Source organism: Anaerovorax odorimutans (genome assembly GCF_024459955.1).
Classification (GTDB): Bacteria; Bacillota; Clostridia; order Peptostreptococcales; family Anaerovoracaceae; genus Hominibacterium; species Hominibacterium odorimutans_A.
Genome location: NZ_JANFXK010000020.1, coordinates 1 through 56766 on the forward strand (window position 1 = coordinate 1; position 56766 = coordinate 56766).

57 protein-coding genes, 1 tRNA gene and 1 riboswitch are annotated in these 56766 nt (G+C 47.3%); of the genes, 36 read left to right on the forward strand and 22 right to left on the reverse strand.

Annotated features, from left to right (window positions below):
- The first annotated feature begins 139 nt into the window (after positions 1 to 139).
- The gene (locus NE619_RS14950; protein WP_256133260.1) at positions 140 to 670 is read left to right on the forward strand and encodes a flavodoxin family protein; all 531 of its coding nucleotides are present in this window, start codon (positions 140 to 142) and stop codon (positions 668 to 670) included.
- A gap of 64 nt (positions 671 to 734) precedes the next feature.
- Here NE619_RS14950 and NE619_RS14955 read toward each other — a convergent pair whose 3' ends face one another.
- Positions 735 to 2861 (reverse strand): sensor domain-containing phosphodiesterase, encoded by a 2127-nt coding sequence (locus NE619_RS14955; protein ID WP_256133261.1) that lies wholly within the window; start codon positions 2859 to 2861, stop codon positions 735 to 737.
- Positions 2862 to 3041: 180 nt separating this feature from the next.
- Here NE619_RS14955 and NE619_RS14960 point away from each other — a divergent pair, with 180 nt between their 5' ends.
- From NE619_RS14960 to NE619_RS15015, 12 genes are all read left to right on the forward strand, one after another.
- On the forward strand, positions 3042 to 3710 hold the full coding sequence (locus NE619_RS14960) for a Crp/Fnr family transcriptional regulator (protein ID WP_256133262.1): 669 nt from the start codon (positions 3042 to 3044) through the stop codon (positions 3708 to 3710).
- A complete protein-coding gene (locus NE619_RS14965; protein WP_256133263.1) occupies positions 3697 to 6279 on the forward strand; it encodes an EAL domain-containing protein in 2583 nt (860 codons plus the stop codon). Before NE619_RS14960 ends, NE619_RS14965 begins: the two co-directional genes overlap by 14 nt.
- 90 nt (positions 6280 to 6369) lie before the next feature.
- Entirely contained in the window at positions 6370 to 7032 is a 663-nt protein-coding gene (locus NE619_RS14970) for a GTP pyrophosphokinase family protein (protein ID WP_330640791.1), read from the forward strand.
- 191 nt (positions 7033 to 7223) lie between these two features.
- Positions 7224 to 8411 carry a trigger factor gene (gene tig / locus NE619_RS14975; protein ID WP_256133264.1) on the forward strand — a complete coding sequence of 396 codons (1188 nt, stop codon included), beginning with the start codon at positions 7224 to 7226 and terminating at the stop codon, positions 8409 to 8411.
- A 119-nt stretch (positions 8412 to 8530) separates the two neighbouring features.
- Positions 8531 to 8620: riboswitch (glycine riboswitch) on the forward strand.
- A 116-nt stretch (positions 8621 to 8736) separates the two neighbouring features.
- Positions 8737 to 10161, forward strand: coding sequence for an alanine/glycine:cation symporter family protein (locus NE619_RS14980; protein WP_256133265.1), 1425 nt, complete (start codon positions 8737 to 8739; stop codon positions 10159 to 10161).
- 116 nt (positions 10162 to 10277) lie between these two features.
- The gene (locus NE619_RS14985; protein ID WP_256133266.1) at positions 10278 to 10535 is read left to right on the forward strand and encodes a YlmC/YmxH family sporulation protein; all 258 of its coding nucleotides are present in this window, start codon (positions 10278 to 10280) and stop codon (positions 10533 to 10535) included.
- Positions 10536 to 10911: 376 nt separating this feature from the next.
- The gene (locus NE619_RS14990) at positions 10912 to 12330 is read left to right on the forward strand and encodes an MFS transporter (RefSeq protein ID WP_256133267.1); all 1419 of its coding nucleotides are present in this window, start codon (positions 10912 to 10914) and stop codon (positions 12328 to 12330) included.
- A 30-nt stretch (positions 12331 to 12360) separates the two neighbouring features.
- Positions 12361 to 13011 (forward strand): cyclase family protein, encoded by a 651-nt coding sequence (locus tag NE619_RS14995; RefSeq protein ID WP_256133268.1) that lies wholly within the window; start codon positions 12361 to 12363, stop codon positions 13009 to 13011.
- A 205-nt stretch (positions 13012 to 13216) separates the two neighbouring features.
- Positions 13217 to 13681 carry a transcriptional regulator NrdR gene (gene nrdR, locus NE619_RS15000; protein WP_256133269.1) on the forward strand — a complete coding sequence of 155 codons (465 nt, stop codon included), beginning with the start codon at positions 13217 to 13219 and terminating at the stop codon, positions 13679 to 13681.
- A 13-nt stretch (positions 13682 to 13694) separates the two neighbouring features.
- Entirely contained in the window at positions 13695 to 14348 is a 654-nt protein-coding gene (cmk, locus tag NE619_RS15005) for a (d)CMP kinase (protein ID WP_256133270.1), read from the forward strand.
- Positions 14348 to 15589, forward strand: a complete 1242-nt coding sequence (locus tag NE619_RS15010) for a DUF1015 domain-containing protein (protein WP_256133271.1) — start codon at positions 14348 to 14350, stop codon at positions 15587 to 15589. The genes cmk and NE619_RS15010 overlap by 1 nt, the downstream gene beginning before the upstream one ends.
- Positions 15590 to 15652: 63 nt before the next feature.
- On the forward strand, positions 15653 to 17260 hold the full coding sequence (locus NE619_RS15015; RefSeq protein WP_256133272.1) for a peptidoglycan D,D-transpeptidase FtsI family protein: 1608 nt from the start codon (positions 15653 to 15655) through the stop codon (positions 17258 to 17260).
- Between the two features lie 17 nt (positions 17261 to 17277).
- Here the strand turns inward: NE619_RS15015 and sigK are convergent, their stop codons facing one another.
- Together sigK and NE619_RS15025 are read right to left on the reverse strand one after the other, a co-directional pair.
- Positions 17278 to 17922, reverse strand: coding sequence for an RNA polymerase sporulation sigma factor SigK (sigK, locus tag NE619_RS15020; protein ID WP_256133273.1), 645 nt, complete (start codon positions 17920 to 17922; stop codon positions 17278 to 17280).
- 80 nt (positions 17923 to 18002) lie between these two features.
- A complete protein-coding gene (locus NE619_RS15025) occupies positions 18003 to 18164 on the reverse strand; it encodes a DUF1540 domain-containing protein (RefSeq protein ID WP_256133274.1) in 162 nt (53 codons plus the stop codon).
- Between the two features lie 125 nt (positions 18165 to 18289).
- On the opposite strand from NE619_RS15025, the gene radC reads away from it, so the two are divergent.
- From radC to minD, 5 genes are read left to right on the forward strand one after another with little or no spacing between them, the layout of a single operon-like run.
- Positions 18290 to 18967 carry a RadC family protein gene (radC, locus tag NE619_RS15030; RefSeq protein ID WP_256133275.1) on the forward strand — a complete coding sequence of 226 codons (678 nt, stop codon included), beginning with the start codon at positions 18290 to 18292 and terminating at the stop codon, positions 18965 to 18967.
- Positions 18968 to 18990: 23 nt separating this feature from the next.
- Positions 18991 to 19803 carry a rod shape-determining protein MreC gene (gene mreC / locus NE619_RS15035; protein WP_256133276.1) on the forward strand — a complete coding sequence of 271 codons (813 nt, stop codon included), beginning with the start codon at positions 18991 to 18993 and terminating at the stop codon, positions 19801 to 19803.
- The gene (locus tag NE619_RS15040; RefSeq protein ID WP_256133277.1) at positions 19800 to 20288 is read left to right on the forward strand and encodes a hypothetical protein; all 489 of its coding nucleotides are present in this window, start codon (positions 19800 to 19802) and stop codon (positions 20286 to 20288) included. Before mreC ends, NE619_RS15040 begins: the two co-directional genes overlap by 4 nt.
- Positions 20285 to 22816: a penicillin-binding transpeptidase domain-containing protein gene (locus NE619_RS15045; RefSeq protein WP_256133278.1), complete on the forward strand. Its 2532-nt coding sequence runs from the start codon at positions 20285 to 20287 to the stop codon at positions 22814 to 22816. The genes NE619_RS15040 and NE619_RS15045 overlap by 4 nt, the downstream gene beginning before the upstream one ends.
- Before the next feature lie 17 nt (positions 22817 to 22833).
- Positions 22834 to 23565, forward strand: coding sequence for a septum site-determining protein MinD (minD, locus tag NE619_RS15050; protein ID WP_256133279.1), 732 nt, complete (start codon positions 22834 to 22836; stop codon positions 23563 to 23565).
- A gap of 9 nt (positions 23566 to 23574) precedes the next feature.
- Here the strand turns inward: minD and NE619_RS15055 are convergent, their stop codons facing one another.
- Positions 23575 to 24681, reverse strand: coding sequence for an FtsW/RodA/SpoVE family cell cycle protein (locus tag NE619_RS15055; protein WP_256133280.1), 1107 nt, complete (start codon positions 24679 to 24681; stop codon positions 23575 to 23577).
- A 162-nt stretch (positions 24682 to 24843) separates the two neighbouring features.
- Here NE619_RS15055 and rny point away from each other — a divergent pair, with 162 nt between their 5' ends.
- The 13 genes from rny (at position 24844) to NE619_RS15120 (ending at position 38463) form a co-directional block, all read left to right on the forward strand.
- Complete coding sequence (gene rny / locus NE619_RS15060; protein WP_256133282.1) at positions 24844 to 26388, forward strand: ribonuclease Y; 1545 nt, start codon at positions 24844 to 24846, stop codon at positions 26386 to 26388.
- Between the two features lie 731 nt (positions 26389 to 27119).
- On the forward strand, positions 27120 to 27659 hold the full coding sequence (locus NE619_RS15065; RefSeq protein ID WP_256133283.1) for a flavodoxin family protein: 540 nt from the start codon (positions 27120 to 27122) through the stop codon (positions 27657 to 27659).
- Positions 27660 to 28068: 409 nt separating this feature from the next.
- Entirely contained in the window at positions 28069 to 28863 is a 795-nt protein-coding gene (locus NE619_RS15070) for a TetR/AcrR family transcriptional regulator (protein ID WP_256133284.1), read from the forward strand.
- A gap of 1 nt (position 28864) precedes the next feature.
- Entirely contained in the window at positions 28865 to 30289 is a 1425-nt protein-coding gene (locus tag NE619_RS15075) for an MDR family MFS transporter (RefSeq protein WP_256133285.1), read from the forward strand.
- Between the two features lie 42 nt (positions 30290 to 30331).
- Complete coding sequence (locus NE619_RS15080; RefSeq protein WP_256133286.1) at positions 30332 to 30973, forward strand: AAA family ATPase; 642 nt, start codon at positions 30332 to 30334, stop codon at positions 30971 to 30973.
- A 647-nt stretch (positions 30974 to 31620) separates the two neighbouring features.
- Positions 31621 to 32748, forward strand: coding sequence for a cysteine desulfurase family protein (locus NE619_RS15085; protein WP_256133287.1), 1128 nt, complete (start codon positions 31621 to 31623; stop codon positions 32746 to 32748).
- Positions 32749 to 32792: 44 nt separating this feature from the next.
- Complete coding sequence (gene thiI, locus NE619_RS15090) at positions 32793 to 33980, forward strand: tRNA uracil 4-sulfurtransferase ThiI (protein WP_256133288.1); 1188 nt, start codon at positions 32793 to 32795, stop codon at positions 33978 to 33980.
- Positions 33981 to 34085: 105 nt separating this feature from the next.
- Complete coding sequence (gene spoIIAA / locus NE619_RS15095; RefSeq protein WP_256133289.1) at positions 34086 to 34466, forward strand: anti-sigma F factor antagonist; 381 nt, start codon at positions 34086 to 34088, stop codon at positions 34464 to 34466.
- A complete protein-coding gene (spoIIAB, locus tag NE619_RS15100) occupies positions 34456 to 34893 on the forward strand; it encodes an anti-sigma F factor (protein ID WP_420314512.1) in 438 nt (145 codons plus the stop codon). Before spoIIAA ends, spoIIAB begins: the two co-directional genes overlap by 11 nt.
- Positions 34883 to 35623: a sigma-70 family RNA polymerase sigma factor gene (locus NE619_RS15105; protein ID WP_256133291.1), complete on the forward strand. Its 741-nt coding sequence runs from the start codon at positions 34883 to 34885 to the stop codon at positions 35621 to 35623. Before spoIIAB ends, NE619_RS15105 begins: the two co-directional genes overlap by 11 nt.
- Positions 35624 to 36681: 1058 nt before the next feature.
- Positions 36682 to 36756, forward strand: a tRNA-Thr gene (locus tag NE619_RS15110).
- A 169-nt stretch (positions 36757 to 36925) separates the two neighbouring features.
- Positions 36926 to 37867: a D-alanyl-D-alanine carboxypeptidase family protein gene (locus NE619_RS15115; protein ID WP_256133292.1), complete on the forward strand. Its 942-nt coding sequence runs from the start codon at positions 36926 to 36928 to the stop codon at positions 37865 to 37867.
- A gap of 86 nt (positions 37868 to 37953) precedes the next feature.
- Positions 37954 to 38463 carry a DNA-deoxyinosine glycosylase gene (locus NE619_RS15120; RefSeq protein WP_256133293.1) on the forward strand — a complete coding sequence of 170 codons (510 nt, stop codon included), beginning with the start codon at positions 37954 to 37956 and terminating at the stop codon, positions 38461 to 38463.
- 91 nt (positions 38464 to 38554) lie between these two features.
- Here NE619_RS15120 and NE619_RS15125 read toward each other — a convergent pair whose 3' ends face one another.
- Positions 38555 to 39283 (reverse strand): alpha/beta fold hydrolase, encoded by a 729-nt coding sequence (locus tag NE619_RS15125; RefSeq protein WP_256133294.1) that lies wholly within the window; start codon positions 39281 to 39283, stop codon positions 38555 to 38557.
- A 96-nt stretch (positions 39284 to 39379) separates the two neighbouring features.
- Between NE619_RS15125 and NE619_RS15130 the strand changes: the two genes are divergently transcribed.
- Complete coding sequence (locus NE619_RS15130; protein ID WP_256133295.1) at positions 39380 to 39919, forward strand: cysteine hydrolase family protein; 540 nt, start codon at positions 39380 to 39382, stop codon at positions 39917 to 39919.
- Positions 39920 to 40708: 789 nt separating this feature from the next.
- On the opposite strand, the gene NE619_RS15135 is transcribed toward NE619_RS15130, so the two are convergent.
- Entirely contained in the window at positions 40709 to 41953 is a 1245-nt protein-coding gene (locus tag NE619_RS15135) for an MFS transporter (protein WP_256133296.1), read from the reverse strand.
- Positions 41954 to 42038: 85 nt separating this feature from the next.
- Entirely contained in the window at positions 42039 to 42683 is a 645-nt protein-coding gene (locus NE619_RS15140) for a TetR/AcrR family transcriptional regulator (protein WP_256133297.1), read from the reverse strand.
- Between the two features lie 266 nt (positions 42684 to 42949).
- On the opposite strand from NE619_RS15140, the gene NE619_RS15145 reads away from it, so the two are divergent.
- A complete protein-coding gene (locus NE619_RS15145) occupies positions 42950 to 43678 on the forward strand; it encodes an NAD-dependent protein deacylase (protein WP_256133298.1) in 729 nt (242 codons plus the stop codon).
- A gap of 4 nt (positions 43679 to 43682) precedes the next feature.
- On the opposite strand, the gene NE619_RS15150 is transcribed toward NE619_RS15145, so the two are convergent.
- Positions 43683 to 44426, reverse strand: a complete 744-nt coding sequence (locus tag NE619_RS15150) for a ZIP family metal transporter (protein ID WP_256133299.1) — start codon at positions 44424 to 44426, stop codon at positions 43683 to 43685.
- A gap of 114 nt (positions 44427 to 44540) precedes the next feature.
- On the opposite strand from NE619_RS15150, the gene NE619_RS15155 reads away from it, so the two are divergent.
- Entirely contained in the window at positions 44541 to 45383 is an 843-nt protein-coding gene (locus NE619_RS15155; RefSeq protein WP_256133300.1) for a 4Fe-4S binding protein, read from the forward strand.
- 82 nt (positions 45384 to 45465) lie between these two features.
- Positions 45466 to 46410 carry a hypothetical protein gene (locus NE619_RS15160; protein WP_256133301.1) on the forward strand — a complete coding sequence of 315 codons (945 nt, stop codon included), beginning with the start codon at positions 45466 to 45468 and terminating at the stop codon, positions 46408 to 46410.
- 5 nt (positions 46411 to 46415) lie between these two features.
- Here NE619_RS15160 and NE619_RS15165 read toward each other — a convergent pair whose 3' ends face one another.
- From NE619_RS15165 to NE619_RS15200, 8 genes are all read right to left on the reverse strand, one after another.
- The gene (locus tag NE619_RS15165; protein ID WP_256133303.1) at positions 46416 to 47000 is read right to left on the reverse strand and encodes a hypothetical protein; all 585 of its coding nucleotides are present in this window, start codon (positions 46998 to 47000) and stop codon (positions 46416 to 46418) included.
- A 122-nt stretch (positions 47001 to 47122) separates the two neighbouring features.
- Positions 47123 to 47704, reverse strand: a complete 582-nt coding sequence (locus NE619_RS15170) for a flavodoxin family protein (RefSeq protein WP_256133305.1) — start codon at positions 47702 to 47704, stop codon at positions 47123 to 47125.
- 28 nt (positions 47705 to 47732) lie between these two features.
- Complete coding sequence (locus NE619_RS15175; protein WP_256133306.1) at positions 47733 to 48317, reverse strand: DUF6434 domain-containing protein; 585 nt, start codon at positions 48315 to 48317, stop codon at positions 47733 to 47735.
- A complete protein-coding gene (locus tag NE619_RS15180) occupies positions 48317 to 48787 on the reverse strand; it encodes a GyrI-like domain-containing protein (protein ID WP_256133307.1) in 471 nt (156 codons plus the stop codon). Before NE619_RS15180 ends, NE619_RS15175 begins: the two co-directional genes overlap by 1 nt.
- A 12-nt stretch (positions 48788 to 48799) precedes the next feature.
- Positions 48800 to 49636 (reverse strand): class I SAM-dependent methyltransferase, encoded by an 837-nt coding sequence (locus NE619_RS15185; RefSeq protein ID WP_256133308.1) that lies wholly within the window; start codon positions 49634 to 49636, stop codon positions 48800 to 48802.
- A gap of 16 nt (positions 49637 to 49652) precedes the next feature.
- Positions 49653 to 50123: an alpha/beta hydrolase gene (locus NE619_RS15190; RefSeq protein ID WP_330640794.1), complete on the reverse strand. Its 471-nt coding sequence runs from the start codon at positions 50121 to 50123 to the stop codon at positions 49653 to 49655.
- A gap of 86 nt (positions 50124 to 50209) precedes the next feature.
- Positions 50210 to 50491 (reverse strand): DUF3781 domain-containing protein, encoded by a 282-nt coding sequence (locus NE619_RS15195; protein WP_256133320.1) that lies wholly within the window; start codon positions 50489 to 50491, stop codon positions 50210 to 50212.
- A 73-nt stretch (positions 50492 to 50564) separates the two neighbouring features.
- Positions 50565 to 51071 carry a hypothetical protein gene (locus NE619_RS15200; protein WP_256133309.1) on the reverse strand — a complete coding sequence of 169 codons (507 nt, stop codon included), beginning with the start codon at positions 51069 to 51071 and terminating at the stop codon, positions 50565 to 50567.
- 261 nt (positions 51072 to 51332) lie between these two features.
- Between NE619_RS15200 and NE619_RS15205 the strand changes: the two genes are divergently transcribed.
- Complete coding sequence (locus NE619_RS15205; protein WP_256133310.1) at positions 51333 to 52676, forward strand: Na+/H+ antiporter NhaC family protein; 1344 nt, start codon at positions 51333 to 51335, stop codon at positions 52674 to 52676.
- A 25-nt stretch (positions 52677 to 52701) separates the two neighbouring features.
- Here the strand turns inward: NE619_RS15205 and NE619_RS15210 are convergent, their stop codons facing one another.
- The 6 genes from NE619_RS15210 to NE619_RS15230 form a co-directional block, all read right to left on the reverse strand.
- On the reverse strand, positions 52702 to 53376 hold the full coding sequence (locus NE619_RS15210; protein WP_256133311.1) for a GNAT family N-acetyltransferase: 675 nt from the start codon (positions 53374 to 53376) through the stop codon (positions 52702 to 52704).
- Between the two features lie 31 nt (positions 53377 to 53407).
- Positions 53408 to 53992 carry a hypothetical protein gene (locus NE619_RS15215; RefSeq protein ID WP_256133312.1) on the reverse strand — a complete coding sequence of 195 codons (585 nt, stop codon included), beginning with the start codon at positions 53990 to 53992 and terminating at the stop codon, positions 53408 to 53410.
- A gap of 29 nt (positions 53993 to 54021) precedes the next feature.
- The gene (locus NE619_RS15220; protein ID WP_256133313.1) at positions 54022 to 54519 is read right to left on the reverse strand and encodes a YbhB/YbcL family Raf kinase inhibitor-like protein; all 498 of its coding nucleotides are present in this window, start codon (positions 54517 to 54519) and stop codon (positions 54022 to 54024) included.
- A 112-nt stretch (positions 54520 to 54631) separates the two neighbouring features.
- The gene (locus NE619_RS15225; RefSeq protein WP_256133314.1) at positions 54632 to 55069 is read right to left on the reverse strand and encodes a pyridoxamine 5'-phosphate oxidase family protein; all 438 of its coding nucleotides are present in this window, start codon (positions 55067 to 55069) and stop codon (positions 54632 to 54634) included.
- A 24-nt stretch (positions 55070 to 55093) separates the two neighbouring features.
- Positions 55094 to 55231, reverse strand: a complete 138-nt coding sequence (locus NE619_RS19325; protein WP_420314513.1) for a 4Fe-4S binding protein — start codon at positions 55229 to 55231, stop codon at positions 55094 to 55096.
- Between the two features lie 180 nt (positions 55232 to 55411).
- Positions 55412 to 55792 carry a GNAT family N-acetyltransferase gene (locus NE619_RS15230; RefSeq protein ID WP_256133315.1) on the reverse strand — a complete coding sequence of 127 codons (381 nt, stop codon included), beginning with the start codon at positions 55790 to 55792 and terminating at the stop codon, positions 55412 to 55414.
- Positions 55793 to 56766: the final 974 nt, after the last annotated feature.

Sequence of the window (56766 nt, forward strand, 5' to 3'; positions counted from 1 at the left end):
TGGGACATTTTCTCAAGTGAATCCTATAGTGACATTATCACAAGTTAACAACACCGAGACATCGTAGCCATTGCCAGCGGTCCCTGCCGGTGCTATACTGGTTGTATTCAGGAAGGTTTTTAAGCGAGGAGGAAACGATATGAACATTTTAGTAATAACAGGAAGCCCACGGAAGGGTGGAAATACGGACATTATGGCAGAAGCCTTCGCCGAAGGAGCGCGGGAAAGCGGCAATCAGGTGGTGATAAAGAATGCGGGCGCAATGAAAATCGCTCCGTGCATGGCCTGCGAATACTGTTTTGCCCACGATGGGGAATGTATTCAGAAGGATGATATGGCCGAAATTCTGGCGGAGACAGATAAAGCCGATATGGTGGTATTTGCTTCTCCCATCTATTGGTTCAGCATGTCGGCGCAGATCAAACTGGCAATCGACCGCCTTTATGCCCATGCAGTAAAAGGTTTTCATCCGACCCAGACCGCATTGCTCTTGAATGCCATGTCGGAAGGCGTTTTCGACAGCGCCGTAAACCAGTACAAGTATATGAGCAATTATCTCAACTGGACGAACAAGGGAATTATAACCATCGCGGGAATGAACGAAAAGGGGTCGATGAAGGATTCCCCCAAGCTGAGAGATGTGGTTGAATTGGGAAAGAGCATCCGCTGAAAACGATACCCGGCAGTCATACAAAAAAGCCGCCTTTGAAGAGGCGGTTTTTTAATGTATCAATTTAAAGGCCGCTTTCCCTCGATAAGTACAGCCGGATAAATTCATCCAAAGGCAGCGGTCTGCTGAAAAGATAGCCTTGAGCAATATCGCAGGCGAACCGGTGGAGCATATCAAACTGATCTTCCGTTTCAACTCCTTCGGCCACCAAATTAATGCCCAGCTTCTTGCAGAGTTCCACGATCGTCTGGATGAGAAGCTGCGCTTTTTCATTTTTTACAACGTCATCCACCAGACTTTTATCAATCTTCAGCTCATCAAAATCCATAGAAGTAAAGAGAGAAAGGTTTGCGTACTTTACTCCGAAATCGTCGATGGAAATGGAAAACCCCGCGTCCTTTACCTGCTTCAGAATGGTGACGATCTCAGAAGAAAGCTCCGATTCCGCACCTTCGGTAATCTCAATCAGAATCAGATTTTGAGGAATGTCATAGGAATGCCAGATTTCCAAAAGATTCTCCAAAAAGTGAGCCTGGGTCAAGGTGTATCTGGAAAAATTCACAGATACGGGAATTACCGTGCGCCCTTCATTTTGCCATATCTGCAGAGTCCTGCAGACATAGCGGAACACATAAAAATCAAGCATATAGATTAAACGGGCGCTTTCCAAAACAGGGATAAACTGGGCCGGCGATACCATGGTCCCGTTTTTATCCACATAACGGACAAGCGCCTCCGCGCCTGCCAGATGTCTGTCCGCAAAAGAAAGCTTTGGCTGAAAATAAACCGGAAACGCGCCATCCGACAGGAGCGCATACAGGGTCTGGGGGTTGCTCAGTTCCAGAAAATGATCGTTGATATAGCGATAACGGCTGGTCTGAGGGTTTTTCCGGTAATAGGCTTTTTTATCCGCATACATCTGTTCATCGGCTCTGCTGATGAGCTGCTGGATATTGTCGCAATTTTTGCTCCACGTCGCCCCAATCGCGGCATTGTATTCCTGATTATTGATAAAAGCTTTTTTCAGTGCCCAGACTCTGGAATCGAAGTCGTCCTTTGACAGCGGTCCGCAGATGACAACGAACTCATCGCCGCCGACGCGATAAATGCTATCATGGGGAAAAACGGAAGCAATTTTTGTCGCCGTGTTTGTCAGGGCAAGGTCCCCGTAATTATGTCCCTGATTGTCATTGATGGCCTTAAGTCCATTGAGATCCACATAGAGGATTCCGATGTCGCGGCAGGGAGAGACGCTCAACTTTTCCACATCTTTTATAAAGCGATTACGGTTGTGGACGCTGGTGAGCGTATCCTGATAGCTCAATCTGCGAAGAAGCTTTTCCGTCTCCTGTTTTTCAATGACAGATGTAAGAAAATAGCTGAGGGTCGTAAATATCAGCGGAATGTGCTGAATATTTTCTGACGGGGGATTATCAACGCCGATATATCCCAGCAGGCTGCCTTCTGAGGCCAGCGGTGCCGCCACCAGGCTGTGGATGTTCTGATTGATAAGGACCTGATATTCGTCCGGGGAGATGTCCCGTATTTCCCCTATATCTTCAATTACCACACATTCCTGACGGTTGAAAGACGGACGCCACCGCTGTACAAGGCTGATATCCATATTCTGAAGATTATCCTTTTCCGGCTGAATTCCGGGGGCGCACCATTCGTAGGTATTGTCCATCCTCGTTCCGCGGATCTCAAAAATATAGGCGCGTTCCGCTTCCAAAAAACGTCCCAGGGTATCCAGCAGTTTATTAACGATTGTTTCCAGAGATTCGGGCTGATGAAGAATCTTAGCACAGTCTATGATGAGCCCAGCCGAACGTACCAGGCGTTCAAGAGCTTTTTTCTGAAGCTCCAGTTCCGTGACTTCAAAGGCAACCTCAAAGCGGGCCGGTTTTCCCTCCCAATCGATCAGGCTGTCCTTCAATATGTAATAGCCGTCAACAGACGGGTTATAAAACTCCCAGGTATAGACCTCCTCATGGGTCAGGCGGTCGTTGGTACAGAATTCACAGGGATGGTCTCTGCCCTGAAGAAGTTCATAACATTTTTTCCCCTCTGTGGAACCTGCTTCAAATTTTTCCCTGCCCGGTTTATTCAAATAGAGGAGCTCGTAAGTCTCGATATCAGCAATGTAAACCAGCTCAGATATGGCATCGAGCATTTCAAAAGCTTTTTGCATCCGGAATCTCCTTTGGTCCGTAATAGTTAGTTTTTTCCTGAATATATTATCGCATTAAAAAACGCAAGAGTCAAGGAATTGCATAGTGTCAAGAGGATATGGGGTTTGACTTATGATGGGTTATTGGCTATACTGAGAGAAAGACTTTGTTGTATTTACAACGGAAAGGCCGGAACCTATATGAATCATTCAAAACTGTTCGCAGGGATTCACCCGCAGGACATTGACTCGCTCCTGAATTGTCTTTCCGCAAGGCGGCAGATTTACGAAAAACATGAATTCGTGTTCACAGCAGGAGACCATGCCGCGCTGACCGGAATCGTCGTTTCGGGCAGCCTGCGGATTCTGAAAGAAGATTACTGGGGAAACCGGACGATCATCGAAAATTTGGCTCCCGGAGATGTCTTTGGGGAAGCCTTCTGCTGTGCGGAGACTGAGATCATTCCGGTCAGCGTCATGGCCGGAGAACGGACGGAGGTTCTGCTGCTGGATTATAAGAAAATCCTCACCACATGCCCCCGTTCCTGTCAGTTCCACACAAAAATCATCGGCAACATGATGAAAATTCTCGCACAGAAGAATATTGCCCTCATGCAGAAGATGGAACATATTACAAAGCGGACCACCAGAGAAAAGCTTCTCTCTTATCTTTCCGCCCAGGCAATTCTGCGGGGAACCAGTGACTTTGATATCCCATTTAACCGTCAGGAACTGGCCGATTACCTGTCGGTAGACCGAAGCGCCATGTCGGCTGAGCTGGGAAAAATGAAGGATGAAGGGTTGCTGGACTACAGCAGGAATCACTTTACTTTGAGCAGGAAAGAAGGACTCAGTTATGACAAAATGTGAAGAAGAAAAAGATCTTTTCCCGGGCATGTCTCTGGAACATTGGGTGTTCGGGGAAATCATGGACAAATTGAACGCCAACGTCTATGTCACCGACATGGAGACAGACCGAATCCTCTTTATGAATAAACGGATGAAAGAGGCATTCGGTCTAAAGGATCCCATCGGAAAAATCTGTTGGAGAGAACTGAAAAACGGGCTGAGTCACCGATGTGACAATTGCCCGCTCTTTCAGCTGGAAAAAGATAAGGCTGCGGGCGATTCCTATATGTGGGAAGCCGATAACATGGCAAATGATCGGATCTACGAATGTTTTGACAGCCTCATCAACTGGCATGACGGGCGAACCGCGCATTTCCATTATTCCCTGGACATCACGGAAATGAAGAGACTGTACGCGCAGGCCAGCACCGATGAGCTGACCGGGGTATTAAACCGCAGAGCGGGGAAAACCGCCCTGGAAAAGTCTCTGAAAAGGGCGAAAAAGGCCGGCGAACCACTGGTAATCGCCATGATCGACGCCAATGAACTGAAACGGGTCAACGACCAATTCGGTCATCAGGCCGGAGATCAGCTGTTGATTGCCATAACCCGGAAGATCGGTGACGTGCTGCAGAAAAAAGAATACATGTTTCGGCTGGGCGGAGATGAATTTGTAGTGGTTTTTTCCTGCACGAGAGAAAAGGAAGCCAAAGAAAGGCTGGAGGGCGCGCTGCACAGCTTTAGCAAGGATGAACGATCGGAGCTGCTGCCGGGCGATATCTTTTGCTATGGTGTGGTCAGCATAGACAGTGAGCTGACCGATTCGGTAGAGGACGCGCTCAATGCCGCGGATGAAAAGCTCTATCAATACAAACGGGCGGCTCATATCAGGAGGGCCAACGAAAAACTGAATCAGGGACAGAGCCAGGCGGAACCGGAATCGTTTTTCTATAATAAGGATCTGCTCTATGACGCCCTTTCTCAAAGCACGGATGATTACATATACGTGTGCAATATGAAGACCGGCGTGTTTCTGTATCCCCAGGCTATGGTGGATGAGTTCGAGCTTCCGGGACGGGTCATACATAATGCGGCGGCAGTCTGGGGCGCAAGGGTGCACGAGCACGATAAGGCGGCCTTTCTGGAATCAAACCAGGAGATCGCAGACGGAAGAACAGACTGCCATAGTGTGGAATACCGGGCAAAAAATCACGAGGGGAAGTGGGTATGGGTTCGGTGCAGAGGCCATCTGGAGCGGGATGAGAACGGGGAACCGGAGCTCTTTGCAGGGATTATCACAAATCTGGGCAATAAAAACAGGGTCGATCATCTGACAGGACTCTTCAATAAATATGAATTTATACACCAGCTTGAACAGCTGACAGAAGAAGACCGGGATGCTCCGTTCTTACTTCTTCATATGGGCCTGGACAATTTAAAAAGGGTCAATGATCTGTACGACCGCCATTTTGGTGATGAAGTGATACGCATTGCGGCGCAGAGGATACAGAGCCTTCTGCCCAACAACGGAATGCTCTTTCGTCTGGACGGGGATGAGTTCGCAGCGATCCTCTTTGGTGAAGGCAAAGAAATGGCGCAGAACTTCTACCGGTCCCTGCAGAAATCCTTTGGCAAACAGCAGAGCTACGATAACCGGACTTTTTTCTGCACCGTATCCTGTGGCTGCGTGGCTTTTCCTGAATATGCCGCGGCCTATATGGAGCTGATTAAATACGCCGGATATGCCCTCAACCACGCCAAGCAGAATGGCAAAAACCGAATTTCATTTTTTTCAAGAGAAATGCTGGTGGAAACGACCCGCGTGCTTGGGATCGAGCAGCTGCTCAGAGAGAGCATTAATAACGGTTTCAAGGGGTTTGAAGCGTATTTTCAGCCGGTCTTTAATAAAGAGAAAAAATTAATCGGAGCTGAGTGCCTGTGCAGATGGGCCAGTGAAAAATTCGGCAGGGTGGGCCCGGACGAATTCATTCCTCTGCTGGAAAAAAACGGGCTGATTCTGAAGCTGGGCAGATGGATTTTTGAAGAGGCGGTCAAAAAATGTTCCCAATGGCAACAGCAGGGATATCCCATCCGCATCAGCGTCAATCTTTCCGCCAGTCAGCTGGAAGATGAAGGACTGCTGGACTTCATACGGGCAACCATCAGCAAGTATCATGCGGACCCGGGGCTGTTAATGCTGGAATTGACAGAGAGCTATTTTGCCAACAACGGAAATGAGCTTTCGATGATTCTCTCCCAATGCCGGGAGATGGGAATGTCGGTAGCCATCGACGACTTCGGTACCGGATACTCCTCTCTGGGGCTGCTGAAGCTGGCGCCCGCCGATGTGGTTAAGATCGACCGGACGTTTATAAAAGGCATACGGGACAGAAAATTTGATCGTTCTTTTGTCAGCCTGATCGCGGATCTGTGCCACGTGATGAATATGGAGGTCTGTGTGGAAGGCGTGGAGGATGAAGAGGATTTTTCGGCAGTAGGCGAGATGGATATTCAGTACATCCAGGGCTTTTATCTGGGCAGGCCGGTGCCCAAAAGAAGCTTTGAAGAAATGTTTTTAATAAAATTTTAAGAAAACTTCCGCAGAAATTACATGGAAGTTATTGTACAATAACAGAATACGGGAATAGAGACGAGCACAGAATAAAAAAGGAGTCAACAAATGATTATTGAAAAAAAGGATAATTTCCGATTGGACGAGACAGCAGTACCGGCGGCCCTCAAACCGCTCATGGATGAATTTCAGGATTACGTGCTCCTGCGGAACATTTATCATGCGGCTATTCGGGAAGTAAGCACCAAACTGGAGATTCTGGATGATGAATTCCAGGTGAGATATGATTACAACCCGATCCATCATATGGAATGCAGACTCAAGTCTCCACAGAGCCTTTTTGAAAAGCTGGAGAGAAAAGGACTGGACATTCGGCTTGAATCTTTTTATAAAATTACCGACATTGCGGGCATCCGGGTTATCTGCAATTATATTGACGATGTATACGCGGTGGCTTCTCTGCTGCTGCAGCAGGACGACATCAAGCTGCTGCGGCGCAGCGATTACATCAAAGACCCTAAAGAAAGCGGATACAGGAGCCTTCATCTGGTAGTGCAGATACCGGTGTTCCTATCGGACCGTACCGAGCTGGTTCCTGTGGAAATCCAGTTCCGGACCATTGCTATGGATACCTGGGCAAGTCTGGAACACGAGCTTAAGTATAAACGGGTCGGCGGAATTACTCCGCAGATGGAGCAGGAATTGAAGGACTGCGCGGAAGCCATGGCTGAGGTTGACCGAAAGATGGAACAGATACATAAAGACCTGTAATATGTCTCCTGTGTGAACGATCCATGTAGATTTGTTTCAAATCTTTAAAACACAGTGCGAATATGATATGATATTTACCGGATCGCTGCGGCCCGGAGAAACGGGCGGACACAGCGGAACCCATGCGGGCGCGGTCCGCAAAGAATAGAATCGCGATGATTTGCGAAAAAATAAAAGAGAAAGAGGAAGTTATGAAAAAGAAACTGATTGCATTGACTTTGATCGTATGCCTGATCGCTGTGATGGGGCTGACCGGGTGCGGCAGCAAGCCTTACAGCCAGTACGACCTGTCGGAATATGTAAAGGTAGGAAATTACAAGGGACTGGAGATGGAGAAAATCAGTGTCTCCGTATCCGATGAAGAGGTGACTGCAAAAGTCCAGTCCAATGTGGAGGACTCCAAGACTACGGAAAAGAAGAAAGAAGGCACTGTAGCAAAAGGCGATAAAGTGAATATCGACTATGAAGGAAAGATCGACGGCAAAGTCTTCGAAGGAGGCAGCAAGAAAGGCGATGATCTGACCATCGGTTCAGGCCAGTTTATACCGGGCTTTGAGGACGGCCTCATCGGTAAAGAGATCGGCTCAACCCAGGACCTGAACCTGAAATTCCCGGACGATTACCAAAATACGGACGTAGCCGGCAAGGCCGTGGTGTTCACGGTGAAGATCAACTACGTTTCCGTAGATACGATCCCGGAATACAACGACGCGTGGGTGGCAAAAAACAGCAAGGTCAAAACGACTGCCGAGTATGAAAAGCAGGTGAAAGAGCAGCTGCTGAAAGATAAAGAAGAAGAGGAAAAGAACACCAGAAAGAACGACCTCTGGCAAGAAGTCTTCGACAGTTCGGAAGTTATCAAATATCCGGAAGAAGAAGTAAATGAATACGTAAAGGTTTTGGAAGAACAGTATCAGAAGATGGCTAAAACCTACAGCATGGAACTGAAAGACATCTGGCAGCAGATGGGCATCCAGTCTGAGGAAGAATATAACGAAAAGAATAAGCAGGCTGCCCAGGAGTATGTAAAAGAACAGATGGTTTCCTACTATATAGCGGACAAGGAAAAGCTCAGCTATACGAAGGATGACGAAAAGAAGCTGCGCAGTCAGATCGAGGAGTCGGGATACACGGAAGACACCTTTAAGGAAAACTTCGGCGAAGATATCGACTCTTATGTGGAGCTTTCCCTGACCTATGAGAAAGTCATCGACTTCATCTATGACAACGCCAAAACCGTAGATAAAAAGACAGAGACGAAAGCAACCAAGGAATCAACCGAAGAAACAAAGGCAACGGATTCCACGGACGCCACTACGGAAGGAAAAGGGGCGGATGACGCCACTTCCAACGATGAGCCGGGCGGCGCCGATGCGTAGGGCATTGGAACAATAATTTAAAAAAATCATTGAAATGGACTGCAAGGTGTGGTAATATCGTTACGTTAGTTTATCGATCAAGCCCGAACTTGCAGTCTTTGTTTTGGGTGAGAAAGACATTCTGATTCTCTGGAGAGTCTCAAAATGAGCGCCGAAGGTGTAAGGCGGATTGCCGCCGATCTCTCAGGCAAAAGGACAGAGCAGATAGTTTATGATTATCTTAATAGCTTTGCCCGGTCTCTGGAAAGTCGAATTATTCGGCTTTTTATTTTTTTAAGCGCAGTTTTATTCGCAATTATATCAAATGAAGAGAGGGTAGAAAAAAATGGACCAAGTGACTAAAGTACTGGAAAGCATTGATGGTGTGGTATGGGGCGTACCGATGATCGTACTGATTATGGGAACCGGCATCTTTCTGACCATCCGGCTGGGAGTGCTCCAGTTCCGCAAACTGGGAACAGCACTCAAGTACATGGTAAAAAATGAAGTTAACGGAGAGGGAGAAGTAACCAGCTTCGGAGCGCTCTGTACGGCGATGGCCGCGACCATCGGTACGGGAAACATCGTCGGCGTTGCTACGGCTGTAATCGCTGGTGGACCCGGAGCGCTGTTCTGGATGATTCTGGCGGCCTGCTTTGGTATGGCTACAAAATACTCGGAAGGCGTTCTCTCAATCAAGTACAGAGTTCTCAAGCCGGACGGGCATGCTCTCGGCGGACCGTTCTACTACATAGAAAACGGAATGGGACGTAACTGGAAGTGGCTGGCAAAATTATTTGCCACATTTGGCCTGCTGGCAGGTCTTTTGGGAATCGGTACCATTACACAGGTAAATGGAATCGCGTCCGCGGCACAGGAATTTTTTGATCCCAACAGCCAGCATACAATTGCGCTGCTTGGCAGGGATTACTCCATTTCCGTTGTGATTACGGCAATCGTTGTCGCGGCATTGACGGCTCTGGTGGTTATCGGAGGAATTAAGAGAATCGCCAGCGTAACCACGATCGTTGTGCCCTTTATGGCCATCGCTTACGTTCTGATCTGCGTTTGTATCCTGATCGCCAATATCCGGTCAATTCCGGGCGCAGTCGTTGAGGTTGTTGCCAGCGCCTTTGGATTGAGAGCTATGGCGGGCGGAGCCCTGGGAGCTTTGATGCTGGCTATGCAAAAAGGTGTTGCCAGAGGAATCTTTTCCAACGAGGCCGGCCTGGGAAGCGCGCCGATCGCAGCCGCGGCCGCACAGACAAAAGAACCGGTAAGACAGGGACTCATCTCCATGACCGGTACCTTTATTGATACTATCGTAATCTGTACCATGACCGGTCTGACGATTATGGTAACAGGTGCTTATGATAAAGCAGTAGCAGAGGGACTTGAAGGCGCACAGGTAACGTCCTTCGCCTTTGGAGAAGGCCTTCCGTGGTCCGCGGGAACCGGCTCCTTCGTGCTGATGCTCTGCCTGGCATTCTTTGCCTTTACAACCATCCTTGGATGGGACTATTACAGCGAACGCTGTCTGGAGTATCTGTCCAACGGACATAAAGGCGTGCTCACTACATACAGATGGCTGTACATCCTGGCTGTTTTAGTAGGCCCGTTCATCACCGTAAGCGCGGTATGGACCATCGCCGATATCTTTAACGGATTGATGGCGATTCCGAACCTGATCGCTCTGCTGGCTCTCAATGGCGTCATTGTGGCTGAGACCAGGAGCTATTTTAAGCGGATCAGCGAAAACAGACTTCAGTAAGCAGGTCGATGAAAGCTTGACATAAAAAAACGGCGGAATAAGAATCAAAAAAGCGTTCTTATTTCCGCCGTTTTTTAATATATTTAAAAGGACAAACATTAAAAGGGGGATAAAGTATGTTAAATACAGAGAATATTAAAAATAAAGAAGTGATCAATATTTATGACGGCAAGAGCCTGGGATTTGTATATGATATTGAGATAAATCTGAAAGAGGGAAAAATCGAAGGCATCGTTCTGCCGGGACAGCGGGGATTTTTCAACCTGTTCGGCAGAGATACGGAAGATTTCGTTATTAAATGGAAGAATGTGAAAACCGTGGGAGAGGACGTAATCCTGGTCGATGTGCCGACATCCCTGGATTCCATGGATTAAAATGAATAAAAGCGGAGTGCCGCCAAAAAACACAGAATGCCAATAAAAAACAAACCTGCCGGGAACTGCTAAAAAATCCAGTATATTCGCAGGTTTATTCAAAATTAAATAAAAATCAAGGATGATGAATACAAGTGAATGATCCGGATAAAACGGATTAACGCAGGAAATAAAAGAAAAGAAGCCTTCCAAAACAGCAGAATGCTATTTGAATTTGAATAGATTTCTGCTGTTTTTTAGTGGGAAACGCCAGAAAATCAACACTTTCTAAAGTGGCACGGAGATTGCGTAATAATTATACGGTCAAAAGGCGAATAGGGATTGGGGACCTATTTAATAACTATTTATAAAAGATTTATGAAAGGAAGGTTTAATTATGGGAAACAACATTGCGGCCGGAAGGCCGAATGAAAAGTTACCTTTTAAGGTCAAGCTGGGATATGGTTTGTCCGGCTACTGCAGCTTTATCACCTGGACCGCGTTCAGTTATTACGGGCTGTATTTCTTTACGGATGTAGTAGGTCTGTCGGCAGCTTTCGCAGGTGCGATGATTTCACTGGGTACTCTGTGGGACGCGATTACGGACCCGATTGTCGGAGGCATTTCCGATAACCTCAAGTGGAAGAGCGGAAGGAGGCGCCCGCTTATCATTGGCGTAGCGCTGCCGTTTGTTTTCATCAGTATTCTGCTCTTTACCAACTGGGGCTTCAGTGAAGCTGTTTCTAAAGTATATTTTGTAATCATCATACTACTTTACTACACAGCACAGACCGTACTCGACATTTCAAGCTCAGCTCTGGGTTCAGAAATGACATTGGACTACAATGAGAGAGCTTCACTGGCTACTTTTAAAAACTACTTCGGTCTGACGGCGACCGTTGCCATCAGCCCGACGTTGATGCTGGTAGCGTACTTTGGCGGAATGTTTGATAACGCCGACCGGGGATGGAGCTGTACGCTGGCTCTTTACATGCTGGTGGCTCTGCTCTTCATCTTCATCCTCTGGAAGACGACCAAGGGATATGAAAGACACAGAGAAGACAGCGGAAAGTTCTCCTTTGCCGATATCAAGGATATCTTCAAAAGCAAGCCGACCAGAATTGTTATGCTGATTTTCGGTATTGCGATCTTTGCCAATACCATCAACTATGCGCTGCAGGTTTACTACTACACCAACTACGCGCAGTTATCGGAGGGCCGGATCGCCAGCGTAACCTTAGTGTTCGGCGTAGCCAGCATTTTCTGCGCATGGATTACGGACAGGCTGATGCAGAAGCTTTCCAAGAAGGCTGCATGGGTCATTGCCATTGGTCTGGAAGCAGTTGTAATGATTGTGATGATCGGATTCATCATCCAGCCGGGCAATGTGGCGGCGATCTATGTTCTGGCAATTCTGATGTCACTGGGCAACGCGGCGGTATATCAGGTTCCATGGGCTATGATTCCGGACTGCGTGGATGTTACGGAGCTTACATCAGGAAAGAGAGTCGACGGCGTGATCTTTGGCGTGGTCGCCTTTATCCAGAAAGCCTGCGGAGCTTTGGGCGCAGCCGTTCTCGGTACACTGCTCACAGTCATCGGATACAATGCCGCAGCTGCGGAGCAGACGGCGGAAGCGTTATCAGGGCTTAAATACATGTACGCGTTCTTATGCGGCGGAATTTATCTCGTCACTGTGCTGATTATACTCAAGTACCCATTGAGCAGAGAAAAGCACGACAGAGTTCGTCAGGCAATTGCGGACAGAAAACAGGGGAAAGAAATCGATATGGCGGAATTCAAGGATCTTGTTTAAGAATCCCGCGTAAATAAAAAGGAGTATATCATGAAAGTTAAAAAAATTGTGGATTTATCATGGGAAGTATCGGACAACAGCCCGATTTATCCCGGAGATCCTGAACCAAAAGTCACAACGACACACACTATCGAGAAGGATTATTACAATCTTTCCGGCGTTTATGTGGGAACACAGACCGGAACCCATGTGGACGCGCCTTATCACTTCCGGAACGACGGCGATACAATCGACAAGATGGAGCTGGACTTCTTCTTTGGCGAAGCGGTGGTGATCCGCGTTACGGACAAGAAAGAAAATGAAAAGATCACCATGGAAGACGTTAAGCCATACGATGAAAAGATCAAGGACGGAACCATCGTTCTCTTCAATACCAACTGGTACAAGACAAGAGGCACGGAAAAATTTTATAACCATCCGTTCGTAGCCGGCGAAGTGGCGGAGTATCTCGTTGACAAGGGCGTCCGCTTTATCGGTATTGACACCATGAATGCCGACCAGTCGGGCGGAACGGAATTCCCGGTCCACGACCTGTTCTCCGAAAAGAGACTGATGATCGGTGAAAACTGGGCATATCTGGATCAGATTGATTTCGACAACGTAGTGGTAGCCGCTTTTCCGCTTAAGATAGCAGGGACCGACGGTTCCCCGGTGAGAGCCGTTGCTATGGAAATTGAATAAAACAAGTGATTTGGGAGGCGGGCTGTGCCATTGCAAAGTGTAAGCGCCGGTCCGGACACCCGCTGCCCAAAGAGGCAGGGAATTACAGGAGATCTGTTGAAAAACGGTTCTCCTGTTTTTTTTGTGTAAAATTGACGTGAACCACAATATGTAGTAAAATCACTATGTTGGGTTACAGGAATAGTAGTGATAGGAGGATATTGAGATGAGATGCCCGTTTTGCGAAAATCAGGATACCAAGGTAATCGACTCCCGGCACACGGAGGATGGACATGCCATTCGCAGGAGACGCGAGTGCGATGCCTGCGGAAAGAGGTTCACCACCTATGAAAAAGTGGAAGAGATGATCCTCATGGTCATTAAGAAAGACGGCAGGAGAGAAGCGTTTGATCGGAACAAGATCATGAACGGAATCATCCGGGCCTGTGAAAAACGGCCGGTGCCCATGGCTGAAATCGAAAAGGTGGTCGATGAAATCGAGCGCGGCCTCAATAATATGATGGAAAAGGAAGTGGACAGCACCTTTATCGGCGAGCTGATCATGGAACGTCTGCGCAAGCTGGATGAAGTGGCCTATGTGCGTTTTGCTTCCGTATACAGACAATTTACCGACATCAATACTTTTGTAGCCGAAATCGAAAAACTGCTTATAACGAAAAAAGGCAAGTAAAGGAAGCGAAAACATGGATAAAATAATCAGAGTAGCGATCGACGGGCCCAGCGGCGCGGGAAAAAGCACCATTGCCAAGGCAGTGGCAAAAAAACTGGGTATCGACTATATCGACACAGGCGCCATGTACCGTGCGGTAGGGTACAAAACCCTCAGCTGCGGCGTTGATCCAAAGGACAGACAGGCGCTGAAAGACATGCTGGATTCCACAGTCATCGACTTTTCCGGGGGAAACATCATACTGGACGGAGAAATCATCAACGATAAAATCCGAACTCCCCGGATTTCAAAGAAAGCCTCCGAATGTTCGGCGCTGGCGGAGGTGCGGGAAAAGCTGGTCCAGCTCCAGAGGGGAATGGGGCAGGAAAAGAGCGTCATTATGGATGGAAGGGACATTGGCAGCAATGTGCTGACCGACGCGGAATATAAGTTTTTCATGACTGCCTCAGCGGAGGAACGGGCCAAGCGCAGATATGAAGAGCTGGCGGAAAAAGGCCAGGATATCACCTACGAGCAAGTCCTGGAAGACATTAAAAAACGCGATCACAGCGATATGACCAGAGAGCTGAATCCGCTGCGCAAAGCGGAGGACGCCATTGAACTGGACACCACAGGCATGAGCATAGAGGATGTAACAAACTATATATTAAAGGAGATTGAGAAATAATGGCAACAGTAAGACCTTTTAAAGCAATAAGACCGGCGCAGAAATACGCGGACAAAGTGGCTTCCCTGCCCTATGATGTTATGAACCGTCAGGAAGCAAGCAAAATGGCGGAAGGAAATCCATACAGTTTTCTGCATATATGCAGATCGGAGATCGATCTGCCTCAGCAGAAAGACCCTTACGACAAGAGCGTATATGAAAAGGCAAAGCGCAATATCGAAGAATTTCTGGACAAAGGTGTTTTGATCCAGGAGGATGAGCCGGCGCTGTACATCTACCGTCAGGTTATGGACGGACGGGTGCAGACCGGAATCGTGGGCACCGTATCGGTGGACGAGTATCAGAACAACACCATCAAAAAACATGAGTTCACCCGCGTGGAAAAAGAACTGGACCGCATCAATCATTTTGACGTATGCAATGCCAATACGGAGCCGGTGTTCCTGACTTACCGGGACGATAAAAGAATCCGGGTTCTGGTGGAAGGCTGGGCTGCCGGCAACAAGCCGGTCTATGATTTTACCGGCGAAGACGGAATTCAGCATACCCTGTGGGTGGTAGACGATGCTGACACAGTGGAAAGCCTCACTTCCCTCTTCGGTGAAATTCCTTCCCTGTATATTGCCGACGGTCATCACAGGAGCGCGTCGGCCTGCAAGGTGGGTTTAAAGCGCAGAGAAGAAAATCCCGATTACACGGGCGAAGAAGAATTTAACTTCTTCATGGCAGTGGTTTTCCCTGATTCCGACCTGCATATCTTTGACTACAACCGGGTGGTAAAGGATCTCAACGGCAATACGGTGGAAAGCCTGATGGAAAAAATCAGAGACGCCGGATTTAAGATCGACAAAAAAGGTGAGGACATCTATCGTCCGGAAGAAAAGCATTGCTTCGGCATGTTCCTGGAAGGAAACTGGTATCGGCTTACCGCCAAAGAGGAGATCATTCCCGACCATGTGATCGACTCTCTGGACGTTGCCATCCTGCAGAATAATATTCTGGGGCCGATTCTGGGCATTGAAGACCCGAGAACAGACAAGCGAATTGATTTTGTCGGCGGAATCCGCGGTCTGGAAGAACTGGAAAGACGGTGCGGCGAAGATATGAAGATTGCTTTTGCCGTACATCCTGTGGAGATCGGGGATCTGCTGAACGTATCGGATAACGATATGGTTATGCCTCCGAAATCCACCTGGTTTGAGCCGAAGCTTGGCAGCGGCCTTTTCGTGCATCAGCTGTAGAGAAAACGCAGTATAAACACTCCTTTAAAGGGCAAAGATACTTTTAAAGGAGTGTTTTTGATTATGAGGAAGAGAATGTTATTTGTGGGAGCCGTTCTGGGCGCGCTGGTAATCGCGCTGATCGGCCGTCTGGCCTATATTCAGTTCTGGGGACACGACGATCTCAGCCGGGCCGCCGCTGCGCAGCAGATGATCGCTCTGGAGGGCGCCAATACCAGAGGCTTGATTTATGACCGCAACAATACGCCTCTGGTGGGAAACAATCAGGAATACATTTTTATCATACGTGAAAAAAATTTTGACGGAGAAACAAAACGGGCGCTGAATTTAATGGGAGCCAGGGAGCTGAAAAATACGGGCAGCGATTATAAAGTGTTCGCCTCAAAGCGCTATGACAAGGAGCTGGGACAGCAGCTGATCCGCAATTCCTCCGCTTACATCATCGAAGCCGGAAGACGGTACGGCCAGCAGCAAAAAGCCGTGCACATCCTGGGTTACGTCAACCCGCAGGATGCCAGCGGCGCTACGGGTATCGAGCTGATGTGCGATAATCAGCTGTCCCTGCTCAATAAGAGGATCTTTACAACAGCGGATGTGAGAGGAAACATTATGCAGGGGAGAGGACTGGTGGTTTCCACGGCCATGGATCAGGACGCCTATGTGAAAAAGGGCGTCGTGACGACCCTGGACGCGGGGCTGCAGGGGGCTGTGGAGGATATCCTGCGGGGTTCCGGGAAGAATGGGGCGATTGTTGTGCTTAAAAGCGATACCGGAGAGATCGTAGCCTCCGCCAGCACGCCTGTTTTTGATCCCAACCGGGTCAGCGAATATATGAACAGCGATAAAAACGAGTTGGTCAATAAGGTCACCCAGGGGACCTATCCGCCGGGATCGGTCTTTAAGATCGTGCTGGCAGCCGCGGCAATGGAACAGGGGATCAGCCCGGATAAAACCTTTGTCTGCAAAGGCTATGAAACAATCAACGGAAAGCAGATAAAATGCAAGACCGGGGGAGAGCAGGGCCATGGGACCATTACCCTGCGGGACGCTCTGGCTCAGTCCTGCAATTCGGCCTTTATCCAACTGGGACAGGAGCTGGGAGCGGAGACCATCATTGGGACAGCGGAAAAAATGGGTTTGGGACAAATCCCCATCAGGGATTATCCCGGACAGAAGACCGGAAATCTCATGACTGCGCAGCAGTCCCAGGGAGCGGCTATCGCCAATCTGTCCATCGGCCAGGGAGAGACTCTGGCAACGCCGCTACAGATCGCTCGCATGACCAATATCATCGCCAACGGCGGAGTCGATTCCGGAGTCCATATTCTGCTGGAAGATGGAGATAAAACAGAGGAAACGGTCATCAGCCCGGCTGCTGCGGAAGCGGTGCGCCAGATGATGGAAAAGACCATGACAGAGGGGTCAGGGAAGAGCCTGACCGCGGGTGTGGCCATGGCAGGGAAAACAGGGTCCGCGGAGTCAAATATAGGCGGCAGGGAAACGGTCCACGGCTGGATGACCGGTTTTGTTCCGGCTCAGGACCCGGAATATACCATTACGGTATTCGTGGAATCGGGAGAATCGGGAAGCCAGTCCGCAGGGCCGCTATTCGCGCAGGTGGCTCAGTATCTCAGCGACTCCAAAAGCTTTGAGCGCTCCCTCGATTTCTAAAAAGAAATGTCCGCCGGTCAGGGACCGACGGACATTTCATATTTCAATTCTTCGCGCAGCTTCAACAGCGCCTTTTTTTCGATCCTGGAAACATAGGATCTGCTGATCCCCAGAAGCGCGGCTACTTCTCTCTGTGTTCTCGGCTTATGGCCGAAAATTCCGTAGCGGTTGAGGACTACTGTTTTTTCTCTGGGAGTCAGCGAGGTGTTAATGGCCTGAAGCAGTTTTCCTACCTGGATCTTCAGACTGATATCATCCAGGATCGCGTCAGGGTCCGTGCCAAGAATATCATTAAAGCTGATCTCATTGCCGTCCTTATCCGTTCCAATGGGAACGGACAGTGAAACTTCCGCTTTGTTTTTCTTGGAAGACCGTATACTCATTAAAATCTCATTTTCAATGCATTTGGCTGCGTAAGTAGCCAGCCTGGTCGCCTTTTTGCTGCTGTAGGTATTCACTGCTTTAATGAGGCCAATGGTCCCGATGGAGATCAGGTCATCCCCCGGGAAGCCTGTGCCGGTATATTTTTTCGCAATGTGGGCCACCAGCCTCAGATTGCGTTCGATCAATACATCCTTTGCGTCTTCATCTCCTGATTCATAAAGAGATATATAATGTTCCTCCTCTGCAAGTGTTAACGGTTTCGGAAAGGAAACGCTCATTTATGTAACCCCCTCTATAGATTTTTACTATATGCAAAATCCAGAGGGGAAGTGCCTGACCCAGGCAAAAGTGCATGGTCCTATTTACACTGGAAAGACAGACAATCTGTGCACTGTTCAACAGTCGGACATGTTTCGTGAGTTCCTACTGTGATGCAGTCTAAAGAGCAGAAGTTCTGTGCTCCTGCGTGGTGTGTGCACTGTTCAACCGTACATTTGATGCTTTCATTGATATGGCTCATGTTTGTTACCTCCTTTTTCGTTCTCACTCATATTATGGCCGAAATGCGGAAAAATATGATTGAGAAACACTTGTTTAAGTTTTGAATTAATGGTAAAATATGTAAAAAGGAGGTGGAAATAGAGAATGAATATGAAACGGCTTCCGCCGGAAGAACGCCCGAGAGAAAAACTGTTTTTTTATGGAAAGGAGATGCTCACCAGTGCAGAATTGCTGGCAATCCTGCTTCGAACAGGAACCCAGGATAAAAGCGCCCTGGAAATAGCCCACGAAATACTTTCTCTGGATGAAAGGGGGATCCTATTTCTGGAAAACTGCAGTCCCGAGGAGCTGTCGAAGGTAAAAGGCATGGGAAAGGCAAAGGCTTGCCAGATCCTGGCGGCAATTGAACTGGGAAGGCGAGTGGCGACTCATCCGAGAAGAATCAAAAATGAAATTGCAAATCCTGATGATATCGTGCAACTTTTTATGGAAAAGATGAGATACTATAAGAAGGAGCATTTCAAAGTCCTGCTGATCAATGCCAAAGGCCAGATTATGGAAGACGCGGACATTTCCATCGGAGATCTGTGCTCAACGCTGATTCATCCGAGAGAAGTGTTCTGTCAGGCAGTCAAGCGCAGCGCGGCTTCGGTAGTATTCGTACATAATCATCCCAGCGGAGATCCCAAGCCCAGCGGACAGGACCTGGAGACTACAGCCAGGCTGGTACAGGCTGCGGCCATTTTAGGGATCAAAGTCCTGGATCATATCATTATCGGGGACGGTACATACATAAGTCTGAAAAGCGAGGGACTGATGTAAATCTAAAAAAAGGCTGGTAAGGTATGCGGTTTCGGGAGCACAAACAAATAGCGGCAGTAATTTTGGCAGTGATAATAGCAGTGGCCCTAATCGCAAGCCTTTTAAAGACGGGCGACGGGCCGGCAGGTCTGAAAGAAAATCTGCAGGGAGCGGCGTCCTATGTAACGGAGCCTGTCTCCAAGGCAGCGGACGGTATACGAAAGGGGTTTGGCGGTATCTTTCGATTTAAAGAGCTGACTGCTGAAAATCAGCGGCTGATAGAGGAAACGGACCGCCTGAAACAGGAAAATGCCGGTCTTGCGCTTAAACGGGAAGAAAAGGAGGAGCTGGAGGAGTTGAGTCAGGTCTTCCATTATGATGCGGCAAGAGAAAACGATCTGCAGGCAGCGGATATCATAGCGATGGATTATTCCAACTGGGAGGGCGTTTTTACCATCAACAAGGGGAGCGAGGAAGGTATCCGCACCGGCTGCACGGTGGTAAGCGGAGACGGCCTGGTGGGAAAGATTACCGAGGTTTCGAAGAGGACGGCAAAGGTGGCAATGCTTTTATCCGACAATAATAAAATCAGTTTTCGCACGGCCGGAGAAAAAGGACGGACCGGAGTGCTGCAAAGCGACGGCGGGAAGGGTTTGAAAGGATATTTGCTGGAAGAGGGAGAATCTGTGAGCAAAGGCGATACGCTGATGACTTCCGGTATCGGTCTTTACGCAAAAGGGATTAAAATCGGCAGGATAACCGATGTGGAGAAAAAAACAGGCACCCAGAGAGTGGTGGTCGAAGCGGAGCCCGCGGTGTCCTTTTTTCAGCTGAGAAAGGTGGCGGTTATACTATGAAGCCTTTACGGACAGCGCTTCTGCTGCTGATTGCTTTCTTTCTGCAGCCGGCAGCAGTAAAGCTGATATCCTGGGGAGGCGCGGGGCCCAATCTCCTCCTTTGCTTTACGGTTTTCCTTGTATTGACTGCGAGAGAGCCGGCTCCGGTCATTGGACTTTGTACGGCGGCGGCCGCTGTACAGGAGATGTGCTTTTCCCTTTATACAGGCCCCGGTACCGCGGCTATTTTTACCGTAGGAATTACGGCGGTTCTGGCCGGTAATTTTTTTACTGTGGAAAGCCCTGCCTTTTTAGCAGGCCTTATCGCAGCGGAAACGCTTCTCCACAGCGGCGTCCTTTGGGTCGTGCGGCATATTCTCGGAGCGCCTTATCGATTTCTCCATGTGCTGAGTCTGCAGCCCTTTTATATCCTATATAATCTGGCGATTATGGCGCTGCTCTATTTTATTTTCTTCAAAAAAGCGGAAGGCAGGTATTCGTTATGATTAAATTCTTTCAGTCGCGGTATGTTCAATTGGTTGCTCTGGTGTTGGCCCTGATGGGAATCCTGCTGGTAAGATTGTTCGTATTGACTGTGGTTCAAAAGGACGATTGGTCACAGGCCGCGGAAAACCTCAGTACAAAGACGATCTATGAATCAGCGCCGCGGGGTGAGATCCTGGACCGAAACGGTAAAGTGCTGGCGGGAAACACCTATACCATTTCCGTACGGCTCAGTAAGGGGAATATGACCGAGGAAAAGCTGAACCAGACCATACTGAATCTGGCAAAGGTACTGGAGAAAAACGGAGATGAAATGATTGACAATTTCCCCGTCAAACTCTCGTCCTCCGGGAGATTTTCCTATAAAAAAGATGAAAACAAAAGCGATTTTTTAAAAAGATTGGGGCTTTCGGAAGGAGTAAATGCAAAGGAGGCCTTTTCAAAAGCGCGAAATTATTTTAAAATAGATAGTAACTTGTCTTCTGAGGATGCCAGAAAGATTCTCACGGTGCGCAATGAAATGGCGGCTCTGGGCTATAAAAAATATATGCCCGTGACCGTGGCCAGAGACATATCGGACCGTTCGGTGGCTGTGCTGGAAGAAAACAGCGAAGCTTATCCCGGAGTAGAGGTCTTTTCTCAGGTTTCCCGCAGTTATCCAGAAGGCAGTACCGCTTCTCATATTCTTGGGTATCTGGGTAAAATTTCCGACAGTGAAAAAGAAAAATATGTGTCAGAGCTGGGATATCAAAGCTGGGACCTGATAGGAAAAGACGGCATTGAAAAGGCTTATGAAGATGTTCTCAAAGGGACGGCAGGCGAAAAAAAGGTACAGGTGGACGCTGCCGGGAATCTGGTGAGGACCATCAATCAAACGGAAGCCAAAAAAGGCGGCGATGTGACTCTGACCATTGATCTTGATTTACAAAAGACCGCGGAAAAAGCGCTCAAACAGGCGCTGAATACGATGCAGAGGGGCGGAACCTTTGTCAGCGAGTACGGCAATTACACCATGAAGAGGGCCGTAAACGCACAGGTGGGGGCCGTAGTCGCTTTGGATGTGGAAAACGGTGACGTTCTGGCTATGGCCAGCTGTCCGGACTTTGACCCCAATCTCTTTGCGAACGGCATATCCACCAATGACTGGAAATCGCTGCAAAGCAAAAATCCACGGGATCCGCTGGCGCCGGCGCCGCTGTACAACGTGGCTGCAAAGAGCGCCGTACAGCCGGGTTCTACCTTTAAAATGGTTACTGCCACAGCGGCTCTTCAATGCGGGCTGAACCCGCAGCGCCGTCTATACGACAACGGATACGTGCAGCTGGGCAATAATTCCTTCGGCTGCGTGGTCTGGAATCTGAATCGTAAAAAACATGGATATCTCAATTTGCAGGAAGCCCTGGAAGTTTCCTGCAACTACTATTTCTTTGACGCAGCCACGGGAAAAGATTTTTATACGGGAAACAGTCTGGGCTATAAGAAAAAAATATCCATTGATACGATTATGGATTATGCGGCTCAGTACGGGCTGGGCCAGCCTACTGGAATCGAAATCCCGGAGACAGTTACAGCAACGCCTTCTAAAGAATCGAAGATCAGCGGACTTCGCAGCTCGCTGAAAAATGTTCTCCTGGCGGAAGCCGAAACCTGGTTTGAGAAAAGCACTGTGGCGGACCGCTCTCTGCTGGATAAGAAAATAAGCACCATTACGGGGTGGATCGGTGAGGATCTGACAAAGGCGCAGCTGGAAAACAGACTGAGCCAGTTGTCGGGAATCAAGGAAAGTAAGATCCCCGCATTGGCGGATCTGTGCAAATACACGTATATCAACCAGGCCACCTGGAATACGGGCGATGCTTTAAATATTGCCATCGGCCAGGGAATCAATTCCTACACGCCCCTTCAAATGGCCGGATATGTGGCGACTTTAGGAAATAAAGGGGTACGAAATCAAATAAGTTTGGTTGAAAAGATTGAGGGACGTGGTACAATAGAAAAGGACGCGTCTCAAAAAGTACAGGTCAATGATGATTCGTACTTTGATGAGATCATCGAGGGAATGGTACGCGTAGCCAACGGAAGCGGCGGGAGTCTGACCCGTCTCTTCAAGGGATTCCCCGTGACCGTGGCGGGAAAGACCGGGACTGCGCAGAGATCGGGAAAAATCAATCCCGTTGATGAGGAAGAATATATAAAAAACCACCTTGGCGCCATAGCGCCGTCTCTCAGCTGGTCGGATATTCAAAAAGAGAAAAAACGTCTGATGAAGACTTATCCGGACATCTATACTACGCGCCATACCGCAGTTCGGCGCGCAGTCATGAATCTGAGCGGCGGAAAGGTAACGGCGGCCAAAATCGACCAATACAAGGCAAACTATGACAATTTTGCCTGGGTAGTGACTATGGCCCCGGCAGACGATCCCAAGATCGCTGTCGCGGTGATGATCGCGCAGGGGAGCACGGCAGCCAATGCCGGACCCGTAGCCAGGGAAGTCATGGGCGAATATTTTAAGCAGAAAGAAAAATAAAAGTTAGTGAGGAAGAAATGGGCGAAGTAATTTTAGTTGCATCAGGTAAAGGAGGCACCGGGAAAACGGCGGTGACAGCCAATATGGGAGCTCTTTTGGCAAGACAGGGCTACAAAGTGGCCCTGCTTGACATGGATATGGGTATGCGGAATCTGGACCTGTATTTAGGGCTTGAGAATCGGGTCGTTTATAACATCATGGACGTCCTTTCCGGTATCTGCAAGATTAAAAGAGCACTGATTAAAGACAGGCGTTTCGAGAATCTGTACCTGATGTCAGCATGCCCAAGAAAAGACAATCGCGACATCACGCCGCTTCACATGGAGATCCTGTGCCGAAAACTGAAAAAGAATTTTGACTATGTATTCATAGACTGTCCGGCGGGAATCGGAAGCGGTCTTGACATCTCTCTGGCCGGAGCCGACCGGGCTCTTTTGGTCACGGAAGCCGATATCGCCGCTTTGCGGGATGCCGATGTGCTCAATCGCTATCTGATTAAAGCGGGCATTAAAGATACCTGCTATATTGTCAATAAAGTAAGGGTTGATCTGATGGCGGAGCATCTGGTTCCGGATCTGAAGGAAATTTCCGAGATCCTCAACAGCCGGCTGATCGGGTTGATCCAGTTTGACGATAATATCTATATTTCCACTAACAGGGGAATTCCCATCGTTTATAAGGAAGGAACCTACATAGAGGAAAATTTCCGCAATATTCTCAGACGGCTGATGGAAACCGGGACCGTATAATCCGGGCGTTTACAGCCCTGTGCGGCGGCCGCGGATTCCGACGCTGACAATAAGTCCCAGGGCGGCCATTCCTGAAAGCACGGAGGAACCTCCATAGCTGATAAAGGGAAGGGTGACGCCGGTTACAGGCATAATCCCCATAGTCATGGCGATGTTTTCAAAGACCTGAAAGAGAAACATGCCTAAAAATCCGATGGACAGGAGCGCTCCGTAAAGATCCGCCGCACGGTACACCACTTTTGCCGTACGGTACAAAAAAACGGCAAAGAGCAGGATCACCAGAGCTCCGCCCAGCATTCCCAATTCTTCCACGATCACGGAAAAAATGAAGTCCGATTTTTGAACCGGAAGGAAATCCAGTTCTTTTTGCGTGCCCGCAAAGAGACCCTTGCCGAAAAAGCCGCCGGATCCGATGGCTACTTTGGAATTCCAGACGTGGTAGTTTCCGGGAAGTCCCAGGTCGCTGGGATGAAGGAAGGCGTCGATTCTCCGTTTCTGGTAAGGCGCCATCAGACCGTAGGCGATGGGCAAAGACAGAAGAAAAAATACTGCGAAGCGGGCAAAGATCCTGTGATCAATGCCGGCAAAGAAAATCATGAATACCCAGATGAAGCAATATACGATGGCGCTCCCCAGATCCTCCTTGACAACAATGAGAATGAAGGGCGCTGCGTATAAGGCGGCGAGAATGACGCCGCTCAGCTGGCGGAGCGTGGATTTATTCCTGGAAAAATAGTTGGCCATGAGAATTGTAAAAGAGATTTTAACGATCTCAGAAGGCTGCAGAGTGGTGAAGCCCAGATCGATCCACGATCTGGCCCCGTTGGATACGATCCCCAGCCCCGGAATGTAGACGGTCAAAAGGAAAAGCAGCGAACCGATGTAAAGGGCTTTGCTGAAGTCCTGGAATTTGCGGTAATCGAAGAGAATCATCGCGGCCACGGCAAAAAAGCCCAGGCCGTAGGCAATGCTCTGGATCACAATGTCCCGCACGGCCACCTGACCGTTTTTACAGGAAATGCTGGTGATCATTGTAATGCTCAGGATTGCGAAACATATGGCAATGACAAAAAAGACTTTGTCTGCATTTTTCCATAATTTCCAATAATTGTCCATCCATTCCCTTTCATGACCTTGACTAGTTGCCTTCAAAACATTATAATGTTAATGTGTGATTTTATTTAAAAATTATTACGTAATGCATGATTTTTATTATATTTTACAAGCTAACTCAATGATACGAATATGAAAAAAAACAAAAGAAAAGGAGGTGTTTAAATGGCAAATATCGTTATACCTATTGTCGTGGGAATTATAACCCTGCTGCTGGGGATTTTAATCGGATATATAATCAGAAAGACAGTTGGAGAAAAGGCGATCGGCAGTGCGGAACAGAAAGCGAAGAACCTGATTCTGGACGCCGAAAACAGATCGGAGACGATCCGTAAAGAGTATATACTCGAAGCCAAAGAAGAAGCGCATAAGCTCAGAAGCGACGCAGACCGCGAAATTCGCGAACGCCGTTCCGAGATTTCCAAATCGGAGCGCAGACTGATTCAAAAAGAGGAATCAATCGACAGAAAACTTGAAAATATAGAGAAAAAAGAAGAAAGCATTACAAGTAAAGAGCAATCGATCATATCGAAGCAGAAAGAATTAGATCACGTACTGGAAAGACAGATGGAGGAGCTGGAAAAGATATCGGGCTACTCCGTAGAAGAAGCAAAAGCCATATTGCTGGAAAACACGGAAAAGGAGATTCGTTACGAAGCATCCGTAATGATCAAGGACATCGAGGCCAAGGCCAAGGAAGAGGCGGACAAGAAAGCAAAAGAAATCATTACCGGAGCGATTCAGAGATGTGCCGCAGACCATGTGGCTGAAAGTACGGTTTCCGTTGTTCCGCTTCCAAATGATGAAATGAAGGGACGTATCATTGGCAGAGAAGGAAGAAACATCAGAGCCATCGAAACTCTGACCGGCATCGACCTGATTATCGACGATACGCCGGAGGCAGTGATCTTATCGGGCTTTGACCCGGTGAGAAGAGAAGTCGCACGGCTGTCTCTTGAGAAACTCATTGTTGACGGAAGAATCCACCCTGCAAGGATTGAAGAAATGGTTAAGAAATCCGAGCGGGAAGTCAATGCCATTATTAAAGAAGAAGGTGAACAGGCTACGTTCGAGGTGGGGATACATAACCTGCATCCGGAGCTTGTGAAGCTGCTGGGAAGACTTAAATACCGGACGTCCTACGGACAGAACGTGCTGAAGCATTCCATCGAGGTAGCTCATCTGGCCGGTCTGATGGCCGGAGAACTGGGCTTGGATATTACACTTGCCAAGAGAGCAGGCTTGCTCCATGATATCGGTAAAGCCATTGACCACGAAAAAGAAGGCACCCATGTTGATCTGGGAATCGAGGTACTGAAAAAGTACAAGGAGTCGGAAGCCGTTATCAACGGTATGGCAGCCCATCACGGCGACTACGAACCGAAGTCCATGGAAGCTGTGCTGATCGCAGCGGCGGACGCTCTGTCAGCAGCCAGACCCGGCGCAAGGAGAGAAACGCTGGAGACGTATATCAAGCGGCTGGAAAAGCTGGAAGATATCGCCAACACGACTCCGGGCGTGGACAAATCTTTCGCCATTCAGGCAGGAAGAGAAATTCGGATCATCGCCAAACCGGACGAGGTCACCGACGAATCCATCATATTCCTGGCAAGGGATATTTCAAAGAAGATCGAATCGGAGCTTGAATATCCGGGACAGATCAAGGTTAATGTAGTTCGTGAGACGCGGGCTATTGATTATGCGAAATAAAGGAGAATGTTTTACTCCGGCTATTAGTCCTCGGAACCCCGCAGCTGCGGGGTTCCTGCGGAGATAGCCTGCGTAAGAACATTCTCCTTTTTGATAGATAAGATTTTGGTTGGGGGAAGGGCGTTGATGGTTTGGGAGATAAGCAAATGTTTTACTCCGGCTATGGCCTTTTTGCCCGCTGCTTTAGCGGCGTTGGCAAAACGGACAGCGAAGCGGAGCGGAGGAGTGAGCGGGCAGCGAACGTTGTCCTCGGAACCCCGCAACTGCGGGGTTCCTGCGGAGATAGCCTGCGTAAGAACATTCTCCTTTTTGGTAGATAAGACTTTGGTTGTGGGGAGGGCGTTGGTAGTTTGGGAAATAGGGATGATGATTTTGCTATGGACACAGCTTTTTTGCCCGGCGCTTTAGCGGCGTTGTGTAAAATTTTAACATTTGTGTTCTAAAAGGGCGGGTTTGCTGCTGATGCCCACACAAATCCGATGCAAAGGGGCGTATGATGAGATTAATTTGCTTTAAAAAGTGCAGATTTGCATATCAATTTGCTGTTTTTGACGAATGAACGGGTCGATTCTTGTTCGCAAACGGGATTCGACGCTGCTTTAGGGTGATTTTGTGTGGGCATCGGCTGTAAATTAGCCTGTCTCGAACACAAATCGCCAAAAACCTTTGAATTGGGCCGAATCTATATTATAATCATTAGTAATAAATTTGATTGTTGAGGGAGGTAACGTATGAAGGCTTTATTGTTAAACGGTAGTCCAAGAAAGGGCAATACTTGTGCGGCGCTTGACGCGTTAAAAAAGGGAATGGCAAATATACAGGGCCTAGAGCTGAAAGAGGTGGTTGCGGAACAGGTAAGCGTCAGCCCATGCATTGCCTGTGAATCCTGCGGAAGCAACAGCCACTGTGTATTTGAGGATGATACCAATGATATTGTGGACGCAGTGGTGGCAGCAGATATCCTGGTATTTGCCACTCCGGTCTACTGGTGGGGCATGACGGCACAGCTGAAAACCATTATTGACAAATTTTATTCCCGGTCAAAAGATCTTCACGATTTGAAAAAGCAGGTGGGCGTGATCGTAATCGGCGAGGCGCAGCAGGACGACCCTCAGTACGAAATCATTCCTAAGCAGTTCGCTTGTATCTGCGGCTACCTGGGCTGGGAAATCGCTTTTTCCAAGACCTATACGGCGGCAGCTGCCGATGATCTGGCAAAGTCGGATGAAGCAATGAAAGAAATCGAGATGCTTTGGAAGAACTTTAAATAAAGGAATTCGTAAGCTGGACTCAATGAAACGGGTTGGGCTCACTCTCTGAGCTACCTGACTCCAAAACAGTATCGGCAATACTTTGCGGATTCATCAATGACTACTTATTAAGATAACTGTCTACTTTTTGTTGACTAATGCACCCGGATCTCTGGCGATAATGTAGACGGGTTTGTGTTTACACTTCTATAAGAAATAGCAGAGGTGCCTTCCTCGACTGTGATAGCTGGGGAAGGCACCTTTTAATGTGATGATTTTCAGCGGCAGCAGCAGAAAGTTGCGCTGGGGTTCTTGACAAACAAAAGAAAAAGGCACATAATTGAACTATAAAGTTTTTAAAAAACTCGCCAGTATCCTGAATGACAAAAGGATGCGCAGGGGGAGTTTTTATTTGGGAGGAAATTGATTCATGGAAATAAAAAAGCAACATATACTGGAGGCAGCCTCTGAATTATTTCTGGAAAAGGGCTACACAAGCACATCCATGCAGGATGTGGCGGAAGGCTGCAATGTTTCAAAGGCAACTCTCTATAAATTTTTTCAGTCAAAGGAAAGCTTGGGAATCATGGGGATGTTTTATCTGACCGGACAGATGACAGAGCGAGTTGAAAAGGTTGTGAGCGCGGGAAACATGGCACCCAGGGATATTTTGCGGGAGAGCATTATCATACGCATGGAGCGGTGTGCCGACCGGAACCGGTTTATCGATGAGCTGCTTTTTTCTCTTCCACAGGATCAGAGAGAAAATTATTTGCCGGCGATTAACAAAAGCCGTTTTGATATATTTGAATTGTTTTCCGGAATCATTATGAAAGCCTTCGGGCTGGAGAATGAAACCATTGCCAGTGAGCTGACGCTCAACCTCAACGGTTTGATTAAAGAAATCACCTTTATAGCCGGGGAGACCATTTTGGAGCTGGATGAAAGAAAGACTGCGGACTTCATCATTGACAGTCTGGAAGCCATTATGGAAAAACGGAGAAATAAGAAATCTCTCATGACAGAGGAACAGCTGACAGCACTGCGGAAGGCATTTTGTGATGAAGGAAAAATGCTGCGTTCCGTTCTTCGTAAAAAGAGATTGATGGGTTCCCTTCGGGGGACGCTGGATGACTATGAGAAAAACGGCCGCACCCTCAGTTTGCAGGAGGCGGAAGCCATAATCGGGGAATTGAAGCAGCTTGAAGAAAGCGAGGAGGTATAAAATGGATGAACATGTTGTTCAGAAAAAAGGTGAAAACCACCATATTTTAATTATTGGTGTTATGCTCTCGGGGGCGTTTATCGCGGTTCTCAATCAGACCGTGCTTTCACCGGCGCTCCCCAGCATCATGCGGGATATGAATATTACAGCGGTGGAAGGTCAGTGGCTGACGACGGCCTTTATGCTGGTTAATGGCATTATGATTCCCATAACCGCGTATCTGATCAATCGCTTTACCACCAGGCAGATTTTCCTGAGTTCGATGATCCTGTTTACCATGGGAACGGCTCTGGCTGGATTTTCAAAAACCTTTCTGGTCCTTTTGATCGCACGTATCCTGCAGGCCATGGCAGCGGGCATTCTCATGCCGATGATTCAGACGGTCATTCTGCTGCTTTTCCCCAGAGAGAAAAGAGGCTCGGCCATGGGAACGGTGGGAATCGTAATCGCTTTCGCACCTGCCGTAGGCCCGACTCTATCGGGCTGGTTTGTCGATGCGTGGGGCTGGAACAGTATTTTTCTGGTTATTGCGCCGCTGGCGGCCATTGACGTGCTCTTTGGCTTTGGCCTTTTGAAAAATGTCGGCGAGACGAAAAAACTTAAGCTGGACCAGCGTTCTGTGATTTATTCCACGCTGGGATTCGGCGGGCTGCTCTACGGGTGCAGCTCGGCCGGAAGCTACGGGTGGTTTCATCCTATGACCCTGGCTCCTTTGGTGGCGGGAATCGTATTTCTGGTTGTTTTTGTGAGGAGACAGCTTAAGACAGAGAATCCTCTATTGGAACTGAAAATACTCAAAACCAGAATTTTTGCTTATTCCACCATCATTGCCATGATTGTAAACGCCTCCCTGATTGCAGGTACGATTATCACTCCGATCTACCTGCAAAACGTGCTGCATTTTTCAGCGCTGCAATCCGGCCTGATTATGCTGCCGGGGGCGGTACTCATGGGCATTATGAGTCCAATTACCGGAAATCTGTTCGACCGGTTCGGGCCAAGAGGAATTGCCATTACCGGCCTTACCATTATGACCGGGTTTTCCTTCTTCTTTGTGTTTATCGATGAGACTTGGGTATTTTCTCATCTTTGTATCATCTACACGGTGAGACTGTTTGGTATGTCCATGGTCAACATGCCGCTGACAACCTGGGGACTCAACTCGCTGGAGAATAATATGATCGCCCACGGCAGCGCTATCAACAATACTGCCAGGCAGGTAGCGGGTTCCATCGGTACGGCCATCCTGATTACGATTATGGCTATGGTGACAGCGCTGAACCAGGGGGCAGGGGAACTGGAAGCTACACTGAGAGGCATGCATGCCGCTTACGGAGTTGCAGCCTGTCTGGGCGTGGTGGCGCTGGTGATGGCCATCCTCTTTGTAAAAAGAGAAAAGCGGACGGACGATATCTTTTGCGATTGATTTTATGTTACAATAGAAGAAAAACAATGGGAGGCAACAATAATGAGCAAGCAGCATCATGTTATAACAATTGGCAGGCAGCTGGGAAGCGGCGGTTCTGACATGGGCAAAGCCATTGCGGAGTATTTTGGCTTTAAATACATAGACAAAGAGATTCTGGTCAAGGCGGCGGAGGTCATGAATATGACGGAAGAAAATCTGGAATATGTGGATGAAAAGAACACTACGGTTTGGACCACGCTGGCCCAGACCGCAGTCTATGAAATGCCCTATATCGCAGATGAGTGGTACGTACCTACCAGCAAGCAGCTTTTCGATACACAGACCAGAATTATGCGGGAAGCAGTGGAAGCCGGCCCCTGTGTGATTATCGGCCGGTGTGCGCCGCATCTGTTCCGGAATTATGAAAAGCACGCCAGCATCTTTTTACAGGCGGACATGGAAGCGCGTATGAAACGGCTGGAAAAAACGCTGGGGAAACCAGTAAAGGGCGATAAGGGCAGAAGGCAGATGGAAAAAGAGGACCGGGAAAGGGCGCGTTATTACAATACCTTTACCGGCAGGAAGTGGCTGGATCTTCGGGAATACGATTTTGTTCTCGATACAACGCCGTTCTCCGATGAGCAGACCCAGGAGCTTTTGGTCAATTACATCAAAACCAGATTCCCGGAACTGCGAGGATAGTTCTATTGGCATTTGGCCAAATTGCTATTTTTATCAACACGCAGCGAAAAAACAGGTTCTTGTTGGCCTTTTTTCAAGGATACAGAGCATGGGAGCAGAAAAATTCGGTCAATATGCAGATTTGAACAGGATCAGAGATCGCAAACCTTGGAAATACTTCAACAACAAAAGCGAAATGAATCCATTGTTGAACAAATAGGCATATCAGTTAAAAAAGGCTGCATTCTACCAGGAAGAAACGTCTATCCAATTTCAGCTTATAACGTGCTAAATTGATTTCGGAGCTTTCATCAAAAAAAGAAATGAAAGCGGATCTTTTTTCAACGTTTCTTGCCCTTGCTGGTCGATTTTAAGGGGAATTTCCCGAAAATAAATTCGTAAAACCTGCAAACCCACATGTTTTGTCCGCTCCAGCCCAGCCTCAAAGCAAAAAGCGCCAAGCTACCTTTTTGTCAGGCCGCCGGCAAGCTTTGCGATTGCTAATCTTTGACGCACAAAAAAATAACGCCCTGTGCAATTCGTTAAAAAACGGCACAGGGCGTTTTCAGCGTGCGCCCGGCGGCGCTGTTTTGCCAATCTGCCTTTCTGTTATTGACGTTCCCCGGCCAATGAGATAAAATAAATTGGTTACAGACAAAGGAGAATCTATGATTTATTTGGATAACAGTGCGACAACAAGACAGCATGATCGGGTCACAGAGATCATGGTCAAATATATGAAAGAGGACTTCGGAAACCCTTCTTCTCTCTACAGCCTGGGAGTAACGGCTGAAAAGGCCGTGAAAGAGGCCCGGAAAAAGCTGATGAGGGCGATGGATCTTAAGCAGGGAAATCTTTATTTTACCTCCTGCGGTACGGAGGCCGACAGCATGGCTCTTTTGGGAGCTGCGCAGGCCCGCAGGAGAAGAGGAAACCGGATCATTACCTCGCAGGTGGAGCATCCGGCTGTGCTGGAAGCCTGCAAGCGGCTGGAGGATCAGGGCTTTGAAGTGATCTATGTGGGCGTGGATAAGAATTGCCGGCTCAACATGGACCAGCTTGCTGCCGCCATAAACGAGGAAACAATCCTCATTTCCATCATGCAGGTGAACAATGAGACCGGGGCGGTCATGCCTGTCGATGAGGTCGGGGATATCAAGAAAAACGCGCTTCTGCATACCGATGCGGTACAGGCCCTGGGAAAGCTTCCTCTGCCCAGGAAAGCCGATATGATTTCCGTCAGTGGCCATAAGATTCACGGACCGAAAGGCATCGGAGCTTTATGGATCGACAAGGGTGTGAATATTCCCGCCTTTCTTGTGGGCGGCGGCCAGGAGTCCGGTATGCGTTCGGGTACGGAAAACGTTCCTGCCATTGCCGGATTTGGTGAAGCCGCGGAGCTTTCCGCGTCAGAATCAGCCGGAGCGGATTCGGTCCGCAAGGTCAGGGACTACCTGCTTGCGGGTATTAGAGATGAGATCAGAGATATCCGGGTCAACAGCCCCGAGGACGGATGCCCATCGGTGCTGAATATTTCTTTTCTGGGCACCAGGGCAGAAGTCCTTTTACACACCTTAGAACAGGATGAAATCTACGTTTCCACAGGATCCGCGTGCTCGTCCAATAAAAAGGGACAGAGCCATGTGCTGACGGCCATGGGCCTTTCCGACAAGGAAATAGAAGGCGCTATCCGCTTCAGCTTTAGCAGATATAATCGTATTGAGGAAATGGACCTGGTACTGGAAAAAGTAAAAGCCGCGGTGGCTCGTTTTCGGAAGCTGGGCAGTTTCCGGTAAGCGCTCAGGCGGCTTGGCCAGGTAAACGAAAAAAGGAGAAATCAATGAATCAGGAACATATTTTCATCGTAAGATGCGGTGAGGTGGCGCTCAAGGGCATGAACAAGCCTTACTTCGAGCGCATGCTGGCAGAACGTATCCGCAAGCTGCTCAAACGGAAATTCGATCGTTTCGATGTGAAGCGTCATGAAGGACTTATCTTCGTGCGGGCAGATAAAGAGTATGATAAAGAGGCTATCATCAAGGAGATTTCCAAGGTGTTTGGCGTAGCTTCCATCAGTCCGGCAGTGGAAACCGAGTCCAATCTGGACGCCATCGGCGAGGCGGCCATCGAATATATGAATGAGCTGATTGAAGAAAAGGGCATAAAGACCTTTAAAGTAAATGCCAAACGGGCCGATAAGAATTTCCCTGTAAAGTCGCCGGAAATCGGCAGAATTATCGGGGCTAAAATTTTGATTGGCTGCAAAGTGCTGAAAGTAGATGTTCATAACCCGGACTGCCTGCTGTTCGTGGATGTGCGTCACGACAAATCCTACATTTATCAGGATAAGATCGCGGGCTTCGGAGGTTTGCCTCTGGGCACCAACGGAAAGGGTATGACCCTGCTGTCCGGCGGTATCGACAGTCCGGTTGCCACCTGGATGATGGCAAAGCGGGGAATGCTCATCGAAGCGATCCATTTCCATTCTTACCCCTACACCAGCCAGCGGGCGCAGGAAAAGGTGGAAGAGCTGGCAAAGATCGTTGCCACTTACTGCGGGCGGTTTAAAATGCATGTTATCAACCTGTTGCCGATTCAGGAGCAAATCGTGCAGAATTGCCCGGAAGAAGAGACAACTATTCTGGTGCGCCGCTTTATGATGCGGATTGCCGAGCAGGTAGCCTGCGAGACAGGCTGTGGTATGCTGATCACCGGGGAAAATCTGGGGCAGGTTGCCAGCCAGACAGCGGAAGCCCTGGTGGTGACAGACGCGTCCGTGCAGATGCCGGTCATGCGGCCGCTGATTGCCATGGATAAAGTGGATATTATGGATAAGGCGCGGGAGATCGGAACTTATGAAACCTCCATTCAGCCTTATGAGGACTGCTGTACCGTGTTTCTGCCAAAACATCCGGCCACCAAGCCCAAGCTGGAACGCATTCTGGCATCCGAAAGCAAGCTGGATTGCGACAAATTAATCGCCGATGCCGTAGCTTCCCGCGAGACGATCGACATAAAACCCGAATAAACGCTAAAAATAGAAGAATTTCCTCCTTTTCTCTTAAGGACAAGCCCCCTGCTTCGTACTATAATTTAAATGTACGCTGCGGAAAGAGAAAGGAGGACTTTTATTATGCATTTAAACTTTCAGATGACCGACAATATTCTCGTTGCCTCCGCATTCGGAGAATTGGATCACCACAGTGCCAGCACAGTGAGAGACGAGATCGATGAGACTATGGAGGCTTTCCAGTGCCGCCATCTGATCCTGGATTTTGCGAAGGTGACATTTATGGACAGCTCCGGCATCGGTGTGGTGCTGGGCAGATATAACAAGGTGACAAAAAAGGGCGGAAGAATTTTTCTGGCCGGCTGTTCGGAGTTTGTAGAGAAAATCCTGTATATGGCGGGAATTTTTACAGTAGTGGACAAGCAGAAAAGTGTTGAAGATGCCATCTGCCTCATTAAAGGGCAGGAGCAGCTGCAGATGGAGGTGACGGTCAGTGGAGAATAGAATGAGGATCGAATTTGCTGCCTTGGCGGAAAACGAAGCCTTCGCCAGATCGGCGGCCGCGGCTTTCGTAGCCTGTATGGACCCAACTATCGAAGAATTGACGGAGATTAAAACAGGCGTGTCGGAGGCTGTCAGCAACAGCATCATCCATGGATACAAAGAAAATCCCAACGGTACTGTCGAGCTGGAATGCCAGATTCGCGAAGGAGGAAAAATTGTAATTATTGTACGCGACCAGGGCGTGGGAATTGAGGACGTGAATAAGGCCAGAGAGCCGATGTTCACCACAGGGAAAACGGAAGAACGGTCGGGCATGGGCTTTACCGTTATGGAAAGCTTCATGGACCGACTGGAAGTAGAATCTCGTGCCGGAGAGGGAACGACGGTAACGATGATTAAGCAGCTTGATCTGAGCGATGGCCTCTAAATATGTGCCGGTAAAAAAAGAAGATACATACGCACTAATTGAACGGGCGCAGCAAGGCGACGAAGAAGCCCGGGAACAGATCGTAAATCAGAATACAGGACTTGTAAAAAATTTAGCACTGAAGTTTACCGGCTCCGGTTATGAACTGGACGACCTGCTGCAAATCGGATTCATGGGCCTCCTTAAGGCCATCGACCGGTTTGACACAGGCTTTGACGTTATGTTTTCCACCTATGCCGTTCCCATGATCCTGGGGGAAATCAAACGGTATATCCGCGATGACGGTAAGATTAAAGTCAGCCGTCAGCTGAAAATGGATATACGAAATCTAAAACGACTCAAAGAAGAATATTATAATAAGAACGGAACCTGGCCCAAGCTGAGCTATCTGGCGGAAGAAATGGAAATGCCTGTGGAAAAGATTCTGGAAATCCTGGATGCGGGTGAAGCGCTGGCCAATGTGGAAAGTTTGGACAACAGCGAAATCTCCGAAGGCTACCGGGAGAAAAAGGTCAGTCATGTGTCCGAAGAAGAGCGGAATATCGATATGATTGATCTGAAAATGATTATCGGCACTTTATCGGACAGAGAAAGGCAGATCATTGTACTCCGGTACTTCAAAGACATGACACAGCAGCAGATTGCTGGCAAAATGGGGATTTCCCAGGTGCAGGTTTCCCGAATTGAAAAAAAGGTACTGAAAAATATGCGGGAGAAAATGGCCGAGTAGAAGCAGAAAACGTTTCGCCCGCTCCGGTCCAATTTCAAAGATAAAAACGCCGGGCTATCTTTTTGTCAGATGGTTCGTAGCTTTAGGCTCCGCAGTCGGTAACTTTCTGAAAAAACCGATGCAAAGTTACGCAAAGTTGTAGGCTTGCGGGTGCTTGAAACCGTTAAAAGTGAAAATTTGTGCTGCCAGCCGCTTCGGAGGCCGTAGGATCATTGAAAAGTGCGTAACTTCCTGAAAAAATCAGGATTCGTTACCGGTTAGATGCGGGTTTGCCCGAGTGTCCTTGGAGAATAAGACAGAATATCAAATTGCTATTTTCATCAACACGTAGCGAAAAATCGAGTTCTTGTTGACCTTTTTTCAAGGATACAGAGCCTGCGGGCGCAGAAACTCGATTAATATGCGGCTTTGGGCAGGGGTAATGGCCTCAAACCTTGAAAATACATCAACAACAAGGCCGAAATGGCGCCGCTGTTGAGCAAATATGCATATCGCTAAAAAGCCTCAACTGACCAGCTTGCGCAGCCTTACCGCAAAGCAGAAAATAGTGAAAGCCACGAATAGCTTGACAAAAGATGGTTTGGCGCTTTTTGCTTTGAAAGTGGACTGGAGCGGATAAAACATGTGGGTTTGCGGGTTTTACGGCTTTATTTGGGGAGAGCTTTCACTTAATCTTGACCAGCAAGGGCAAGAAACGTTGAAAAAAGATCCGCTTTCACCTATTTTTTTTTAATAAAAGATCCGGAAACGATTTAGCGCATTATAGTGTAAAATTAATCGGACGTTTCTTTCTGGTCGGACGCAGCCCGGATGCGGCAGAAAACGGGTTTGGCTTTGCGACCAAATTCCGATTTTGCCGGAAAATCCCGCGACCATTCTCTCCAAAGAAGCATCCTGGTCGCAGGCCGGTTTTGCACATATTCTTTCCTGCGGTAAAGCCTGGCTAATTTTATCATTCGGACACGTTTATAAATCCACGCGAAAAAATAACTGAAACTTTTAAAGAAAACTATTGAAAGAGACCCTGTAGTCGTTGTATAATATCAATTGTGTCAGATGCTACTGTGGCTCAGGGGTAGAGCAGCTCACTCGTAATGAGCAGGTCGTCGGTTCAAATCCGACCAGTAGCTCCAGAGATAAATTCCTTCAAACTCAGCGATTTTAACGAGTTTGAGGGAATTTTTTATAATATAGGAAATATCGAATGCGTGGCATTTCGTTTATTTTAAGGAATTCATAATTGTAAGTTAAAGCATTATGCTCCCTTTTCTGTTTTAATAAAATCGGAAGGAGGGAGTTATTATGAGAAAAAGACGTAAGAGTAAATTAAAAAATGTGTTTTTATTACTATGCGGCTTGATAGCGCTTAATCTTGGGACTGCCGTTTATTTTATCCATATGGAGGGTGGAAGCTCATTATTGCCGCAGGCTGAAAAAACCAAGAGTCAGCTTGTGCGCGATGATTTTGATCCGGATACGATCTCCAGCCCCTATGTGTATCTGATGAGCCGGCACAGTAAGGAGCCCCTCTTCGATAAAAAATCAAATCAAAAAATGTATCCGGCATCTATGACAAAGATCATGACGGTTTTGCTCGGGGTCGAAAACCTGGACAATCTGGAGCAGCAAATTGACCTGCCTGATAATTTTGGGAAATTGATTTTGAAGAATGCTTCTATGGCCGGCTTTTCCCCAGGTGAAGCGGTTACGGCAAAGGATTTGCTTTATGGTGCGCTCCTTCCATCGGGAGCAGACGCATGCATGGGGATTGCCGTGGCAGTTTCGGGTTCGGAAAGTAAATTTGTGAAAAAAATGAATCAAAAGGCAGAAGAAATCGGCATGGTGAATACACACTTTGTCAACGAGGACGGGCTGCACGATCCCGATCATTACAGCACGGTAAAAGACATTGCGCTTTTGCTCGATTATGCGCTGGACAATAAAACGTTTTATAAGATATTCACAACCCAAAAATATCAGACAAACCCAAATCAAATGCATCCCGAAGGTATGGTTTTTATCAGCACCTTAGTTCACAGTACGGATCATACCAGTTTTAAAAACGGAAAAATCTTAGGCGGTAAAACAGGGTACACGGATCAGGCGGGACTGTGTCTTGCCAGCCTCGGAGTAAAACACAATGAGTTTTACATTCTTGTAACAGGAGGCGCGCCGGGCACAAACCATACGGAGCCCCTGCACATTGAAGATGCCTTAAACATTTATGGAAATTATCTGAGATGATGTTTTGCCCGCACTCCGTTGAATTGACATGCCGGTCATGCTGCGCTATTATGGAAATGTTATATCACTGAAAGGAGATGGCTCCAATGGCGAAAACGCTTCCAACCGCTAAAACAAGCCCTCAAATACACAATATCCCTCCGGTCTGGGATGCCCGTTCCCAAATTTTGGTTTTGGGCAGCTTTCCTTCGGTAAAATCCAGGGAAGCTCAGTTCTTCTACGGGCATCCGCAGAACCGTTTCTGGAGGGTTTTATCCGGCGTACTCGACCAGCCGGTTCCGGAAACGATCCCGCAGAAAAAGGAATTTCTCCTTGAAAACCACATCGCTGTTTGGGATGTGATTGCTTCCTGTGAGATCGAGGGCTCCAGTGACAGCACCATCCGCAATGTAGTTCCCAATGACCTGGCGCATATCCTAGACCATGCACCCATCGCACAGATTTACTGCAACGGCGCAAAGTCTTATGACCTCTATAGAAAATACTGCCAGCCCTGTTCAGGCAGGCCGGCGGTCAAGCTGCCTTCCACCAGTCCCGCCAATGCGGCCTATTCGCTGAGCAGGCTGCTGGAAAGCTGGCAGGTTATAAAAAAATAACCTGCGGTGAGCGATTCGCGCATGGCGCTCACTTTCATATTGTAGATTTTTTTGAAATATAGGAAATGCTACGCATTGGATATTTCCTATATTATAAAAAATCCTCAATGAGATCTGCAATGATCGTGCTTTCCAGGACATAGCTGGTATGGGACTCTCCTTCCAGAATATTCAGCTGGCTGAGGGCAATGTTTTCCGCTATAAAACGAGTATGGGATTCTTTAATCATATCATCGCTGCCGGCTGTCACCAGTACCGGAATCTTGATTTTTCTCAAATCTTCCGCAGTCAAATGGGGCTGCGTGATTTCCATTTTCAAAAGCGGATCGCCAGTGACCGAATAGCTTTTTTCCATTGCCAAGCGATCTTCATCTTTGATCCCTTCAGGATACAAATTGGCGCCGCTGACCATCAATGCGGACAGCAGCTCCGGGTGCTGGGAAGCGAGAATAATGCCTGTAATTCCGCCATCGCTGAACCCGTATAATGCCGGGCGCTCCAATTGCTTTTCCTTTATAAACGCTTCCACGTCATCGGCCATGTCCTGATAATTGTATTCACTGGCAGCGCTGCTTTTGCCCTGGCCGCGGCTGTCAATGGCATATACGGTATAGTTTTTGCTCAGCCTGTCTATGATGTGATCGAAGCTATGGCAGCTGCCGCCTCCCCCATGCAGCAAAATCAGAGGCTTTCCCTCTCCCTGCTGTACGTAAGCCAGATTCACACCATTGACATCTATGTATTGTTCCTCTATTTTGCCGGCGCATCCCGCCATGATTCCCAGAACCACAAAAACCAACAGAATCAGTTTTCTTTTCATTCACTTTCACCTCATTTTCCATTATAGCAAATTTTCATTGCGAAATGATCCCTTCTGGTATATCATTTTCGTAATAAAGGAAAACGGAGGTCACAAATGAGTAAATTACTGATTATTGTAGATATGCAAAACGATTTTATTGACGGCGCGCTGGGCACGCAGGAAGCTCAGGAAATTGTAGCTCGTGTAAATGAAAAGATTCAGGAGTATGATCAGCGGGGAGATCTGGTTATTTTCACCGCCGACACCCATAGCAAAGAGTATCTGGAAACGCAGGAAGGCCGCAATCTTCCGGTTCCCCACTGCATGAAAGGGAGTCAGGGCTGGGAGATCAGCAGCGCCCTTTTCCGCCCGCAGGACGCACCAGTAATTGAAAAGGATACCTTTGGCTCCAAAGAGCTGGGCATCATGCTGATGGAAATGGAACGGGCCGGTGAAGTTCCGGCGGAAATTGAACTGGTCGGCTTGTGTACCGATATCTGCGTAATTTCCAATGCCATGATAGTCAAGGCCTTTTTACCTGAAGTCCCGGTTACTGTGGACGCTTCCTGCTGCGCCGGAGTGACGCCGGAAAGTCACGAAAATGCACTAAAGGCAATGGAAGTCTGCCAGATTCATGTAATTGGAAAGGAATAGGGCAGTTGAAAGGCCCCTTGCTTACAGTATGAACCCGTTTGCGCTGTAGTTGCCTGCTTTTCAGCAGATTGACGGCGAGGTCTTTTTCAAGGAATATGCATATTTGCTCAACAGCGGGTGCATTTTGACTTGGTTGTTGAGGTGTTTCCAAGGTTTGCGGCCACTGCTCCTGTTCAAAACCCCATACAGGATCGAATTCTTGTTCCCGAAGGCACTGTATCTTTGAAAAAAGGTCAACAAGAATGCGATTTTTCGCTGCATGTTGATGAAAATAGCGATTTGATATTCTGTCTTATTCTCCAATGGTACCCGGGCAAACCCGCATCCAACCGGTAACGAATCCTGATTTCTTCGATGATCCTACGGCCTCCGAAGCGGCTGGCAGCACAAATTTTCATTTTTAACAATTTCAAGCACCCGCAAGCCCACAACTTTGCGTAACTTTGCATCGGGTTTTTCAGAAAGTTACCGACTGCGGAGCCTAAAGCTGTGAGCCATATCGGGGCCTTTTTCAAGGAATATGCATATTTGCTCAACAACGGGTGCGTTTTGACTTGGCTGTTGAGATGTTTCCAAGGTTTGCGGCCTCTGCTCCTGTCCAAAGTCCCATACTGGATCAAGTTTTTGTGCTCGAAGGCACGGCATCCTTGAAAAAAGCTCAACAAGAGCTTATTTTTTCGCTGCGTGTTGATGAAAATAGCAATCTGCCATTTGGGCAGCTTTTATATAAGCCGATTCCTGCGGCACAGCGCACTATACTTGCCGTAAAACGGGGTGAACCGCCCCCCTCTACATAGCCAGATCCTTTTTCGAATCATCATTGATATGCGAAAACGCTTTTCTTGAGCCAATGACAATGGCGGCCGAAATGACCAGGCTGCCGAAGACAATCCATTGGGGAGCCAGCCAGTCGAACAGCACTCCGTAAAGGGCCTGACCGATAGGCTGGGAGCACATGGAGATTGCCATTACAAAAGAAATTACCTTGCCGATCAGATTGCCCGGAACTTCTCCCTGCACATAAGAAAGCATCTGTACCGTGAACATAGTAGCCAGCAGCATCATGAGAAAATAGCAGCATACCAGCACCACATAGGAAACCATCGGAGGTGCGCCGAAAAGGAGACAAACTCCTATTGGTAAAAGAGTTGCCACTGCCGCCAGAAGAAGCTTCCAAACCTTCTCTACGTTCAGTTTATTTGCGAAAACCCCTACCAAAACGCCGCCCAGAAGGCCTCCTGCTGCTGAAATTCCCTGCGCATAGCCATAGAGCTGACCGGAAAGAGCAAGATGGATTTTAATAATGACAGGTACTCCGACAATGATCATAGAAGAAAGCACCAGGTTGAAAAGCGCTACGATGATGATTACTTTTTGAATAATCGGTTTTTCCCTGTGAATATAGTGGAGACTGTCCGCCATATCCTGCTTTACAATGGAGATGACGCTGCCTTCCCCGGGAAGTTTGTTATACGGTATGCGGATAAAAATTTCCATAACCGCGGAGAGGAAAAAACAGATTCCGCTGATGATTACCACCTGAGTGATGCCGAAGGCTTCATAAACAATGCCTCCAAGAACAGGCCCGATCAAATTGGCCAGAGCCGAAATCTGATTGATGATCGCATTGGCTGTCATCAAATTTTCCTTTTCCTGCAAAAACGGAATGCTGGACTGGACAGAAGGCTGATACAGAGACTGGATGGCAGAGAGCAGCATCATGACAATCAAAACCAGGGCTTCCGGTGAAAACAGCCCGTTTGAAAGCAGAAAAAACGCGGCCAGGATCGCCGTAAAAAAGTCCAGTATTACCATAATATTGCGCTTGTTGACCCGGTCGGCCAGAATTCCGCCTATAGGCGAAAGCAGCACCATGGGAATAAAAGAGCAGGCCAGCACCACCCCAAAGAGGGAAGCGGATCCGGTTCGGTCCAAAAGATAGAGCGGCAGAGCGAATCTCAGGGTTGCGTTTCCAAAGAGAGAAACGATCTGCCCGATCATAATCAGAGTAAAGTTGCGGTTCAATAACTTCATGATAAAATCTCCTTTCATACATTCGTTTGGTATGTATAATCCCAAAAAACTGCCGCCCGGAAGGGCAGCAAATATAGACAATTGTTTATTCTTCCAATAGCTCCTGGTAAGAAAGCACGACTTCCAGTACGTCATCATCCATGACAGGAAGCCCTATTTGTTCCAGCATTGTTTTCAGAAACAGGACTTTGCTGACATAAGCTTCTTTTGTTTCACGAAACACGAGGGGGTTGATCCAAATATTTGCAAGTAAAAGAAGAACTTCGGCGGCTTCTTTGGGCTGTGTTACGGTGATGCTGCCGTCTGCGATCCCTTCCTCGATATAAGGAATCAGCATTGGGGCCGATTCCTTGGCCGACTGATAGACCTCCTGCGCTAAGAATTTCGGGTTGTGAAAATAATCGGGAATCGCTTCCATCCATTGACGCTGATCGGCATTGTCCATACAGTAGAGACAGATTTCTTTCAGCTTAGAAAGACCGTCCAACTGATCCTCGCGGCCTTTAAATAGTTCTTCAAAGTGGATGCTGTTGAACATGCGCTCTCCAACGGCTTCAATGATGTCTTCCTTTGAAGAAAAGTGGTGGTAAATGGCTCCCTTGCTCAAATCTCCCAGATCGTCCACAATATCCTGGATGGTTGTCTTTTCATATCCTTTCTCCAAAAACAACTTTGTGGCCGAATCGAGAATTCGATTTATGGTGATTTCCGGGTATTTATTTCTCGACATTGCCGGCTCCTTTTCATACATACGTTTGGTATGTATATAAAATAACACGGGTATTATTGGTTGTCAAGTGGTATAATGAACGCATCAGATTGGAGACGGCGTTGCCGCAAGGAGGCGTTCATTGAATCACGCTGCGACGCGGCTTGCATGGTATAATGAACACAATAGATTGGATGCGGCGTTGCCGAGAGGAGGCGTTCATTGAATCGCACCATGGCGCAGTTTGTGCGGTGGGATGAACGCGGCAGATGGACAGAGGTGAGAAAATGAGAAATCAAGAGTTTATTAAGATTGTGGAGGAAAGCGATAATATCGTGTTTTTTGGAGGCGCGGGCGTTTCTACGGAAAGTGGGATTCCTGATTTTCGGTCGGAGGAGGGGATTTATAAAGCCTGGACGGAATATGGGCGGCCTTCGGAGGAGATTATTTGCAGGCCGTTTTTTGACCGCAAGCCGGAGGTGTTCTTTGAATATTACAGAAAAAACCTGCTGTACCCGGAGGCAAAGCCCAACGAGGCTCACAGGGCTCTGGCAAGGCTGGAGCGCCAGGGCAAGGTAAAAGCGATTATCACACAGAATATTGATGGTCTTCATCAGGCGGCCGGGAGCAAGAATGTCATTGAGCTTCACGGCTCGGTGCTGCGTAACTACTGCATGAAGTGCCACCGATCCCACTCCATGGAATATGTGCTGGAGGCAGACGGTGTTCCCCTTTGCCAATCCTGCGGGGGAATCGTGAAACCGGATATTGTTCTTTATCAGGAGGAAGTGAAGAGAGATGTTCTGGACAAAGCGATCAGCGCCATAAAGCAGGCGGAAACACTGATTGTAGGAGGCACTTCTTTAGTCGTTTATCCGGCGGCGGGACTGGTGGAGCATTTCCAGGGGAAACACCTGATTCTGATCAACAAGTCCCAGACTCAGTACGATGAGAAGGCTGATCTGGTGATCAATCAGCCCATTGGAGAAATTTTTGCAGGGCTGCTTGAATTTTAACGCTTTAGATATTTTGTAAGAGAACGACGATGATTACCCCGGCGATCAGGGAAAATGTTGCGGCTCTCTGATAGCCGTGCTCATGGGATTCCGGGATAATCTCATCGCTGACAACATATACAATGGCCCCAAAGGTGAAGGCGTAGAAAAAGGATGAAAGCAGAGTCGGCAGGGTGCCGAGAAGGACGCCGACCACAATGCCGGGGAGCATCATGAAGGCGATGAGCAGGCTGATTTTAAGGGCTTTTGATCGTTTCATGCCCATGCCCAGAAGCGGGACGGCAACAATGAGCCCTTCCGGTATCTTTTGGATTATCATGGAGACTGCGACCATAACAGCGCTGTCAGTGAGGCCCTCGCTGAAAACGATGCCTGTGGCCAGCCCTTCCGGAATATTGTGAATTGCAATCGCGATGATGAGCAGGAGCACCCGGCTGCCGTGACCTTTTGTTTCACTTTCTTTAAAATGACCGTTGTCAAAATGAATGTGAGGCACGAAGCGATCGATGGCGCTGATCAGAATGGCCCCTGCGAAAACGCCCGCAACACCTACCAAAAGGGGAAGCGGCCGGAATGTTTCAAAGGCAGTGGGAAGCAGGCCCAGAAAGGCCGCTGTCAGCATGACGCCTGAGGCAAAGCCCAGGATCATATCGTTGGTGCGGTGGGTGATTTTTTTAAAGATAAGACCGGCAAGTGAGCCAACGATGCTTGCCAGAATCACAAAAAGGCCGGCAATAATTCCATACATAAAATATTCTCCAATCTTCGCTGTCAATACTATTAGCAATTCCCGATTCTTCGGGTTTTTAAACAGTTTTCGGAGCCTGGAAAGGGATATTTAAATTCTGCTTGGAGGTGGAAAATGAAAGATTTAGATTCCGTGAAAAAAGAATTAGCGTATTTCGTCCGTCAGGCTGCGGGAAATTACATAAATGAGGAGCAGGCGCTGAGCAGGGAATTGGCAGGAATGCGGATCTATGATGCTCCGCTGGTGGGCGCGGCATCCGTGACGGATACGCTTTTCCGGGAGTTGAAAAAGCCGCAGGCGATCGGGGAGCACTTTATGCTGCCTGGAGACTGGATGCCTGAGGGCAAGTCGGTGCTGTCGGTGTTTCTGCCCTATACGGAGGAAATTAAAAGGGCCAATGCCGGGGACAACTGTGAGCCGGCGCCGGAATGGCTTCACGGACGAGTGGAAGGACAAACTTTTTTGACAGAAGTATGCGGCCATTTGAAAGAAAAAATTGAAGCGCTGGGCGGAAGGGTGCTGGTACCGACCTGGGATGAGCGGTTTTGGAAAACGGAATCGCCAAAGGGTGTGGAAATGCAGGACTATGAATTTACGAGCAATTGGTCGGAGCGACATGTGGCATATACCTGCGGGCTGGGAACTTTCGGACTGTCCCGGGGATTGATTACTAAAGCAGGAATTGCCGGGAGGCTTTTCAGCCTGATAACGGATTTGGAATTCGAGCCTCTGCCGCGGGAATATGAAGGGCTGTACGATTACTGCACAGGTTGCGGCGCCTGCATAGGAAGATGCCCGGCTGACGCGATTTCCCTTGAAAAGGGAAAAGAACACCGGCCGTGCGGCCAGTTTATGGATTATACAAAGGAGGCTTATGCTCCGCGGTATGGCTGCGGGAAATGTCAGACCGGGGTGCCCTGTGAAAGCGGAATTCCCACAAAAACAGAAAATATCTGATAAGCTGTTGCGTTTATGGGAAATAGTGTATAATATGGGTATGATTTGTATTTTTTCAGAGGCCAGGAGGTTTGTATAGAAAATGCGGAAGAAGATTATTAGCATGCTGCTTGTTTTGGCAGTGACCGTTACAGGAATTGGGGTCTGCTCCGGGATGACTGCAGAACAGGTTTTCGCGAAAAGCAGCACGCCCTATCAGTATTTAAATACGGATGGAGGAGGGACGCCCCGCGAAAAGGTAGGCAAATATTACATATGGTCTACCGAGGGCAGCACCGAAAAGCTGGTATGCGCCAAATCCCTCAGCGGCAAACGGAAAACCCTAAAGTCGATAAGCGCCAAATCAAACAAAACCTTTGCGGGAGCGCTCGTGACAAACGGCAGTACGATCTATTATGCGATCCTGGATTTTAATACCTGGAAGACGACGATTTACAAAACCAATGTGAAGGGTGCGAAATCGAAGAAGATCAAAACCGTCGATGACCGGTTTTCGAGTATGGCAGGATATTATAACGGCAGCGTTTATTATACTGCCCGCGCCAGCAAAAAAAATCCCAATGCCGGATTTAACTTAGTCAGCTACGATATATCAAAAAAGAAAACCAGAACCGCAAAGAAAAAGTTTTATTCCAACAGCAGCTATGGAAAATATTTTTCGGGCGCAAAGGGATATGGGGGAAATTACACCCAATATCTATATAACGCAAAGACTAAAAAAACGAAAAAACTGAAGAAAGCACAAGATTCACAGGTGTCCGGTAAAAAGGTTTATTATCTGTGCGAGGCAAACCAAAAATCCAGCATCTATAAAGTGAAGAGCAGCAGTTTGTCGGGGAAATCTCTAAAAACAGTCAAAACCATTAAAAAGGCCGCACCCTTATATTTTGGCAAGAAGTGCGCGTATTTTGTGGAATTATATGACGGCCCCTACAGTGGCGATACCATCACAGAGACGATTCTTAAACTGAACTATAAAACGAAGAAGGTCACCAAGTCAACCAGGGAAGTTCCGTTGTATGATTAATGTCATTAAGTATCAAACTCGCAAAAATGCAGGGTCCGTGTATCGATATCGTAAATGGCAAGGGTAACGTTGAATGAAGGCTGTTTTAAGATTCCGGAATCGTCTTGGCTGTCCTTGCCATTGGACTGCCTGTCTTCGAAAAAATAGTATCCGTTTTTAATTGCCGGAAAAAGGGACTTGCCGTCATCGCCGGTCAGATAGGGACCTATTGATCCATGTTCATCCTTTTCCCCATATACAAGGGCAGTCAGATTGTCGCTTAAAGGCAGTGGGTGCCATTGGGAATTTTGGTTAAGCGCATTTTCAAAACTTTCATCCGTAAACGTTAATTCTATATAGGTTGTTCCGTCACCGTGAAAGCCGCCATGTGTATCGGAAACGTATGCCAATGCGCCCTTTGAAGTATTCAGCCCGAGGACTTTGGAAACTTCCCTTTGCGGGTCTTCAGAGTGACATGCGGTCAGTAGCGATAGTACAAGCAAAGTCGAAAAAACGATTAATGTTCTGCGAGAAAGAGCGGAAGGCATTCGTAATGCTCCCAATGAAAGGAACGTGAATGCCAGCAGGACGAGAAAAACAACGAACCACATAATATCCCTCCTTTATATTTGTTCCCTTTTTATGCGCTATGCTTGCGCCGCAATACCGATCTCTTGCAACTCTTTTTTTCCGGACACCGAACATCCTGTTTGAAGCGAAATCGGCAGGGCGCCTAATCATAAAGATTTTTTCCGAATTCGTATGCTGCCGATAGGTGCGCGGTTTCCTTGATACGGGGTTTCCCGTTGGTGTCGCCGCAGCCTCCGGCCAATAACATTCCTTTATCGTTCCATCCGATATAACGGATTATAGCAAACTGATAGTAGGAGACTGCCTGCTCGAAGGTCCAGAAAAAATCATCGGCGGCCGTCATGAGCAAGGCGCAATCTTTCTTCGGATATTTTTCATAGCGGCCCAGAGGCGGGTTGGGGTCTTCTTCTGCGATACAATAAAAGCGCTCGATAAAGGCCTTGAGCTTTGCAGAAATCGTCCAGAAATAGAGAGGTGACGCGAGGACCAGTAGATCACAGCTCTTTATATCCGGGATCAGTTGATTAAAATCGTCTTTCTGTATGCAGGGCTTTCCGTAGCGGCAGGCATTACAGCCGATGCAGCCGTTGATGGTTTTGTTTCCCAGAAATACTTTTTTTACCTTGTGTCCGGCATCCGAAGCTCCCTTGATAAAGGCATCGGCCAGCTGCTCAGTGTTTCCGTTTTTTCGTCCGCTTCCAACGATTACTAATATTTTTTTCATGATTAACCTCATAAACTTACAGTTGTACTTACACTCGTGACAGTGCGATAAGGTCGGATTTTTCGTATCGATTATGTCCAGGCAACCCTTTCTTGTATTTCCAGCATTTAATGGCCTCATCCAAAGGGCGGCCCTCGTTATCCGCAAAGAAATCCCGGATATAGGAGTTGTATTCAAACTGCTTATCGATCACCGTTTTCTTTTTCTTTTTATCCTCTAATATCTGCGCATATGCTTCAATTGCCTGGCTATATGTCTTTCCTTCATTAGCTTTCAGCCACTTCTGAAAAGCGACATTAAAAGTAAAGCTTTGGCCGATTTTCTCTTTAAAGAAAGCACGGTGCTTTTCCGAACACACGAAATTTGACTCTATGGGCGTGCTTTCCGTAATTTTAGCAGTATCTGATTTTGAGATTGTCTTTGAGGTCGAATTAGGCCGCAAAACTTCTCCTGTGTCCAGGTAATGCGCGATGCGGTCAGTCAGATCGAGTTTCCCGCCGGAAACAGGCAAACCATTTTCTCTGCAAAAACTTGCCAACTCTTCTTTCAAATAGTAGAAGTTCAGAAACGTTTCTTTGTCTAAAGATTTATTCAGCTCAGGTCGCTTGTCCATTATTTTATCTCCTGTTGGATCGCAAAAATAATATCAATGGCAGGGTGATTTCCCTTGCTCCTTTCAGTATGAAGTTCGTACTCCATGTTTAAACTCTGATACCCGCTTTCAGGAAGCCATTTTGTATAGAAATATCTTTTTGCCTGGCCGATGGAGGCTCCCCAGAGAAGTCCCAGCTTCGGCCTGACTGTAATTTTTGCGTATTCACCGGCAGGGAGGAGGAGATTTTGCAAGCTCTCATGCTCAAAGGTGCTGCCAATAAACAGCTCGAAATTTTTGGTTTTCTCATCGTAATTTTTTGATAAAACAAAATAGGGCAGGACGCTGCCCTGAGATAGAGCTACGGCGGAATGATATGCTTCGGAGAGCGTATCTATGTCCCGTGAAATCGTTTTGTCATTGGATTTTTTCCACAATCCATAAAGGATCTGTTCATCCATTTTTATAATATCAACGGCTAATTTTGTCATAGGGATCTCCTTTTATTTTCGCGCTGCAACGCAGATTGTTTCCGACTGTCCGCTAAAAGGCTTTCCTGCCACATCGTCAAAGAATTCAATTTTGCGAAAGCCGCCGGCTTCGATTTCAGTTGCAAGAGACTCCGGCGAGTATACCTGGTTCCAAAGATTATAGCAGTTACAGCCCGTCTCTGTGATTATCAGATATTGCTCCAGTGTATTTGCAGTATCGCCATAAAGCGAATTCCTTTGGATTACCGTGTAGGGCTCTGCAGCCCAAAATCCGTGTTCCAGATACTGAACAGTGTTTTCTTCTTCAAAGGTGTCAAGAAATAAGCGGGTAAAGCCATCGAGAATTAGAATTCCGTCCTGCTTCAGTGCTTTATGGACTTTTCTCAATAGGACAATCCTGTCTTCAGGAGGCAGAACTCCAAAATCACAGTAAATCAACGTAATCACATCAAACTCATTCGTGTAATCGATGTCTAAATAGTTCTGACAGTAGTAGCGGATGTTTTTTTGATTTTCTGCCGCACGCTGTTTGGCATAGTTTATAGAACGCTGGGAAAAATCAATTCCTGTTACATAAAAGCCTTCGCCTGCGAATAATTCCGTATAAAGACCGGGGCCGCAGCCCAGGTCCAAAAGCTTTTTTCCATCTCCCCCATTGCAATATTGGACGATCCAGTTTACGGATCTCCTGATGAAAGCATGCTTCCTTGAAGCTCCATCCATGTCCGGGTTTAAATGAGCTTCCAGCATTTGTTTGGAAATGTGTTCATCATCCCAAAAAGCAGAGGAGCTTTCTTCGTAAAGCTTGGGCTTTTTCTTCATGTAGTTTAATAGCTTGCTATTATTCATATTTGATTCCTTTAAATTATTTAGCGGACGGGAGCTGCATCGTTTTTTCCAGCCATGCGCTCAGAGTCTGCAGCTGGGTCGGCGTGTGAAAATAATGCTCTGCGCCTTCTACAATTTCCAACTGACAGGAAAATTGCCGGCTGAATTGGCAGATGATGTCCTTTTCGCACATATCGTCTTTGCTCCCATATAGAATGTTGGTCGGTACATTCCAATGCTTTATGGGATGTTCTTTTATATAGCAATAGTAATCCCAGTAAAGGGTCTGTCCGATGGGAGTGGGGATAGTCTGCTCACTTTTCAATTGCTCTTCCGTGATCTGAAACCAGCATAGCATGTTGTCGATTATGCGTTCCATGTCCACTACGGGCGAAAGAAACCAGGCGTGTTCCAAGGGTTCGCTGCCATAGGCCAGCAGGCTGAAATAAGCACCCATGCTGACTGCGAACAGGCTGATCCGCGGCCATCTCTGTTTGGCGTACTCCATGACAGCGGCCAGGTCTTTTACACAGTTTTGAACTTTGCAGGGTGTGGCTTCGTTTTTTCTGTCCCCATGCTCCGGCAAATCAAAGCTTAAAACCTGATACCCTTTGGAGTTTTTATGGAAGCGCTGCCGAATTTATGGGCAGTGATGATGGTGTAGCTGTGAGCATTGACTGTAATCTGGCAGTCCTCCGCATTGATATACCAGTTCTTACCTTTCCTGAATATGAGGCTTTCGGGGTCAGTGATTTTTTCTCTGCACCAGCTGACAACATTGTCGGTGTCCAAAGAAAGGTTTCGTTTGATTCGCGTAATTCCCATCTCTGTTGTGTGCAGCTTATCTAAGTTTGCAATCAATTCGTTCGTTCTCATGTCGTTCAATTTTATTACCCTATAACCTTTCCTGTGGTGATAAAAGGAGTATATCACAGAAGCTTCCGAATTGTCATGCCCATGCGCCGTAACATAAGGTGTGTTCTATGACCAAAACCATGATCGTCGTAACAATATTTGACAGAATAATTGTCCACAACAAGACTTTTTCCTTGCTGACATAACGCTTGAGAACGTTATATACAATTGGTGTTTCGGCGGCAAGGGTCAGTATCAGAAAAAGAAGATTGACGTTGTATATAGGGCCTGAATCTAAAATGGCGTCCCACGATCCGTACCAGGATTGGCTGAGGTATTCAATAAAGTAAGGGATCACAAAGGATATCAGGTTTGCTATTATCACGATACCAAGCGTTTTAAAAAACTGCTTTGTCTTTGGAATAAAGTTTATCGCAAGGGCTTCAATTGCAATAGTTGCCAGAGCAACCCAGGGCAGAAGATCGAAAGGGCGCTGCTTTGATATCCAATACCATGAAGAATCGGCATAGGCGATCTGTGGAATAAAAACCAGCGAGAATAATCCGGCCAACACAAAAAATGCGTTTCTGTTATTTTTCATAACGACTTTCCTCCTTAAAATTTCAATACACACTATTTTAATAAGTTGAGTATACCACATGTAAATCCGATGTCCCACAGGTTTTGTCTTTTTCCTGACGGCTGATTGTGCGAAGGCGAAAACAAATTGCGGAACTTTAGTCGGCGCGGCGTATGAGATGCAGGAATTAATGGCAAAATATCGGAAGGTGTCTAAAAGGAAAACTATAATAATTTGAAGATGCTTGAACGGTTTATTTTATCAAATTCGGGGGATGGAAATATGGATGAAGGATGCAGCAAGGATTACAAAGCCTGGGCGTTCCTGCCGCTGCTGATTTTTCTGGGACTATATGTTGGTTGCGGGGTGGTTTTTACAATTATGGGGAGGGAAAGCCCTTTTGAAGAGATGCCCCGATATGTGGCGGTTCTGGCGGCGATCGCAGCGGCTCTGATTTTTTATGAACGAAAGACGCCGGTTGGCCGAAAGCTTGATATCTATTGCAAAGGCGCAGGCAGTCCCGGAGTCATGCTCCTTGGCATTATCGTTTTGCTGGCCGGCGGTTTTTCCTCTGCGGCGGAAGCCATGGGCGGAAAGGAATCCATTGTAAACATGGGGCTTACGCTGATTCCCCATCATTTCCTGATACCAGGAATCTTTATCGTAACCTGCTTTATTTCAACCTGCATCGGGACTTCCATGGGTACCCAGGTTGCGTTTATCCCTGTCGCTGTCGCGGTGGCCCGGGGAGCGGGGTTAGATGTGGCAATGGCGGGGGCTGCGGTGATAGCCGGTTCCTATTTCGGCGACAACCTGTCGATGATTTCGGATACCACCATCTGTGCCACAAAGGGCGTGGGGGCGAAGATGAAGGATAAATTTCAGATGAATCTGTTGATTGCTTTGCCTGCGGCGGTGATTACGATCGTTCTTTATGGGATATTGGGAGGCGGCGCAAGCAGTGCGGCAGATCCTCAGGGACTTTCGTATCATATGGTGGAAGTGCTGCCCTATGTGACGGTTTTGGCAACTGCAATTGCGGGACTGGACGTTTTTTTTGTGCTGCTGATCGGAATTATGATGACCGGGATCATCGGAATTGCTATGGAAACCATTACGTTTTTTGAATGGACCAGGGCCATTGGAGCAGGTATGGAGGATATGTTTTTTCTTGCTGTGTTTTCCATGCTGATCGCAGGGCTGATTGAGCTGATTAAGTATTACGGCGGACTCAATTGGCTGTTTCAGGCAATGACCCGCAGAATAAAAACAAGGAAAAGCTGCGAATATCTGATCTCCCTGACTTGCATGGCATTGTCGGGAACCACACTGAACAATCCGGTGGCGATCATTATCACGGCGCCGGTTGCTAAGGAGCTGGGAGAAAAATATCGCATTCCTCCGAAGCGCCTGGCGAGCCTGCTGGATATTTTTTCGTGCATAATATTGATGCTGATGCCCCATGACAGCGGCGTGCTTTTGGCGCAGCAGTACGGGGGAGTCACTTACCTGGAAATCATGCGGTTTTCTTTTTATCCGATTTTGCTGCTTTTGTTCACCTGCGTGACAATTCAGTTTGGACTGCTGAGGGGCAGGGAAGAGAAACGGCGTGGTGATAATGGATAAATGCGGAGTTCGTATATGGCCATCGTCATTCTATAAAAGCGTGACTGTGAATATAAAATTCTTCCTGGCTTGGCTGGAATTTTTTCTCCAGTTTTTCAAAGGTTTCGTCAAAGCGCTTTGCTTCTTGCTCGTCAATCTCCATGACCGGGCTGCCATGATAAACCCATCTTTTCCCATGAAGCGCATCCGGCTTGAGTTCTTTTACCATCATTGCGGCAGGGTAGGTCCCGTTTTCAAGACAGACATTATGTTTTTTACAGCTTTTAAAACCACGGCTTACATAGTTGCCGGGATTGCCAAAGATTACAATTGTATCATAGCCGAGCCGGTCCGCTCGCTTAAAGGAATATTCCATAAGCATTTTCCCAAGGCCTGTTCGCTGGTATTCCGGCAAAATGCAGACAGGTCCGAAGGTGAGAATCTCTTTTTCCTCCCCGGATTCATCTATCAGCCTTGCTTTCGTATACATGATGTTTCCGACAACCTGACCGTCAACTTCAACCACAAAGTCCAATTCCGGCAGAAAGTCCTTGTGCTGACGCATAATATGAACTAAATAGTGTTCAACACATCCTGGAACATACAAATTATAAAAAGCCTTCCTTGTGATTTCTTCTACCTTTCTATAATCGGACTCGCTCTCATTGCGAATTCCTATCTTTTTGCTTACTTGCAATTCTGTGGTGTTTGCTTGATTCATGCGTATTTTTCTCCTAAATGTAAAATGTATCTTATCGCTCAAATATAACTTTATATTGCCCCAGCATCTGTTCACACTCAATATGGGCGGCTGCGGCGGCAGTCAACCTTTGCTTTTCGTAAACCTTGACAGGGGCTGTCGGTACGGCGGGTAACGTTTTCCCTCCAATGCTGACCCCGTGGGCATCGCCTTCGGCAAATTTCCAGGCAAAGGTGCAATCGCAGAATTCTTTGTTGCTGCTGATTTTCTCGGGAGGTACAAGTACCGTTTCCTCATCGATGAAGAAACACCCGTCGTTATTTTTTTCAGCAGGGCAGCGGCCTTCAATGCCGACGCCCGTATAGGTAATTTCAAGAAAGGGGGTGGTAAAGGTTACGGATTTTCCATCTCTTATATAGGATATGTTTGTCTCCGGGCTTTTCCAATGGTCGATATTCAGCCACCCGTTTTTTCCAAAAGCAGAAACAGGAGTGTTAAACTCTATGTATGTATCCTCTCCACGGATTTCTGCGTTTATTCGAAGCACAGGGCGCAAGGATTCATAACCATCGGGCAGTAAAGCGCGGATTCTGTCTTGTTCAACTTGGTAGGCCATAACGAATTGTTCTACTATCATTTTTTTGTACCTCCATAAATTAATGCTTTCTAAGCCTGATCGGTTTCTTTTCTACGGCTTTGAAATTTCCCGGTCAGTGCAGCTGTTCCCACTATCAGCTTTGCAGCTTGTTTTAACACATCGGTTTTTACAGATGAGGCAGGTAAATCTATGAAACTATTCAAGGCATAGACTGTAAAAGTATAGTTGTGTATTGTCCTAAATGGTGGCTTAGGGCCCTTATAACAATGCTTTCCATAAGCCATTCCCTGAAGTGCTCCGGACAATTCAGAAACAGTTGCTCCCTTTGGAATTGACTCTGGAATATCGCTACATACAGGGATATTCCAAATAACCCAATGGTTGTAGTTTGGAAATAACGGATGGGAAGCGTCATCCAAAGTAATCATTAACGACGTTGTATCCGCAGGAATATCTTCAATATGTAAAGCTGGCGATATGTTTTCTCCTCTCGCGGTATGTTTTTTAGGTATCCATTCGCCCTCTGCAAACGCATTGCTAGTCAGTATCATAAAAATTCCTTTCATTAAATCTTAGTGTTTCCTTGGCAATCCTGTATTCATGCAGAAAATAAAAGGTGTTGCCGCCAGTGATGTATATGATCTCATTACATTCTGAGAACAAATCAAAAAGCCCCGATCAAATGTTAATTTCAAATGGAATTGTCGGTACGCCATCGGAAGTTGGAACGTCATTTTCAAAAGCCCAGCCCTTTAATCTAGTTGGCTTGAGCAGTACAAATTCTGCATTTCTGCCGCCAAAAGCAATGCTTTCGTCGAATGCGCCGGGAAATTTGCCGCAATAAACCTCTCGCGGCTCTTTATTGGTGTCTAACATGGTTGCTCCTAAAAACTCCGCTTCAGCTTCTGCAAAAAAAGTTCCGGCAGCAATGCAGCAATTAGGATTTGCCTTTAGCTGCTGATATTTCAGCGAACCAGGGTCGGTGAAAATCAGAATATCGCCCTTATAATACACCGGGCTGACCAACCGCATTGTAACGCTTTGCTTGGATGCCGTAGCGAGGGTCACACTCATATCTTTTTTGATTATCTCATAAAATTGTGATATTTTATTCATCTTTGTTTCTTTTAATCCTCCTGTTTATTTGTTCTCACAGGCTTTTTTTACCCCATAGGTAATCGCTTTTTTAGGACAAATGTCAACGCAGGCACCACACAAACTACACTCGTATTCATCTACGCTGTTAGCTTGTACCATGGAATGAATATCTAGCCCCATGACACAGTATTGATTGCATAGTGGTGTGCAATCTATATTTTTGTCTTTTCATTTCTTACCCTCCGCAGTATCCAAGTTCAGCGCACTAATATATATCCTGCAACATGATTACATCCGGCTTCCGGTTTGTATGCTAAGTATACCACAGGGCACGTATTCATATTATAGGTTATAGGAATTTTAAGTGTCTGCTTTTATTGTGTAGGATTGTAATCCCTTTTGGCATCCGTTTTTTTCATAGAATGCTTCTACACCCGGCTGTGCGCCAAAGTAGAGCATAGTTGGAGTATTGTCTCTGGCAAGCTGGAGAAGATTGCTGCCAATTCCTTGTTTTTGATATTCCGGAAGAACGAGCAGCTCTGTAATGGTTCCAAAATAATAACCATCCGTAAGAACCCGCAGGCAGCCCACAAGCTTCCTATCATCGTAAGCGGTTATATTCAATGTTTTCGATAAGGCGGTCTGTGTTTTGTCCGGATCATAATCTCCCGGCCATATTCTGTTGACAAAGGGGATAAACTTTGAAGCGTTGAGCTCTTTGTCATTAATTTTGTATTCCATTATTTTTTGCACCTCCATAAATTCCAGGCTGTCCAATAAGTATATCATATGTTCTGCGTGGGAAATATGACCGCATGCTGGTTGCGGTTTATTTGTGCGTCAGCCGATTTGCGACCGGTTTGTGTGGGCATAGAAGCAAAAATTGTCCCAGTGGAACACAAATGTTAAAATAATACATTTTCTCCATGCATCTGACTTAATTCCTGGCCCGGCAGTGTTAGATTAGTAAAAACTTGGCGATAGGCTTGGTGAGAAATCAATCACAATTTCCGTTGCGCACGTCAACACCTAATAATTGTTCCAATCTAAAAAAGCTGTTAGAAGGGAAATCCCCCCCAGTGCTGCTCATAGATAATGGCACCGTTTCCGTTTTGATATAATGCGAACTCCCAAAATATAGCTTTGGCCGCTTCCATTAAATTATCTTCTGTACGGTAGACACATTCTTCTATTTCGCCGGCTAATCCGCTGCCCTTGAAATCCAATTCCTGCGAATCTTTTGGGGTCGTATATATTTCTACAATAAGCCGTTTACCTCGTCGTTCTAATTTTAGTATCTGCGCGCCAGGGTCATCCTGCCAGCAAAGCCATTGTATCTTAGCTTTTTTTTTCTAACAAGTTACATAATGCTTCGATAAGATTGCATGGTGCATCGCATTCCAAATAATCCGAATTAAGAAGAGACCAGCGTCTGTTAAAATCAACTTCAGACCAGCCATAGCTGATTTCAATTATTTTAAATAACATATTTGCTCCTTATAACCTTTTATCTTTGTCACCCATACATTTTATCCAAATGAAAATTACTATTGCAGCCGTTCGCGCCCTTTCGGGTTCGAATCCCCCGATTCCTGCGCACACCAAATAAAAAAGCAATCTTACGGCTGCTTTGCATAGATTTGTACAGAAAGTTGCTCTATAGGTATGAAAATTTTTTTTCAATTCCATTCTTTTTATAGAATCGGTCAAGGGAT

What these genes read in the sequence shown, in the direction of transcription:
- NE619_RS15170 (WP_256133305.1), bottom strand. Translation starts at nt 47,704, where the DNA reads ATGAAAAAAATATTAGTAATCGTTGGAAGCGGACGAAAAAACGGAAAC.
- NE619_RS15230 (WP_256133315.1), bottom strand. Translation starts at nt 55,792, where the DNA reads ATGGAATACAAAATTAATGACAAAGAGCTCAACGCTTCAAAGTTTATC.
- NE619_RS14995 (WP_256133268.1), top strand. Translation starts at nt 12,361, where the DNA reads ATGAAAGTTAAAAAAATTGTGGATTTATCATGGGAAGTATCGGACAAC.
- NE619_RS15075 (WP_256133285.1), top strand. Translation starts at nt 28,865, where the DNA reads ATGGATGAACATGTTGTTCAGAAAAAAGGTGAAAACCACCATATTTTA.
- radC (WP_256133275.1), top strand. Translation starts at nt 18,290, where the DNA reads ATGAATATGAAACGGCTTCCGCCGGAAGAACGCCCGAGAGAAAAACTG.
- NE619_RS19325 (WP_420314513.1), bottom strand. Translation starts at nt 55,231, where the DNA reads ATGGGGCTAGATATTCATTCCATGGTACAAGCTAACAGCGTAGATGAA.
- NE619_RS15200 (WP_256133309.1), bottom strand. Translation starts at nt 51,071, where the DNA reads ATGAAAAATAACAGAAACGCATTTTTTGTGTTGGCCGGATTATTCTCG.
- NE619_RS15220 (WP_256133313.1), bottom strand. Translation starts at nt 54,519, where the DNA reads ATGAAAGGAATTTTTATGATACTGACTAGCAATGCGTTTGCAGAGGGC.
- cmk (WP_256133270.1), top strand. Translation starts at nt 13,695, where the DNA reads ATGGATAAAATAATCAGAGTAGCGATCGACGGGCCCAGCGGCGCGGGA.
- thiI (WP_256133288.1), top strand. Translation starts at nt 32,793, where the DNA reads ATGAATCAGGAACATATTTTCATCGTAAGATGCGGTGAGGTGGCGCTC.
- NE619_RS15040 (WP_256133277.1), top strand. Translation starts at nt 19,800, where the DNA reads ATGAAGCCTTTACGGACAGCGCTTCTGCTGCTGATTGCTTTCTTTCTG.
- NE619_RS15215 (WP_256133312.1), bottom strand. Translation starts at nt 53,992, where the DNA reads ATGATAGTAGAACAATTCGTTATGGCCTACCAAGTTGAACAAGACAGA.
- NE619_RS15015 (WP_256133272.1), top strand. Translation starts at nt 15,653, where the DNA reads ATGAGGAAGAGAATGTTATTTGTGGGAGCCGTTCTGGGCGCGCTGGTA.
- sigK (WP_256133273.1), bottom strand. Translation starts at nt 17,922, where the DNA reads ATGAGCGTTTCCTTTCCGAAACCGTTAACACTTGCAGAGGAGGAACAT.
- nrdR (WP_256133269.1), top strand. Translation starts at nt 13,217, where the DNA reads ATGAGATGCCCGTTTTGCGAAAATCAGGATACCAAGGTAATCGACTCC.
- NE619_RS15210 (WP_256133311.1), bottom strand. Translation starts at nt 53,376, where the DNA reads ATGAATCAAGCAAACACCACAGAATTGCAAGTAAGCAAAAAGATAGGA.
- NE619_RS14980 (WP_256133265.1), top strand. Translation starts at nt 8,737, where the DNA reads ATGGACCAAGTGACTAAAGTACTGGAAAGCATTGATGGTGTGGTATGG.
- NE619_RS14985 (WP_256133266.1), top strand. Translation starts at nt 10,278, where the DNA reads ATGTTAAATACAGAGAATATTAAAAATAAAGAAGTGATCAATATTTAT.
- NE619_RS14950 (WP_256133260.1), top strand. Translation starts at nt 140, where the DNA reads ATGAACATTTTAGTAATAACAGGAAGCCCACGGAAGGGTGGAAATACG.
- NE619_RS15180 (WP_256133307.1), bottom strand. Translation starts at nt 48,787, where the DNA reads ATGACAAAATTAGCCGTTGATATTATAAAAATGGATGAACAGATCCTT.
- NE619_RS14965 (WP_256133263.1), top strand. Translation starts at nt 3,697, where the DNA reads ATGACAAAATGTGAAGAAGAAAAAGATCTTTTCCCGGGCATGTCTCTG.
- NE619_RS15205 (WP_256133310.1), top strand. Translation starts at nt 51,333, where the DNA reads ATGGATGAAGGATGCAGCAAGGATTACAAAGCCTGGGCGTTCCTGCCG.
- NE619_RS15120 (WP_256133293.1), top strand. Translation starts at nt 37,954, where the DNA reads ATGGCGAAAACGCTTCCAACCGCTAAAACAAGCCCTCAAATACACAAT.
- NE619_RS15195 (WP_256133320.1), bottom strand. Translation starts at nt 50,491, where the DNA reads ATGAGAACGAACGAATTGATTGCAAACTTAGATAAGCTGCACACAACA.
- NE619_RS15080 (WP_256133286.1), top strand. Translation starts at nt 30,332, where the DNA reads ATGAGCAAGCAGCATCATGTTATAACAATTGGCAGGCAGCTGGGAAGC.
- NE619_RS15115 (WP_256133292.1), top strand. Translation starts at nt 36,926, where the DNA reads ATGAGAAAAAGACGTAAGAGTAAATTAAAAAATGTGTTTTTATTACTA.
- NE619_RS15010 (WP_256133271.1), top strand. Translation starts at nt 14,348, where the DNA reads ATGGCAACAGTAAGACCTTTTAAAGCAATAAGACCGGCGCAGAAATAC.
- NE619_RS14955 (WP_256133261.1), bottom strand. Translation starts at nt 2,861, where the DNA reads ATGCAAAAAGCTTTTGAAATGCTCGATGCCATATCTGAGCTGGTTTAC.
- NE619_RS15140 (WP_256133297.1), bottom strand. Translation starts at nt 42,683, where the DNA reads ATGTCGAGAAATAAATACCCGGAAATCACCATAAATCGAATTCTCGAT.
- NE619_RS15085 (WP_256133287.1), top strand. Translation starts at nt 31,621, where the DNA reads ATGATTTATTTGGATAACAGTGCGACAACAAGACAGCATGATCGGGTC.
- NE619_RS15190 (WP_330640794.1), bottom strand. Translation starts at nt 50,123, where the DNA reads ATGGAGTACGCCAAACAGAGATGGCCGCGGATCAGCCTGTTCGCAGTC.
- NE619_RS15125 (WP_256133294.1), bottom strand. Translation starts at nt 39,283, where the DNA reads ATGAAAAGAAAACTGATTCTGTTGGTTTTTGTGGTTCTGGGAATCATG.
- NE619_RS15065 (WP_256133283.1), top strand. Translation starts at nt 27,120, where the DNA reads ATGAAGGCTTTATTGTTAAACGGTAGTCCAAGAAAGGGCAATACTTGT.
- NE619_RS15045 (WP_256133278.1), top strand. Translation starts at nt 20,285, where the DNA reads ATGATTAAATTCTTTCAGTCGCGGTATGTTCAATTGGTTGCTCTGGTG.
- NE619_RS14960 (WP_256133262.1), top strand. Translation starts at nt 3,042, where the DNA reads ATGAATCATTCAAAACTGTTCGCAGGGATTCACCCGCAGGACATTGAC.
- minD (WP_256133279.1), top strand. Translation starts at nt 22,834, where the DNA reads ATGGGCGAAGTAATTTTAGTTGCATCAGGTAAAGGAGGCACCGGGAAA.
- tig (WP_256133264.1), top strand. Translation starts at nt 7,224, where the DNA reads ATGAAAAAGAAACTGATTGCATTGACTTTGATCGTATGCCTGATCGCT.
- NE619_RS15070 (WP_256133284.1), top strand. Translation starts at nt 28,069, where the DNA reads ATGGAAATAAAAAAGCAACATATACTGGAGGCAGCCTCTGAATTATTT.
- NE619_RS15225 (WP_256133314.1), bottom strand. Translation starts at nt 55,069, where the DNA reads ATGAATAAAATATCACAATTTTATGAGATAATCAAAAAAGATATGAGT.
- NE619_RS15025 (WP_256133274.1), bottom strand. Translation starts at nt 18,164, where the DNA reads ATGAGCCATATCAATGAAAGCATCAAATGTACGGTTGAACAGTGCACA.
- NE619_RS15175 (WP_256133306.1), bottom strand. Translation starts at nt 48,317, where the DNA reads ATGGACAAGCGACCTGAGCTGAATAAATCTTTAGACAAAGAAACGTTT.
- NE619_RS15185 (WP_256133308.1), bottom strand. Translation starts at nt 49,636, where the DNA reads ATGAATAATAGCAAGCTATTAAACTACATGAAGAAAAAGCCCAAGCTT.
- NE619_RS15165 (WP_256133303.1), bottom strand. Translation starts at nt 47,000, where the DNA reads ATGTGGTTCGTTGTTTTTCTCGTCCTGCTGGCATTCACGTTCCTTTCA.
- NE619_RS15155 (WP_256133300.1), top strand. Translation starts at nt 44,541, where the DNA reads ATGAAAGATTTAGATTCCGTGAAAAAAGAATTAGCGTATTTCGTCCGT.
- NE619_RS15105 (WP_256133291.1), top strand. Translation starts at nt 34,883, where the DNA reads ATGGCCTCTAAATATGTGCCGGTAAAAAAAGAAGATACATACGCACTA.
- NE619_RS15145 (WP_256133298.1), top strand. Translation starts at nt 42,950, where the DNA reads ATGAGAAATCAAGAGTTTATTAAGATTGTGGAGGAAAGCGATAATATC.
- NE619_RS15160 (WP_256133301.1), top strand. Translation starts at nt 45,466, where the DNA reads ATGCGGAAGAAGATTATTAGCATGCTGCTTGTTTTGGCAGTGACCGTT.
- NE619_RS14970 (WP_330640791.1), top strand. Translation starts at nt 6,370, where the DNA reads ATGATTATTGAAAAAAAGGATAATTTCCGATTGGACGAGACAGCAGTA.
- spoIIAA (WP_256133289.1), top strand. Translation starts at nt 34,086, where the DNA reads ATGCATTTAAACTTTCAGATGACCGACAATATTCTCGTTGCCTCCGCA.
- rny (WP_256133282.1), top strand. Translation starts at nt 24,844, where the DNA reads ATGGCAAATATCGTTATACCTATTGTCGTGGGAATTATAACCCTGCTG.
- NE619_RS15135 (WP_256133296.1), bottom strand. Translation starts at nt 41,953, where the DNA reads ATGAAGTTATTGAACCGCAACTTTACTCTGATTATGATCGGGCAGATC.
- NE619_RS14990 (WP_256133267.1), top strand. Translation starts at nt 10,912, where the DNA reads ATGGGAAACAACATTGCGGCCGGAAGGCCGAATGAAAAGTTACCTTTT.
- NE619_RS15130 (WP_256133295.1), top strand. Translation starts at nt 39,380, where the DNA reads ATGAGTAAATTACTGATTATTGTAGATATGCAAAACGATTTTATTGAC.
- NE619_RS15150 (WP_256133299.1), bottom strand. Translation starts at nt 44,426, where the DNA reads ATGTATGGAATTATTGCCGGCCTTTTTGTGATTCTGGCAAGCATCGTT.
- mreC (WP_256133276.1), top strand. Translation starts at nt 18,991, where the DNA reads ATGCGGTTTCGGGAGCACAAACAAATAGCGGCAGTAATTTTGGCAGTG.
- NE619_RS15055 (WP_256133280.1), bottom strand. Translation starts at nt 24,681, where the DNA reads ATGGACAATTATTGGAAATTATGGAAAAATGCAGACAAAGTCTTTTTT.